The following is a 53077-nucleotide window of genomic DNA, read 5'->3' as shown; positions in this document are numbered from 1 at the left end:
GCCTGGCGTCACCGCTCACATACGGATAGCCAGCTTCCGTAAGCAGTCCGATGCGCACCACCGCCTTGTCCGCATACGTTCGTCCCGCTGCGAGCCGCCGGGCAACGGCGGCTCCCCATACGGGAGATCGGGGGTGCACTCGTGCGCATCGGACTGCTTACGGAAGCTGGCTATCCGTATGTGAGCGGTGACGCCAGGCTCTGGTGCGACCGGCTGGTGCGCGGACTCGCCCAGCACGAGTTCGACGTCTACGCGCTCAGCCGCAGCCAGCACCAGGAGGACGAGGGCTGGATCCCGCTGCCACGGAACGTCCGCAGGGTGCGCACCGCACCGCTCTGGATGGCCGAGGACGAGGAGGTGGCGCTCGGGCGCCGCGCACGCCGGCGGTTCGCCGAGTGCTTCGGGGAACTGGCCGCCGTGCTGTGCGGAGCGCCAGGGGCTTCGTCGGGAGGCGCTTCCGGCGCTGCCGGAGAGATCTTGGGAAGTGCCTCCAGTGCCTCCGGTGCCTCCGGTGCCTCCGGAGGTTCTCCGACCTCGGAGGCGGACCGTTTCGCCAACGCTCTGTACGGGCTAGCCGAACTCGCCCGCGAGGAGGGCGGACTGACGGGAACCCTCCGGTCGGAGGCTGCCGTACGCGCCGTGGAGCGCGCCTGTCGCGCGCCCGGCGCCCATCGCTCGGCGCGTGAGGCGCGCGTACCCGATCTGCTCACCGTCGCCGCACATCTGGAGCGCGCCCTGCGCCCCCTCTCCCTCGACTGGTACGAGGACGACGGGCTCGGTGCGGTCGACCTCTGCCACGCCGCGTCGGGCGGCACGGCCGCCCTGCCCGGCCTGCTGGCCCGGCACTTCACCGGCGTGCCCCTGATGGTGACCGAGTACGGCGTGCGTCTGCGCACGCATTACCTCACCGCCCCGGACGCCCCGCCCGCCGTACGGTCCCTGCTGGCGGCCTTCCAGGGCCGACTCGCGGCAGAGGCCTACAGGCAGGCCGAGGTCGTCACCGCCGGCAACGCCCACGCCCGCCGCTGGCAGGAGCGCTGCGGTGCCGATCGCGAGAAGCTCCGCACGGTCTACCCCGGCATGAACGCCCGTCCCTTCGCCGAGGTGGGTGAGTCCCCGGACTGCGCGGACCCCGACACGCTCGTCTGGGTCGGACGCGTCGAGCCCGCCAAGGATCTGGTCTCGCTGCTGCACGCCTTCGCGGAGGTCCGCAAGCAGTCGCCCGGGACGCGTCTGCGCATCGTCGGCGGACCCGCCGGCCCCGAGGGCGCGGCCTACCTGGGCCACTGCAGGACGCTGGCCGCCCAGCTCTTCCCCGACGAGGCCGAGGGCCCGCACGCCGCCGGAGACAACCCGGTGTCCTTCGAGGAGACCGGCGGCCCCGAACTCCCGGCCGCCGCCGATGCCTACGCCTCGGGCGCCGTGACCGTCCTCTCCAGTGTCGTCGAGGGTTTCCCCGTCGGCCTCGTGGAGGCCATGCTCTGCGGTCGCGCGACGGTGTCGACGGACGTCGGAGCGGTCGTGGAGGTCGTCGGAGGCACGGGCCTCGTCGTACCGCCGCGCAATCCGCGGGCGCTCGCCGAGGCGTGCGTGGCGCTGCTGCGCGACCCCGAACGGCGTGCGCGCCTGGGAGCCGCAGCTCGTGCCCGGGCCCTCGAACTGTTCACGGTCGAGCAGAACATCGAGGCGTTTCACAGCATTTACCTGGAGATCGTCTCCCGCGCGCCCGTCCGCCGGGACCTCCTCGACGGAGCGGGAGAGCCGCTGCCGTTCGCGGTGCCCGCCGAAGCCCACGTACCCGTCCGCTGGACCGCCGCATCGCCCGACCTCGCCGCCCGCAGCGGCCCCGGCTGGGTTGCGAGCAGGCCCGTGCGCGCGACTACTCCGCTCCCCGCCCCGGAGGGCGCCCGATGAGCGACTTGGGCGAACTGAACCGTCCGGGAACTCCGGCCGGCCCCGGGGCACGGGATCTCCGCCCGGAGAAGGAACCGGCCACGACGATCACGGACCCGGCCACGACGGACTCGGCCGTCACGGCCCCGACAGCCCGTGAGCCGGCCGCCGACCCCAAGGTGCCCGGAACGGGTGAGCCGGCCGCCGACCCCAAGGTGCCCGGAACGGGTGAGCCGGCCGCCGACCCCAAGGTGCCCGGAAGCCGGCAGCCGGCCGCCGATCGCACCGTGCCGGACAGCCGGAAGCCGTCCGGCCCCAACGTGCCCGGGACTGGGAAGCCGTCCGCCGGCCCCGACGTGCCCGGAACGGGTGAGCCGTCCGCCGGCCCCGACGTGCCCGGGACGGGTGAGCCGGCCGCCGACCCCAAGGTGCCCGGAAGCCGGCAGCCGGCCGCCGATCGAACGGTGCCGGACAGCTGGAAGCCGGCCGCCGGCCCCAAGGTGGCCGGAACGGGGGAGTCGGCCGCGGGCCGCAAGGCGTCCGCCCCGCGTCGGGGCGCTGCCGACCCGGTGAAGGCGCTGATGCACCGTCACCGGGAACTCTGCGAGCGCGCGGTGGACCCCCTCGAGATCGCCGCGGGACTGGAGGCGCACGGCATCACCGACCGGACCGCCGCCCGCTTCCGCCACCGGGACGTCTTCTCCCTCGCCGAGGAGATGTACGCGCGCGTCTCCCGTGACGGGGACATCCCCCTGCCCGCCCCACCCGCCACGCCCCGGGTGCGCGCCGGCTGGGCCCTTCTGACGCTGCTGCCCGGTGCGCTGTGCGCCGCCGCCGTGACCGCCGCGCATCTCACCCATGGGCGGTCGCGCCTGCTCGTCGCCGCAGCCGGCGCCCTCGCCGTGGCCCTGGCACTCCGCGCGGCCCTGCGCCGAGGCCCCCTCAGCAGGACCGATACCGACCGGCCCGGACCACGGCCCGGCGCGGCCTCCGGCAGGACCGCCCCCTGGACCGTGTGGCTCGTCGCCTACTCCCTCCTGGGTAACGGCCTGCTCGACAGCGCCCTCGCCGGAGGCCCCGACGCCCTCCCCACCGGCACGGCCGCCGGCCCCTGGCCCGTCACCGCCGCCCCGGTCCTGGCCCTCGCCCTGGCCTGCGCGCCCGCCGCCTGGACCGCGCACCTCTTCACCGTGCGTACCCGTCGCCGACTCGGGGCCAGCCGCGGCCTGGAGGACTTCGCCGCCGCCGTACGCCCCCTCCTGCTCGGCACGTTCGCCCTGTTCCTGGGCGCCCTGGCGGCCCTGCTCGCCCTCTGCGCGGCAGTCCTCGACGAGTCCGCGGCCCTCGCGCAGGCCCTGGCCCTGGGCTCCCTCCTGTTCCTGGCCCGCCTCCTCACCACGCACGGCTTCACCTACGCCCCAGCCGTCGTCCTCACCGCGGCGGCCACGGTCGAGGGGGCCGCACTCGCCACGGTCTTCGCCTCCCGCCTCCCCGGTCTCGGCTTCGTCGCCACCCCCGTCGAAACCTTCGTCACCACCTGGGGCACCGGGAGCGTCCCCGTGCTCGCCTGCGGAGCGGCGGCGCTGACCCTCTTGGTCCACGCGACCCGCAAGCTGACCCGGGCCTCGGCCCACGCACCGCCGGAGCCCGCGCCGTGACCGCCCCGGACTCCGGCTCCGCCGCCGCCGGCGGTACCCGCCCCGTCCCTTCCTTTCCGCTCCCTTCTTTTCCGCCCCGAGGAGAAACCGCATGATCACCCACCCAGGAGCCCCGGCGACATGGGGAGCCGCGCGATGAGAGTCCTGCTGATCGGAGCCAACGGCTACATCGGACGCTTCGTCGCCGACCGTCTGCTCGCCGACCCGGCCGTGCAACTCACCGCCCTCGGCCGCGGTGACGACGCCGACGTCCGCTTCGACCTCGCCTCCGGCAGTCCCGGCGCCCTCACCCGCTTCCTCGACGCGGTCCACCCCGGTGTCGTCGTCAACTGTGCCGGCGCCACCCGCGGCGGGGCCCGCGAACTCACCCGCCACAACACCGTCGCCGTGGCCACCGTCTGCGAGGCCCTGCGCCGCAGCGGCTGCGGCGCCCGACTGGTACAGATCGGTTGCAGCGCTGAGTACGGACCGAGCCAGCCCGGCTCCTCCACCGCCGAGGACGCCGTGCCCCGGCCCGGCGGTCCGTACGGGGTCAGCAAACTCGCCGCAACCGAGCTGGTCCTCGGCTCCGGTCTGGACGCCGTCGTCCTGCGTGTCTTCTCACCGGCCGGACCCGGCACCCCCGCCGGTTCCCCGCTGGGCCGTCTCGCCGAGGCCATGCGCCGCGCCATGCAGTCGGGCGACGGCGAGCTGAAACTCGGCGGCCTCGGCGCGCAGCGCGACTTCGTCGATGTCCGCGATGTGGCCCGTGCCGTCCACGCCGCCTCGCTCTCCGCCGCGCAGGGCGTCATCAACATCGGCTCCGGCCGCGCGGTGCGCCTGCGCGACGCCGCCGCGGTCCTCGCCCGGGTCGCCGGATACGGCGGCGCCCTCCACGAACTCGACGGTCCGCCGGGCGCTCTGCGTTCGGCCATCGGCCACCCCCGCCCCGACCCGGACCACGCGCCCCCGGTCACGTACCCGTACCCCGACGGCTGCGGCAGCTGGCAGCAGGCCGATGTCCGCACCGCTCGCGACCGGCTCGGATGGCGGCCCCGGATCGGCCTGGAGGAGTCCCTCGCCGACATCTGGATGGAGGCGGCATGCCGCATCTGACCAGGTCCCGGCGCCACACCTCGGGCACGGAACTCCGCCCCGGCGTCGGCGTCCCGGGGTTCGCGCACCCCCTCCTCGCCCCCACCGAGTGGGGTGAGCTGACCCGCCCCGGCACGCCGCTGCACTGGGTGGTCCTCAACGTGTCCGACGGCCCCGGTGCCCGCCCCGACCCGCACTGCCTGGAGGCGGCGGGCCGACTGCGCAACGCGGGCATCCGCGTCCTCGGCCACCTCGACACCCGGTACGGCACCCGCAACTTCGGCGAGCTGATCTCGGACGCCCACCGGTTCGTCGACTGGTACCAGGTCGACGGCTTCCTCCTGGAGCGCTGCCCGGCGGACCACGCCGGACTGCCCGAGGTCCGCCGCACCGTCGCCACGCTCCGCGTGATCCGTGACGCTGCCCACATCGTCCTCGGTCACGGCATCCACCCGCACCCCGGCTACGTCGAGCTCGCCGACCAGCTGGTCACCTTCTCCGGACCCTGGAGCGACTACCGCTGGTCGCAGGTGGCCGAGTGGACCGCCGACCATTCGCCCGAGCGCTTCTGCCACTTCGTCCACGGCGTGCCCCGCCCCCATCTGACCGAGGCGCTGTGCATCGCCCGCCGGCAGGGCGCCGCGACGGTCTGGATCACGGACCACACAGACGGCGGCGGGGATGCCGACCCCTGGGAGGCCATGCCCGGCTACTGGGACGAATTCGTCTCGCGTGTCGGAACAGGTGTCTCGGAATGAAAAAGGGCATGGCACTGTTACGGGGAGAACAACCGTAGTGATTGACCGACCAACGGAGTCCCCGTGTCGCTGCCACCCCTGGTCGAGCCGGCTTCCGAGCTCACCGTAGACGAGGTCCGCAGGTACTCCCGCCACCTGATCATCCCCGACGTCGGGATGGACGGGCAGAAGCGGCTGAAGAACGCCAAGGTGCTGTGTGTGGGCGCCGGCGGCCTGGGCTCGCCGGCGCTGATGTACCTGGCCGCCGCGGGCGTCGGCACCCTCGGCATCGTGGAGTTCGACGAGGTCGACGAGTCGAACCTGCAGCGCCAGATCATCCACAGCCAGGCCGACATCGGCCGCCCCAAGGCCGAGTCCGCGCGAGACAGCGTCAAGGGCATCAACCCGTACGTGAACGTGATCCTTCACGAGGAGCGGCTCGAGGCCGACAACGTGATGGAGATCTTCAGCCAGTACGACCTGATCGTCGACGGCACGGACAACTTCGCGACCCGCTACCTGGTCAACGACGCCTGCGTGCTGCTGAACAAGCCGTACGTCTGGGGCTCGATCTACCGCTTCGACGGGCAGGCGTCCGTCTTCTGGTCCGAGCACGGCCCCTGCTACCGCTGCCTGTACCCGGAGCCCCCGCCCCCCGGCATGGTCCCCTCCTGCGCCGAGGGCGGCGTCCTGGGCGTGCTGTGCGCGTCCATCGGCTCCATCCAGGTCAACGAGGCCATCAAGCTCCTCGCCGGCATCGGCGACCCGCTGGTCGGCCGACTGATGATCTACGACGCCCTGGAGATGCAGTACCGCCAGGTCAAGGTCCGCAAGGACCCGAACTGCGCGGTCTGCGGCGAGAACCCGACCGTCACCGAGCTCATCGACTACGAGGCCTTCTGCGGCGTCGTCTCCGAGGAGGCCCAGGCGGCGGCCGCCGACTCCACGATCACTCCCAAGCAGCTCAAGGAGTGGATCGACGACGGCGAGAGCATCGACATCATCGATGTCCGCGAGCCGAACGAGTACGAGATCGTCGCCATCCCGGGCGCCCGGCTCATCCCGAAGAACGAGTTCCTCATGGGCACCGCCCTGGAGAGCCTCCCGCAGGACAAGAAGATCGTCCTGCATTGCAAGACGGGTGTCCGCAGTGCGGAAGTCCTCGCGGTCCTCAAGTCCGCGGGCTTCTCGGACGCGGTGCACGTCGGCGGCGGCGTGATCGGCTGGGTCAACCAGATCGAGCCGTCCAAGCCGGTGTACTGAGCCGCACCGGTCCTCCCTCTCCGAGCGGCGGGGGCTCCACGCGCCACGGGTGCGTGGAGCCCCCGCCGTCGTCATGAGCAGACCTTGCCGTCCTTCGGCACCGCTCCGTCCACCAGGTACGCGTTCACCGTGGAGTCGACACAGTCGCTGCCACTGCCGTAGGCGCCATGCCCCTCGCCCCGCCAGGTGAGCATCACTCCGACGCCCTTGCCCAGTTCGTCGGCCATCCGCCGCGCGCCCTCGTACGGGGTGGCCGGGTCGCCGGTGTTGCCGACCACCAGGACCGGTGCCGCACCGGGGGCGCTCACTTCCGGGGTGTCGTGCTGCCCTGGCACCGGCCAGTCGTGGCACCAGCCGGCCGTGTCCCAGCCGAGGAACGTCCCGAAGACCGGGGAGATCTTCTCGAACCGGGGCAGCAGCCGCTTCGTCTCGGCCATCGTCGGCCGCTGCCGGTCGTCCAGGCACGATATGACCCGTTGGGCGTGGGTCGTCGTGCCGTAGCGCCCGGACGGATCACGTTCGTTGTAGCGGTCGGCGAGGGCCAGCAGCTCCGAGCCGTCGCCCCGCTCGGCCGCGTCGAGGGCGCTGGTCAGCGTCGGCCAGCTGTCCTTGCTGTACAGCGGAAGGATGATGCCCGTGACCGCGAGGGTCTGAGTCAGCTTCCGCCCGGGCGTACCCGCCGCCAGGGGCCGGGCGTCGATCCGCCGCAGGAGGTCCGCGATCTTGCGCGTGCCCTCCTCTGGGTCCTGGCCCGTGGACGTGAGGTAGCCGTTCAGTGCGCGCTGGAAGCCCCTGGCCTGGTTCTCCGCGTGGCCCACGGTGTCGGCGCCCGGGTCGACCACCGCGTCCAGCGTCATGCGGCCCACCTTCTTCGGGAAGAGATGGGCGTAGGTGCCGCCCAGTTCGGTGCCGTAGGAGATGCCGAAGTAGTTCAGCCTGGAGTCGCCGAGGACTTCCCGGATGCGGTCCATGTCGCGGGCCGAGTCGGCGGTCGAGACGTGCGCCATCAGCTTCCCGGCCTCCTTCCGGCAGCCCTGGCCGAAGTCGGCGGCGTCCTCGAAGTACGCCTTCTCCTCGGCCGGGGTGTCGGGGGAGACGTCGACCGACTCGGCCGCCTGGATCTCCTTGTCACCCCGGCACCGCACGCCCTCGCTGGCGCCCACACCACGCGGGTCCCAGCTCACCAGGTCGTAGCGCTCGCGGAGCGAGGAGACGGTCGGGGCGTACGACGGCATCATGGACACCCCCGAGGCGCCCGGGCCACCGAAGTTGAACAGCAGCGACCCGACACGGTCGCCACCGCGAGCCTTGGCGCGGATCAGCCCCAAGCCGATCGTCTCGCCGTCCGGCTCGGACCAGTCCAGCGGCACCTTCAGCGTCGCGCACTGCCAGTCGCTGCTCGGTGCGGGGCCTTCGGCGGTGGCCTTGCAACGGCCCCAGGAGAGCCCACTCCTGTCGTCGTCGGACGAACCGGCGCCGCAGCCGGCGGCCAGCAGGGCCGAGGAGGCCGCCAGTGCCGTCCATCGAACGAAGCGCGTCATTGCCCATCCCCCCTCGCAGGCCGTCCGCTCTGTGCCGCGGATGGCGGTCAGGCCATGGTAGGCAGATCCCCGCGTCGGCCGTTTCAGCCTGTGGATAACTCTCTGACCTGCGAGTATTCGGCTCGCTGGAGTGTCAGGTGCAAACGGTTCCCGCCGGTGGCACCTTCCCGTCCAGCAGATAGCCGTTCACCGCGCCCTGCACGCACTTGTTCTTGCTGTCGTACGCGCCGTGCCCCTGACCCCGGTAGGTCAGCTCCACCCCGACGCCCTTGCCCAGCGCGTTCACCATCGCCCGGGCGCCCTCGTACGGCGTCGCCGGGTCACCCGTGTTGCCGACGACCAGAATGGGCGCCGCGCCCGGAGCGCTCACGTCCGGGTGGTCGGCGGCGCCCGCCACGGCCCAGTCGGTGCAGCCGATCATGCCCCAGGCCAGGGAGTCGCCGAACAGAGGTGAGGCGGCCCGGAACTCCGGCAGCCGCCGCTCGACGTAGGCGGCGTCGTAGCGAGGTTTGGCGTCGGCGCAGCTGATGGCGGTGAAGGCGGCGGTCGAGTTGTCGTACTCGCCGTTCTCGCTGCGTCCGTTCATCGAGTCGGAGAGCAGCATCAGGGTGCTGCCGTTGCCGTCGTAGGCCTCCTCCAGGCCGTCGGTGAGGAACTCCCAGAGGTCCTTCGAGTACAGGGCCTGCAGGATGCCGCTGGTCGCAGCGGTCTGGGTCAGCTGGCGCGGGAAGATGCCCTCGATCGGCTTGCGGTCGAGGTCGTCCAGCAGTCCGGCGATGCGGTCCTTCACGTCCTGAGCGCTGTCGCCGATCGGGCACTCCTCGGTCTTCGACACGCAGTCCTCGGCGAAGTTGTCGAGTGCGAGCTGGAACCCCTTGGCCTGCCCCAGCGACCCCTGTTCCGGGTTCAGCGTGGGGTCGACGACGGCGTCGAACACGGCGCGGCCGACCCGCTGGGGGAACAGGTGGGCGTAGACGCCACCCAGTTCGGTGCCGTAGGAGATGCCGAAGTAGTGCAGCTTGTCGTCGCCCAGGACTTGTCGCATCAGATCCAGGTCGCGGGCCGCGTCGGTGGTGCGCACGTGCGGCAGGATCTTCTCCGAGTTCTCCTCACACGCGTCGTTGAACTGCGTGGTGCTCTCCAGGAGCCGGGTGCGTTCGGCGGCGTCGTCGGGGGTGCCGTCCTGCTGGAAGTACGCGTCGAGCTGCTGGTCGTTCTCGCAGATCACGGGGTCGCTGCGGCCGACCCCGCGGGGGTCGAAGCTGACCAGGTCGTAGCGGGTGCGCAAGGTTGCGTAGCCTTCCGCGAAGGCAGGCAGCGAGGTGACGCCCGAGCCGCCGGGGCCGCCGAAGTTGAAGATGAGCGAGCCGATGCGCTCGTTCGCGGCGCCGGTGGTCCTGACCCGGATCAGTTCGAGGCCGATCGTGTCGCCCTCCGGGTCGCCCCAGTCGAGCGGCGCCTTCATCGTGGCGCACTGCCACTCGCCGTCGTCCGGCAGGGGAGAGGGCGGGGCGCCTCCGCCCTGGGCCTCGTCCGGGGCCGGGCAGGCCTTCCAGGTCAGTTCCTGCCGCGCCACGTCCTCGCCCTGGGCGTCGTCGCCGCAGCCCGCCAGCACGGTGGACAGCAGCAGGGCGGAGACGGTCAGGACGGCGGCCCGCGGCCGGAGGAGGGACGGCATGGTTCCATCCTGCGGCGGTACCGGACGGGGCGCGCGGGACGCGTGCCGTACGAGGTAAGAGGGGCGAGCGGGTCCGGTGAGGCCGCAGGGCCCGCCGCAGGGGCTGACCGGTCCGCTTCGGGCCCGGTCGGGTCAGAGGGCCTGCTTGCGCGTGAGGTGGTTGAACGCCAGCCAGCCCGGCAGCACGGGCAGCCACAGCGTCAGCAGACGGAACAGCAGGACCGCCGGTGCCGCGACCTCCTTCGGGAGCCCGACGGCGATCAGACCGACCGTCAGGGTCGCCTCGACCGCGCCCACACCGCCCGGAGTCGGCGCCGCCGATCCCAGGGCGTTGCCCGCCAGGAAGACGACGGCGACGCTGGCGAGGCTGATCGACGTGGACTCGTCGCCGAACGCGCGGATCGAGGCGTCCAGGCACATCACGAAACAGGCGGTCAGCAGCAGCATGCCGCCGATGCCGGTGACCAGCTTCTGCGGCCGCTGAAGCACGTCCAGCATGCGCGGCACGACGCCTGCGAACAGGGACCGCACGCGCGTGGACACGAACTTGCGCAGGAACGGCACCGACGTCACCACGAGCACGAGCACCGCGACCGTCAGCAGACCCGCGATGACCGTGCGGGACGGCGAGAGCGACGGCGTCTTCTCGGTTCCGGTCAGATAGCCGAAGGACAGCAGCATCAGGATGTGGCAGCCGAGCCCGAACAGCTGCGACGCGCCGACACTCGCCACCGCGAGCCCCGGCCGCACGCCCGCGCGCTGGAGGAAGCGCGTGTTCAGGGCGACTCCGCCCACCGCCGCCGGGGCGACGATCTTCACGAACGATCCGGCGACCTGCGCCGCCACGGTGCGCACGAACGGCACCCTCTCGGGCACGAATCCCAGCAACGCCATCGCCGCCGCCACGTAGCTGCACATCGAGAACAGCACGGCCGCGGCGACCCAGCCCCACTCGGCGTTCGCGATGAGCGGCCCGAACTCGATGTGCGTGAGCTGCGTCAGCAGGAAGTACGCGCCGATCGCGCCGGCCATGAAACTGATCAGCGTGCGTGGCCGCACCCGCTCCAGCCGGGCCGGCTCGACGGGTGCCTGTGGCCTGATCCGCAGTACCGCGTGCCGGATCTGCGTGAGCAGATCCTCCTCGCGTGCCTCTTCCACAGCCTCGTCGATCGCCCGCTTCTCGGCCCGCTGCTCCGCCCGTACGGCCTTCTTGTCGGGCTTCTCCAGGACGGGCGCGGAGTCCGTATCCCCCTCCATACGGGCCTGCTTGGCCTGCCGGGACGCCTCCAGGACCGCGTCGCGCTCACGCTGTGCCCGCTCCCGGGCCAGTCTGCGCAGCGTCGCGCGCGTGGAGCGGCTGAGGGCGATGGGCTGGAGCATCGGCAGGCAGTCCGCCACCGCGTCCGGGCCGAGGACGCCCACCGCCGAGGCGACCGCCCGTTCGGCGCCCACCCGGAGGCCGAGCGTCACCAGCAGCTGGGAGGTGTCCATGCGCAGCAGCAGGTCACCGGCCGCGATCTCGCCGACGCGCAGGTCGGTGAGGATCACCGTGCCGGAACGATCCACCAGAATCGCGTCTCCCACCAGCCTGCGATGCGCGATGCGCCGCGACTGAAGGGCCTTCACCTGGTGCCAGGTGTCGCGCAGCAGGTCGTCGGTGATCTCCTCGTCCGACAGCGAGTCGAGGGTGCGCCCACCGCTGTGCTCGTAGACGAGCATCACCGCGTCGGGGCCGAGCTCGGAGGTGGCGATCAGCTTGGGCGCGTTGGCGCCGGCCGCGATCGCCGCGTACGCCAGCAGGGCCTCCTGCTCCAGGGCCTGCCGCAGCGACTGGAGGCTGCTGCGGGTGGCGAAACCGCGCAGGGTGAGGTTGCGCCAGGCGCGGTAGAAGAAGCCCTGTGCCTGCTGCTCCCGGTCGACCACCGTCACGTCCAGGGGCGGGCCGTCCTCCAGCGTGACGAAGTAGCGCCGGCCTCGGTCCCCGGTGTCCGGGTTGTCCGAGGTGTCCTCGCGGGAGGCGCTGACCGGGCGGAAGCCGACGGTCCGCAGGCCGGCCATCAGCGTCTGCCCGGTGGGCCGGACGTTCGGCGAGCCGACCGCGTACAGCGTGCCGTAGGCCACGGTCCAGCCGATCAGCACGGTCAGGATGATCGAGAACGGGGTCGTGTACCCGGTGACGAGCATCGAGAAGGCGTCGAGGAGCAGGACGACCCACAGCACCGCGCGCCATCGCGGTCTGCGCGACATGCCGACGGCCGTCATGTAGGCGATGACCGGGGCCAGATAGCCGTGCACGGGATCGGTCAGTGCGTGGATGTCACCGGGAGAGGGCTGGGTGAGCGCCTCCTGGATCGAGTCGGGGGCGGCCCGGGCGACCCACAGGTCCGTGGCGAGGGTCACACCATGCGCGAGGACCGCCGCGAGCACACCGTCGGCGATGCGCAGTCCGTCCCGTTTGATCAGCCGCTCGATGGCGAAGGCGACCGGCACCAGCAGGATCGCGATGCTGGAGGCCAGCCCCGCGATCTTGATGAGCAGGTCGGGCGCCTGACCGGTGCCCTTGTTGATGTCCTGTTCGAGGCCCGAGGTGGTGCCGTGCGCGAACGCGGCGATCCCGATCAGGATCGCGACGGCGAGCACGCCCACCAGCAGGCGCATCAAGTCGGAAGGGCGGTGTACGCGCGCGGGGAGCAGCGGTTCGTCGCCCTCCACCTCGTCGATGTGTGCGAAGTCGGGCTCCTCGGCGGCCGCGCGGTTCTTCTTCGTGGCCCCCTTCGGGCCGTCGTCCCGCGTGCCCGGGCGCGACGAAGCGTCAGAGGTGCCTTCCGTGTCCTCGGGGTGCGCACCCTGCTGCTTCATCGTCTCTTCTTGGTCTCGTATCACCGGTCACCGCCCGCACGATGGTGGCATGCCGCACCGGCACACGGGGCAATCAGGGTGCACATGCGGGGGCGGACAGTCTGCCCGACGCGCCCCCGCCGGGCGAGCAGAACGCTCCGGAGCACGCCCGGCCCGTTGTCGGTGGGGTGGGGCAGGATGGGGCGGATGAGTGAGCACAGCCCTGAGGGGGGCCGGTACGAGGACGAGCCCGCGCATGCGCTGCCCGAGTACGCCGAGCGGGTCCTCGACGTCGCCGAACTGATCCCGCCGGGTCGCGTCATGACCTACGGGGACGTCGCCGAATGGCTGGAGCAGGGTGGTCCGCGGCAGGTCGGCCGGGTGATGGCGCTCTACGGGGGAGCCGCCCCGTGGTGGCGGGTCGTCCGCGCGGACGGCGTCCTGCTGCCGGGGCACGAGCAACGGGCGCTCGGACACTACCGGGCGGAGGGCACGCCCTTGAAGGAGGCGAGCCGCGCCGCCGAGGGCCACCTGCCGCGCATCGACATGAGACGGGCGCGGTGGGACGGCGGTGATCGCGCGGAGGGTCACACCTGACAGCTTCCGCCATCGGACGGCCTCCTGTGTGACCCGTGATCCGTACGGGGGAATCGGGGCACACCGACGGCATGACGTACGTTCGTGAGTGGAGGGGCACGAGTGCCGTGAGTGGCCGGTGGGAAGAAGGGGAAGCCCTGCTTCCGCCTCACTCGTCGGCGTTGCGTCGGCTGCGCGTGCCCCCGTCACCCCGCGGTCACCGCCCGCCACGCGCGGTGGCCCGCCAACCAGCACTTCCACCAGAACCGGCGAACCACGTGAGCTCCTCTTCCTCCACCAGCGGCCTGTCGCACCCCCGGGTGCGCCGGGGGAACCGTGGCGCTTACCGACTGGTACGTACCCCTCCTGCCCGCATGGACCCCCCTCATCTGGACGCCTCGCAGCGCTCCGTGGTTGACCACACGGCGGGTCCGCTCCTCGTCCTCGCAGGTCCGGGCACCGGCAAGACCACCACCCTCGTCGAGTCCGTGGCCGAGAGAGTGGCCCGGGGCGGGGACCCCGAGCGCGTCCTGGTCCTCACCTTCAGCCGCCGGGCGGCGGTCGAGCTGCGCGACCGCATGGCCCGGCGGGCCGGGGCCGCCCGCGCTCCCCAGGCGACCACCTTCCACTCGTTCTGCTACGCCCTGGTCCGCGCCCACCAGGACAGCGCCCTGTTCGTGGAGCCGCTGCGGCTGCTGTCCGGCCCCGAGCAGGACGTGTCGGTGCGCGAGCTGCTCGCGGGCCAGCTGGATCTGGAACGGCTCGGACTCGCACACGTGCGCTGGCCCGACGAGCTGCGCGCCTGCCTGACCACCCGTGGTTTCGCCGACGAGGTCCGCGCGGTCCTCGCCCGCAGCCGTGAACTGGGCCTCGGCCCCGACGCCCTGGACGCCTTCGCCCGCCGCACGGGACGGCCCGACTGGCGCGCCGCGGCCGCCTTCCTCGCCGAGTACCTCGACGTGCTCGACCTCCACGGCGTGATCGACTACGCGGAACTCGTCCACCGCGCGGTCCTCCTCGCCCGCCGCCCCGAGGTCGCGGCGTGGCTCGCCGCCCGGTACGACGCCGTCTACGTCGACGAGTACCAGGACACGGATCCCGCTCAGGTACGACTGCTGGACGCCCTTGCCGGCGGTGGCCGCACGCTCGTGGCCTTCGGCGATCCCGACCAGTCGATCTATGCGTTCCGCGGCGCCGACGTGAACGGCATCCTGGACTTCCCGCACGCCTTCCCCCGCGCGGACGGCCGCCCGGCCCCCGTCACCGTGCTGCGCACGTCCCGCCGCTCCGGCGCCGGTCTGCTGGCCGCCACTCGGCTGCTCACCCAGCGCATGCCGCTGACCCGGCTGCCCGCCGAGAAGGTGCGCGCCCACCGCGAACTCGCTCCCGTACGGGACGGGGGCCGCGTCGAGGCGTACACGTACCCGACGTCCGGGACGGAGCTGGACAACATCGCCGACATCCTCCGCCGGGCCCATCTGGAGGAGGGCGTCCCGTGGCGGGACATGGCCGTCCTGGTGCGCGCCGGCTCCCGCACCATCCCCATGGTCCGCCGTGCCCTCACGGCGGCGGGAGTCCCCGTCGACGGCGACGGTGACGACGTGCCGCTGCGCCACGAGCCGGCGGTGGCGCCGCTGCTGACGGCGTTGCGGGCGGTGGCCCTGGCGGAGGCGGCCGGGACTGCCGACAGGAACACGGCGGCCGACGATGCCCCAGAGGCGGAGCCGACCGCCTCCTGGCTCGGTACCGAGACCGCCCTCACTCTCCTGACCTCACCCCTCGCGAGCATGGACGCGGCCGACCTGCGCCGCCTCGGCCGCGCCCTGCGCGACGAGGAACGGGCCGCCGGCAACCCGCTGCCGCCGCCCTCCGACGTGCTGCTCGCACAGGCACTCGCCGAGCCGGAGCGGCTGGCCGTGCACGACCCGGCGTACGCGCGCGGGGCCCAGCGTCTGGGCGCCCTGCTGCGCAGGGCCCGCGAGCGCCTGGCCGGCGGCGGCACGGCCGAGGAGGCGCTGTGGGACCTCTGGGAGGGCACCCCCTGGCCCACTCGACTGGAGCGGGCCGCCCGCCGGGGCGGCGCCGCCGGGCGCAACGCGGACCGCGATCTGGACGCCGTCTGCGCCCTGTTCGCCACCGCGGCCCGCGCCGAGGAACGCACCGGCGGCCGGGGCACCCTGAACTTCCTTGAGGAGATCGACGCCGAGGACATCGCCGCCGACACCCTCGCCCGGCGCACCGTACGCCCCGACGCCGTCCGCCTGATGACCGCGCACCGCTCCAAGGGCCTCCAGTGGCGCCTCGTGGTCGTGGCAGGGGTCCAGGAGGGCCTGTGGCCGGACCTGCGCCGGCGCGGCTCACTCCTGGAGGCCGACCGCATCGGCCGCGACGGACTCGCCGAACCCCTCACCCCAGGCGCGCTGCTCGCCGAGGAGCGCCGCCTGTTCTACGTGGCCGCCACGCGCGCGAGCGAGCGTCTCGTCGTCACCGCGGTCAAGGCCCCCGCGGACGACGGCGACCAGCCCTCCCGCTTCCTGACCGAACTGGGTGTCGAACCCAAGGACGTCACCGGACGCCCCCGCCGCCCGCTGTCCGTAGCCGCGCTCGTCGCCGAACTCCGGGCCACCACGGTCGACCCGCGCGTCTCCGACGCCCTCCGGGAGGCCGCCGCCCGTCGCCTGGCACGCCTCGCCGCCCTCGCCGACGAGGACGGCCGCCCCCTGGTGCCGTCCGCGCACCCCTACCGCTGGTGGGGCATGTTCGAGCCCACCGAGTCCAAGGTGCCGCTGCGCGACCGCGACCAGCCGGTCGTGCTCTCCGGAAGCGCCCTCGACCAGCTCGCCAACACCTGCGCCCTGCAATGGTTCCTGGGCCGCGAGGTGAAGGCCGACGCACCCGCCACGACCGCCCAGGGCTTCGGCAACGTCGTGCACGTCCTGGCCGACGAGGTCGCCTCCGGGCGCACCCCGGCCGACCTCGGGGTCCTCATGGAACGCCTCGACTCCGTGTGGAACGCGCTGGCCTTCGACGCGCCGTGGAAGTCGGCCCAGGAGAAGGACAACGCGCGCGTGGCGCTCGAACGGTTCCTTCAGTGGCACGTCATGAACCGCACCTGGCGCACCCCGGTGGCCAGCGAGCACGACTTCGACGTCACCCTCGAAGCGGGCGACTACCGGGTGCGCATCCGCGGCCAGATGGACCGGGTCGAGACCGACGGCGACGGCCGCGCCTACGTGGTCGACTTCAAGACCGGCAAGCAGGCGCCCGGTTCCAAGGAAGTGGAGCGTCACCCGCAGCTGGCCGTCTACCAGCTGGCCGTCCGCGAGGGCGCCGTCGACGAGGTCTTCGACGGCGTGCGTCCCGAGCCTGGCGGCGCCGAACTCGTCCACCTCCGGCAGGGAGCAGCCAAACGCGACGGCGGCGAGACCCTGCCCAAGGTGCAGGCCCAGGAGCCGCTGGAGGGGGAGTGGGTCGGCGATCTGCTCGCCACCGCCGCCGGCAAGGTCCTGGACGAGCGGTTCACCCCGACTGCCGGGCAGCACTGCACGCACTGCGCGTTCCGGGCCTCGTGCAGCGCCCGTCAGGAGGGGCGTCACGTCGTCGAGTGAGCTATCGCACCACCTGTGCTGACCTGCGCTTCCTCCGCCCCGGCGGCCCGTTCGGTCACCACTGTCAGTGGCCGCCGCTAGCCTTTCGATGTGCCCGCCCGAATCACCGATCCCGAACAGCTCAAGGAGCTCCTCGGCATCCCGTTCACCCCGGAGCAGACGGCCTGCATCACCGCGCCGCCCGCCCCGCAGGTGATCGTCGCCGGAGCCGGCTCGGGCAAGACGACGGTGATGGCGGCCCGCGTGGTGTGGCTGGTCGGCACCGGCCAGGTCGCACCCGAGCAGGTGCTCGGCCTCACCTTCACCAACAAGGCCGCCGCCGAACTCGCCGAGCGCGTCCGCAAGGCGCTCGTCCGGGCCGGCGTCACCGACCCGGACGCCATCGACCCGGACAACCCGCCGGGCGAGCCGGTGATCTCCACGTACCACGCCTTCGCGGGCCGCCTCCTGACCGACCACGGCCTGCGCCTCGGTCTGGAGCCAACCTCCCGACTGCTCGCCGACGCCACCCGCTTCCAGCTCGCCGCGCGCGTCCTGCGCGAGGCCCCGGGACCCTACCCGGCCCTGACCCGTTCCTTCCCGGACCTCGTCGGCGACCTCCTCGCCCTCGATGCCGAACTCGCCGAGCACCTCGTACGCCCGGAGGCACTGCGCGCGTACGACGCCGAACTGCTGCTGACCCTGCGGGGCGCCAAGCTCAGCAACGCCGACCTGCGCAAGGTTCCCGACGCGGCCGCCGCCCGACGCGAACTCGCCGAGCTGGTCACCCGCTACCGGGCCGCCAAGCGCGAGCGGGACCTGCTCGACTTCGGCGACCAGATCGCCCTGTCGGCCCGGCTCGCCGGCATCCCCGAGGTGGGCCGTGTCCTGCGCGACGAGTTCCGGGTGGTCCTGCTCGACGAGTACCAGGACACCTCGGTCGCCCAACGCGTCCTCTTGGCAGGCCTGTTCGGCGAGGGCACCGGCCATCCCGTCACCGCCGTCGGCGACCCCTGCCAGGCGATCTACGGCTGGCGCGGCGCCTCCGTCGCCAACCTCGACGACTTCCCCGAGCACTTCGCCCACGCCGACGGCCGCCCCGCGACCCGCCAGGCCCTCAGCGAGAACCGCCGCAGCGGCGGCCGCCTCCTCGACCTCGCCAACGGCCTCGCGGAGCCCCTGCGCGCCCTGCACGCGGGCGTGGAGGCACTCCGCCCGGCCCCCGGCGCCGAACGCGACGGCATGGTCCGCTGCGCCCTGCTGCGCACCCACGCCGAGGAGATCGACTGGGCCGCCGATTCCGTCGCCCACCTCGTCCGAACCGGCACGGCACCCGGAGAGATCGCCGTCCTGTGCCGCACCGCGACCGACTTCGCCGAGATCCAGGGCGCCCTGGTCGCGCGTGACGTACCCGTCGAGGTCGTCGGCCTGTCCGGGCTGCTGCACCTGCCCGAGATCGCCGACCTCGTCGCCGTCTGCGAGGTCCTCCAGGACCCGGGTGCCAACGCCTCCCTGGTACGCCTGCTCACCGGCCCCCGCTGGCGCATCGGGCCGCGCGACCTCGCCCTCCTGGGGCGGCGCGCCCGGCTTCTCGTCCGCCACGCGCGCGTGGCGGACGACGACGACCCGGACCGCCGTCTCGCCGAGGCTGTCGAGGGGGTGGATCCGTCCGAGGTGATCTCCCTCGCGGACGCCCTGGACACCTTCCTGGAGACACCGCTGGACGGCCGCGGTGACGACGACGGACTGCCGTTCTCGCCCGACGCGCGCGTGCGCTTCGCCAGGCTGGCCACCGAGCTGCGCGAGCTGCGCCGCTCCCTGGCCGACCCGCTGATGGACGTCCTGCACCGCGTCCTCGCCGTCACCGGTCTGGAGGTCGAGCTGTCGGCCTCCCCGCACGCCCTGGCCGCCCGCCGCCGCGAGACCCTGTCCAACTTCCTGGACGTCGCCGCCTCCTTCGCCGCCGGCGACAACGAGGCGACCCTGCTCGCCTTCCTCGGCTTCCTGCGCACCGCAGCCCAGTACGAGAAGGGGCTCGACAACGCCCTTCCGGGCGGCGAGAACACCGTCAAGGTGCTCACCGCCCACAAGTCCAAGGGCCTGGAGTGGGACGTCGTGGTCGTCCCCGACCTGGTCACCGGCACCTTCCCCAGCAGCCAGGGCCGCGAGAAGTGGACCTCGCAGGGCAAAGTCCTGCCGCACGGGTTGCGCGGCGACGCCGACACCCTGCCCGACGTGACGTCCTGGGACGCCAAGGGCCTGAAGGCCTTCCACGAGGCCATGAAGGACCACCAGCACACCGAGGAACTCCGCCTCGGCTACGTCACCTTCACCCGCCCCCGCTCCCTCCTCCTGGGCTCCGGCCACTGGTGGGGGCCCACCCAGAAGAAGCGCCGCGGGCCGTCCGCGTTCCTCCAGTTCCTCTACGAGCACTGCGAGGCCGGGTACGGCGAGATCGAGGCCTGGGCGGACGAACCCGACGACGACGAGGAGAACCCGGCCCTGCACCGGGCGACGGCCGACCAGGTATGGCCCCTGCCCCTGGACGTGGCAGCCCTGGCACGCCGCCGCGCGGCAGCCGAGACCGTCCTGGCCCACCTGGAGAACCTCGCGTCCCCCGAGGACGGGCACCCCGCGACCACGCACGACCCGGACACCCTCGACGACCCCGAGTGGCCCACGCCGCCCGAGGACGACGAACCCCCGTACGGCGAACCGGACCCGTACGGCGAACCGGACCCGTACGCCGAGGCTCCCTTCGGCGAGGCACCGTTCAACGACGTCCCCTTCGAGGAGGAGCCCTTCGAAAAGGTCTCCGGCGAGGACCCGGCGGACGGGGACGCGCCGCCCGTGGCCCACCCCACCGTCCCGCATCAGGCGGCCCCGCCGGAGCCCCGGGCCACGCGCCCTCGCCCCGGGCCCCCCGGGCATCCCGGCTCCCGCGGCCGGGCACATCCGCACCTCACCCCGGAGGAGGCCCGCACCGTGGCCTCCTGGGACCGCGACCTCGACGCCCTCACCGGAGAACTCCTGCGCGCCCGCGACAGCATCACCGAGGTGCCCCTGCCGGCCTCGCTCACGGCCTCCCAGCTGATGCACCTGGCAGCCGACCCGGACGGCTTCGCCCAGGAGCTGGCCCGCCCCATGCCGCGCCCACCCCAGCCCGCCGCGCGCCGCGGAACCCGCTTCCACGCCTGGGTCGAGGCCCGCTTCGAGGAGCTCACGCTGCCCATGCTGGAGCCGGAGGAACTGCCCGGCAACGACGCCGAGATCGCCGACGAGCAGGACCTGGAGGGGCTCAAGGAGGCCTTCGAGCGCACCGAGTACGCACGCCGCACGCCCCACCGGGTGGAGGCCCCCTTCCAGCTCGCGATCGGCGGCCGGATCGTCCGGGGCCGCATCGACGCCGTCTACAAGGAGGGAGACGGGGAGGACGCGACGTACGAGATCGTCGACTGGAAGACCAGCCGTTCCCGTACCGCCGACCCGCTCCAGCTCGCCGTCTATCGGCTGGCCTGGGCCGAGCAGCAGGGCGTGCCCGCGGAGTCGGTCACGGCCGCGTTCCTGTACGTGCGCAGCGGCGAGGTCGTACGTCCGCGGGACCTGCCCGGCCGGGCCGCCCTGGAGCGGCTGCTCCTGGACGAGCCGTCGGAAGGGGAGGCCGGTGAGGAACCGCACTCCGAGGACGTCCGTGCGGGCCGATAGGCTCGTGACCATGAGCCAGACCCCGGACAGCGTCGTCCGTACGTACATCCAGCGGCACCGCGCCGCCTTCCTCGACGACCTCGCCGAGTGGCTGCGCATCCCGTCGGTGTCCGCCCAGCCGGACCATGCGCCCGACGTACGACGCAGCGCCGACTGGCTCGCAGCCAAGCTCAAGGAGACCGGCTTCCCGACGGCCGAGGTCTGGCAGACCCCCGGCGCGCCCGCCGTCTTCGCCGAGTGGCCCTGTGAGGACCCGCAGGCACCCACCGTGCTGGTCTACGGCCACCATGACGTGCAGCCCGCCGCCCGGGAGGACGGCTGGGACAGCGAGCCCTTCGAGCCGGTCGTGCGCGGGAACCGGCTCTACGCGCGCGGGGCGGCCGACGACAAGGGCCAGGTGTTCTTCCACACCCTCGGCGTCCGCGCCCACCTCGCCGCCACCGGCCGCAGCACCCCGGCAGTGCACCTCAAGCTGATCGTCGAGGGCGAGGAGGAGTCCGGCTCGCCGCACTTCCGTGCCCTGGTCGAGCAGCACGCCGAGCGGCTCGCCGCCGACGCCGTGATCGTCTCCGACACCGGCATGTGGTCCGAGGACACCCCCACGGTGTGCACCGGCATGCGCGGCCTCGCCGAGTGCGAGATACGCCTGCACGGCCCCGACCAGGACATCCACTCCGGCTCCTTCGGCGGCGCCGTGCCCAACCCGGCCACGGCCGCCGCCCGCCTCGTCGCCGCCCTGCACGACGAGCACGGGCGCGTGGCGGTCCCGGGCTTCTACGACGGCGTGGTCGGACTCACCGACCGCGAGCGCGAACTCCTCGCCGAGCTGCCCTTCGACGAACAGCAGTGGCTGCGCACGGCCAAGTCCTACGCCACCGAGGGCGAGGCCGGGTACACCACCCTGGAGCGGATCTGGGCCCGCCCCACCGCGGAGGTCAACGGCATCGGCGGCGGCTACCAGGGCCCCGGCAGCAAGACGATCATCCCCTCCAACGCCCTGGTGAAGCTGTCCTTCCGTCTGGTGGCGGGCCAGGATCCCGGGCAGGTGGAGAAGGCCGTCCGCGCCTGGGCCGAGCGGCAGGTGCCGCCGGGGATCCGCTGCGACATCACGTTCAGCGGGGCCACGCGCCCGTGTCTGACGCCGCTGGACCACCCGGCCCTCCGGTCGGTCACCCGCGCCATGGGCCGGGCCTTCGACAAGCCGGTCCGCTTCACGCGCGAGGGCGGCTCCGGACCGGCGGCGGACCTCCAGGACGTCCTCGGCGCCCCGGTGCTGTTCCTGGGCATCTCCGTCCCCTCGGACGGCTGGCACGCGCCGAACGAGAAAGTCGAACTCGACCTGCTCCTCAAAGGAGTCGAGACCGCCGCGTACCTGTGGGGTGACCTCGCCGAGAACTGGCGCCATGCGCCCTGAGCGTCCCGCCCCGTCCGGACCGGGCACGCGCGCGGGGCACACTGGAAGCGCCGCCCCGCACCGCCCGAGCCCACCGGACCCGGTCGCCTCCCGCCGTACGTCCCCCTGAACCGCCCGCCGAACCCGACCGTTCCACCGGGGAGTTGGAAGCACCCGTGACCACCTGGACCGACCACAACGCCGACCGTCCCATCTCGCTCACCGCCCCGAGCGGCATCGACCGTGCCGCCCACCACCGGCTCGACGAGGCCTGGCTCGCGGCGGCGTGGAGCCACCCCACGACGCGCTGCTTCGTGGTCTCCGGCGGACAGGTCCTCATCGACGAGACGGCGGACGGGCACACCGAACTCGTCATGACCCCCTCCTTCGAGGCCCCCCTCACCGAGGCACACCGCTACTTCCTCGGCATCGACGAGGACGGCGTCAGCTACTTCGCCCTCCAGAAGGACTCCCTGCCCGGGCGCATGGACCAGTCCGCGCGCCCGGCGGGCCTGCGCGAGGCGGGCGCCCTGCTGTCGGCTCGCGACGTGGGCCTGATGGTGCACGCGGTGGGCCTGGAGAACTGGCAGCGCACCCACCGCTTCTGCTCGCGCTGCGGCGAGCGCACCGTCATCGCCGCCGCCGGACACATCCGCCGCTGCCAGGCCTGCGGCGCGGAACACTACCCGCGCACGGACCCCGCCGTGATCATGGCAGTGACCGACGAGGACGACCGCGTCCTGCTCGGCCGCCAGGTCCACTGGCCCGAGGGCCGCTTCTCGACGCTGGCCGGCTTCGTCGAGCCCGGCGAGTCGATCGAGCAGTCGGTGCGCCGGGAGGTCCACGAGGAGGTCGGCATCAGCGTCGGCCAGGTCGAGTACGTCGCCAGCCAGCCCTGGCCCTTCCCGTCCAGCCTCATGCTGGGCTTCATGGCCCGCGCCACCTCCACCGAGATCGAGGTCGACGGCGACGAGATCCACGAGGCCCGCTGGTTCTCCCGTGACGAGCTGCGCGCCGCCTTCGAGTCCGGCGAGGTGCTCCCGCCCTACGGCATCTCGATCGCGGCCCGCCTGATCGAGCTCTGGTACGGCAAGCCGCTCCCCACGCGAAGCGTCGTCTGACCTTCTCGGCGCGGCTGTCGCCGGCATGAGAGAAGGCGGCCCCTGAGTTTCCTCAGGAGCCGCCTTCCTCGCACCAGCGCACGGCGACTAGGCGCCGATCTTCTGCTTCACCTGCGCCAGCGACGGGTTCGTGAGCGTCGAGCCGTCCGGGAAGAGGACGGTGGGCACCGTCTGGTTTCCGCCATTCGCCTTCTCCACGAACGCGGCGGACTCCGGGTCCTGCTCGATGTTGATCTCGGTGTACGCGATGCCCTCGCGGTCCATCTGGCTCTTCAGCCGGCGGCAGTAGCCGCACCACGTGGTGCTGTACATCGTCACAGTGCCCAGCATGTCTCTCGTGCTCCTTCGGTGGCTCGGGGCGGGTGGTCGCAGTGGGGGAACGTATGTGAAACGTCCACCATTCCCGGTCCCCGGGTGAGGCCCGGCGTGACGCCTGCCGCATCAGTACGACTATCAGTGCGTGCCTGTGGACAACCGGCGCAGCCGTCTCGCGCGACCTGGCAGCATGGCTGTGTGACAGCAGCAACGCACTCCACCCTGTTCCCGCAGGTACCGGACTCCGCCGACGCGGTGCTCGAAGGGCTCGACCCCGAGCAGCGCGAAGTGGCCACGGCCCTGCACGGTCCGGTGTGCGTCCTGGCGGGCGCGGGCACGGGCAAGACCCGGGCGATCACCCACCGCATCGCCTACGGAGTGCGCGCCGGCATCCTGCACCCCTCCAGCGTCCTCGCCGTCACCTTCACCAACCGCGCCGCCGGCGAGATGCGCGGCCGGCTGCGCCAGCTCGGCGCAGCGGGCGTCCAGGCGCGTACGTTCCACTCGGCCGCCCTGCGCCAGCTTCAGTACTTCTGGCCGAAAGCGATCGGCGGCGCCATGCCCCGGCTCGTCGACCGCAAGATCCAGCTCGTCGCCGACGCGGCGGCCGCCTGCCGCATCCGGCTCGACCGGGGCGAGCTGCGGGACGTCACCGCCGAGATCGAATGGTCCAAGGTCACCCAGACCGTCCCCGCCGACTACGCGCCCGCCGCCGCCAAGGCCGGCCGTGAGTCCCCCCGCGACCCCGCCGAGATCGCCCAGCTCTACGCCGCCTACGAGGACGTCAAGCGCGAGCGGTCCGTCATCGACTTCGAGGACGTGCTGCTGCTGACCGTGGCCGTCCTGCAGGACCGCCACGACATCGCCGAACAGATCCGCGCCCAGTACCAGCACTTCGTGGTCGACGAGTACCAGGACGTCAGCCCCCTCCAGCAGCGCCTGCTCGAACTGTGGCTGGGCGAGCGGGACAGCCTGTGCGTGGTCGGGGACGCCAGCCAGACGATCTACTCGTTCACGGGGGCCACCCCGGACCACCTGCTCGACTTCCGCACCCGCCACCCCGGTGCGACCGTCGTCAAACTGGTCCGTGACTACCGTTCCACGCCCCAGGTCGTCCATCTCGCCAACGGTCTGCTCGCCCAGGCCCGGGGCCGCGCCGCCGACCACCGCCTGGAGCTCGTCTCCCAGCGCACCGCCGGGCCCGAGCCGGTCTACGCCGAATACACCGATGAACCCGCCGAGGCGGAAGGCGCGGCCCGCCGGATCCGCGAACTCGTCGACTCGGGAGTCCCGGCCTCCGAGATCGCCGTCCTCTTCCGCACGAACGCGCAGTCCGAGACCTACGAGCAGGCCCTCGCCGACGCCGCGGTGCCCTACCAGTTGCGCGGCGCCGAGCGGTTCTTCGACCGCCCGGAGGTGCGCAAGGCGGGCATCGCCCTGCGCGGCGCGGCCCGCTTCGGCGGCAACGACTCCCTCCTGGACGATGTCGTCGACCTTCCCTCCCAGGTGCGCGCCGTGCTGTCCGGGGAGGGCTGGACGACGCAGCCACCGGCCGGCTCCGGCGCGGTGAGAGAGCGCTGGGAGTCCCTGGCCGCCCTGGTGAACCTCGCCCAGGACTTCGCCGCCGCCAGACCCGCCGCCACCCTGGCGGACCTCGTCGCCGAACTGGACGAACGGGCGAACGCCCAGCACGCCCCCACCGTCCAAGGCGTCACCCTCGCCTCGCTGCACTCGGCCAAGGGCCTGGAGTGGGATGTCGTCTTCCTGGTGGGCGTAGCCGAGGGCATGATGCCGATCACCTACGCCAAGACCGACGAACAGATCGAGGAGGAGCGCCGCCTCCTCTATGTCGGTGTCACGCGGGCGCGAGAACATCTCCATGTCTCCTGGGCGCTCTCCCGCTCGCCCGGAGGACGCCCCAGCCGCCGCCCCAGCCGCTTCCTCGACGGGCTGCGCCCCGGCTCGACGGCCACCGCGGGCCGTACCGCCGCCGGAGGACCGGGCGGAATCGAGCGTGGAATCCCTGGAACCAGGGGGTCCGCCCCGAAACGGGCGCAGCGAGTCCCCGCCCGCTGCCGGGTCTGCGGCCGCACGCTCACCGACCCGGGCGAAATGAAGCTGATGCGCTGCGACGACTGCCCGTCCGACATGAACGAGGGCCTGTACGAGCGGCTGCGTGAGTGGCGCGCCGACCAGGCACGCAGCAGTGGCCAGCCCGCCTTCTGCGTGTTCACGGACAGGACGCTGATGGCGATCGCCGAGTCCGCCCCCGACGACGAACGCGAGCTCGCCCGCATCCCGGGCGTCGGGATGCGCAAGCTCACCCGCTACGGCGCCGACGTACTGGCCATCTGCGCAGGCCAGTCGCCGGCGGAGAGCAGAGATCAGGACTGACACGAACTCGTCGAAAAAATAGTTTGCGCATGCCCCAGCAATCCCCATAGGTTCTTAGGCACGAGAGCAGCGGCCTTCTCGAAGGCCCTGATCCCGTGTTGTACTTGCATATCCGTCGGACTGGTTCACCCGGTCCCCCGATACGCCGAGAGGAGGCGAGTCCAGTGATCAGCATCTACACCAGCTCCTTCAGCACCGTGAAAATGACCGATCGCTCGGCCGTCTCCGCGTGCATGCTCGGCGTTTCGAACCTGGGCACCGGTCTGTCCGGCATTCGTGCCGTCCGTCCGGCGTCCTCCTCCGTTGCTCCCGCGGGTCTTCCCGTCCGAGAGCGCAATGAGCGACCGACCAAGGCACTGGAAGCAGCAGTAGCGGCACAGGCGCAGGCTTATGCCTTTACGGCGACCGGTGCCGGATTCCGGAAGCAGACGACGCAGCACCACCAGATGTGGGCCTTCCGTGGGCCAGAACCCTGGAGTGATCCAGCCTGATCGCCGATCAGGCCGGCGCCTTCAGGGCCGCGGAACCCCATCCGGGATCCGCGGCCCTTCTGTTTGTCCCTGACCAGGGATGACAGACCGAAGGAGCCTCGGGACAAGAAAAGAACCCGGTACCACCACCCCCCGGCCAACAGGCCGGAACGACCAGACGAGGAAGACGAACCGTGCAACTCGAAGCGCACGCCCCGTCCGTACCGCCTTCCGACACGATCCCCAAGCCCGGCTCCACGGAGGACCCCGCCTTGACCCCGCTCACCGCGCTCACCGCGCTCGACGACGCCATCGAGAACCTCGGCGTACCCGTCCCGTGCCGCTCCTACGACCCGGAGGTCTTCTTCGCCGAGTCGCCTGCGGACGTCGAGTACGCCAAGTCCCTCTGCCGCACCTGCCCGCTGGTCGAGGCCTGCCTCGCAGGGGCCAAGGAGCGGCGTGAGCCCTGGGGCGTCTGGGGTGGCGAGCTGTTCGTCCAGGGTGTCGTCGTTGCCCGGAAGCGGCCGCGTGGTCGCCCGCGCAAGAACCCGGTCACAGCATGAACATCGCAGGAACGATCGACCGCCCCCTCACGCACGACCCCCAGAAGCAGGCCCCGATGAAGCCGTCCACTTACGAGCCCGCAGGCTCCGCGACCCAAGACTTCACCATCAGCGGCGCGAAGGACTCGCGTCAGAATAGGACCCGAGAGATGCAACTCATTCCAGAAGCCATGGCTCGTGCGCATATGCGCGAGCGACTGCAGGAGGCGGAGAGGGACCGCCAGGCCGCGCGCCTGGTGACCGCCCGCCGGATGCAGCGCAAGGCGGAGCGCGCGTCGATGCGTGCCCGTCGGGCGCTCGCCATGGCGGTCATGCAGTAACCCACCGCACCTGGCGGGTGCCTCCCGAGCAGGGAGGCCGTGCTGCTGCCGCAGAGCTCTCACCGCGGGGGCCGGTCCGTACCGACGGGCCGGCCCCCGCCGTGCGTTGGGCCGACCAGGCAAGCACGGGACGCTCACCGGTGCCGGGTGCTCGGTGCCGCCCGGGCTGGTGCGTGGTGCTCCGCCGTCGGGGGGTCGCCCGGGTTGGTGCGCTGTACTCCTCCGGGCCGGCGTGTGCCGTTCCCAGGGCGTGTTCTCCCGGGCCGGCGTCTGGTGCCCCCGCTGTCGCGGGGTGACGTGATCATCCAGCTCGATGCGAGGGACTACCGGACCATACGGCGGGGCCACCAGGCCGGCGGGCTACTGGCCTCCGGGGCGTTGTGCCCGGCGAAGCTCCGGGCGCGGAGATATCGTCGCCGGGTGACGAGTCCTCCTGGAGGCGGCGACGACGGCTCCGCCACCGAGCCGCTGCGTTTCGTCTGCGCCCGCTGCGGTGCATCGGCCGACATCCAGACCGAAGGCATACCCCTCACCTGGACATACTCCGTGGAGAGCGGCATCCGCCAGTACTACTGCGAGACCTGCTCCCGAGAGAACCTGAGGTCCATCGAGGGGCGCTTGGACTCGGACTGGTGGTGAACCCCGCGGCCGGGACTCACGCCTGTGCCACCGCCTCTTCGCCGTCCACCGGGTCCTCGGGGACGAACCCCGGCAGCCACTCCTCCAACTCCTCGCGCAGCCGCACCGTCGCCCCCAGCTGACACAGCACGCCGATCGTGCTCAGCGTCACCCGGTGGATGAGCAGATAGGACGGAGGCAGGTTGAGCTGCTTGCCGAGCTGGTAGGCGGGGGAGCGGGGGTCGGCGACCCGAGCCGCCTGGCTGCGCATCCAGCCCCGCGTGAAGGTGAACTCCTCGACCTGGGCCGGCTCGATGATCGGCAGCAGGTAGTCCATGACGGCGTCCGGGTCCAGCTCTATGGTCTCCTTGACGAACCCCTCCGCGCACAGCAGCTCGTAGACCGCCTCGGCCTCCCCGTCGAGGGTCATCCGCAGGGACTCGCCGATCGTGGCCGGCAGTCCCCCCGGGAGACGGTCGACCGTGCCGAAGTCCAGGACGCCCAGGCGCCAGTCGTCCTCACCCTCGGGGCCGCCGGGCAGCAGCCGGAAGTTGCCCGGGTGGGGATCGGCGTGCAGCAGGCCCGTGCGGGCGGGGCCGGAGAACAGGAAGCGGGCCAGGAGCTGACCGGCACGGTTGCGTTGCTCCGGAGTACCGTCCGAGATGATCTCCGACAGCGGGACCCCGTCCATCCACTCGGTGACCAGGACCTGATCGGACTGGTGCACCACCTGCGGCACGACCACGTCCGGGTCGTCCGTGAACTCCTCCGCGTGGGCCTGCTGGGCCTGGGCCTCCAGGTCGTAGTCCAGCTCCTCCGAGACGCGGTCCTTCAGCTCCGCGATCAGCGGCTTGATGTCCATACCGGGGATCAGCGGACCGAGCAGACGCGAGAAGCGGCTCAGCTGGTTCAGGTCCGACAGCAGGGCCTCACCGGCACCCGGGTACTGCACCTTGACCGCCACTTCGCGGCCGTCGTGCCACACCCCTCGGTGGACCTGGCCGATCGAGGCCGCCGCGGCGGGCTTGTCCTCGAACTCCAGGAACAGCTCGTGCCAGCCTTCGCCGAGCCGCTCCTCCAGCACCGCGTGCACGGTGCGGGTCGGCATGGGTGGCGCCGCCTCCTGGAGCTTGGTCAGCGCGGCCCGGTAGGGGCCGGCCACTTCCTCGGGCAGGGCGGACTCGAAGACCGACAGGGCCTGGCCGAACTTCATCGCCCCGCCCTTGAGCTCGCCGAGCACTTTGAACAGCTGCTCCGCCGTGCGCTGTTGGAGTTCCCGGCCGACGAGCTCGGCGGACTCGCCGACGATTCGCTTGCCGAATCCCCAGGTGGCCCGCCCGGCGATGCCGAGCGGGAGCGCGGCGAGCTTGGCGGTCCGGGTAACCGCCTTCCGGGGAAGATCAGACATGCGCCCTCCAAGTCCCAGCCGGCCGCTCCGCCTCTGCCTCGCGGCACTGCTCCGACGGCCGTTGCACCGCCATTGTCTCGTGCGACTCCCCGTCCTCCGAGAGGTGCTCCCCTTTTCCTCTCTCCGCCGCGGCACACGAGCATGCCGGATGTGCCCGGACCGGCCTCGCCTGCCAGTGGAGAGCCGGGACGGAGACCTCCCAGCGGGCGTCGGCGCTGGACGGAACCCGGCCGTCCAGGAAAGCGAGCGCATGGGCGGCGGCCAGTCCGGCCACGGTCGTGGCCAGCGTCAGGTCGCAGGGACGCACCTGCCGCTGTCTGCCGGACCGCCACTGGGCGATCAGGCGCGGCCACGCCCGGTCCCGGTCGGCGCGGTCCTCGTGCAGACAGCCGGCGCAGCCCGTCTCCCCGGGCAGGACGAAGGGACCGACCACACCGGTGCCCTCCACGACACCGGCGTACAGGTGCGGGGTCCCGGAGGCCATCAGCGGCTCGGCGGCGGCCGGGTCGGGTGCGTGCACGGCCACGTCGTCGCGTGGGGCGAGGATCACCAGTGAGAACCCAGGGTCGCCGTCCTCCGGGGATGCCCCGGCCGGTGTACGGCGGGGCGGCCGGTCCGGGGCCGCCCGGCGTACGGCACGCCGGGCCGACTCGTCCCTGCGGTCGCCGACGGATCCCGGGGGGAGCCCGCCCGGTGCGACGTCCCACGGCTCCACACGGCCACCATCGAGCACATCCACCTCGCCCACGCCGGCCCCCGCCAGGAGTGAGGCCAGCAGGGCGCCCACGCGGCCGGCACCGCGCACCTGCACGCGCTGCGAGCGCCGGGCGGCCAGCCGCCCGATCGCGTCGCCGGGTGCGGAGGCCGTCAAGGACAGGGAGGCAAGGTCGGGGCGCAACCGGTCCAGCACCTCCTTCTTCTTCCGCAGGTCGTCGGCGGCCGGTCCGCCGCCCCGGGAGTCGTCCAGCAGCCCGGCTCGCGCGAGCCCTCGCACCAGCCTGTCGACATGCCCGTCGGGCAGATCCATGCGGCGTCCCTCCTCGCGCAAGAGCTCCAGCCCCCGTGTGCCGTTCAGCAGGTCGAGGAAGCTGCCCGTCGCCTGGTCCATCGGACCGAGCGTCATCGCGTGCGCCGGTGTCATGCCGAACTGCACGGTTTTGAGGTCGCGCCAGCCGCGCCTGAGCGCGGGTTTCACCATCGGATGCATGTCTGGCCCCCGTTATGTTGTAGATCGTCCCCGTATGCCGACGGAGTGAGGACGCGGACCCCGGCCGGTGCCGCCGAGGCGGGTCGCCTGCCCCGAGCGCAGCCGCGGCTCGGCCCGCACCAGCTTGAACCGGGTAAAGGCCTGCCCCGAGTGCAGCCGCGGCCCGTGCGTGGCCCGAGTCCGAGTGCGGGAACGGCCCCTGGTCCCGGACCGACCCGTCATCGCTTCGCCGACGAGATCCAGCATGCCCAAACCCGCCGACGGCTGCCGAAAGTTGTCCACAGGCGCGAGCATTCGTCGTACAAATCCGGCGGCCGGTGGGAGCGGCGGCACCGAACCGTCCCGGAGTCGGGACTTCCCCGAGTGCAGCGGGTAACGTCGGGGCGTGCCCGCCGACCCACTGCACCGCGCCGGAACCGCACAGCGCAGCACGACGAGCCAGCCGCCGAGCGGCTCGGGGGCGAGCGCGATCGAGGTCCGCAGGAGCGCCCGCCGACGCAGAACGGTCTCCGCGTACCGCGAGGGCGATCGCACCGTGGTGCTCATCCCCGCCCGGATGTCCGAGGCGGAGGAGCAGCGCTGGGTGAACGTCATGCTCGACAAGCTCGCCGCCCAGGAGAGCAAGCGGGCCCTCGGCGACGCCGAGCTCGCCGAGCGCGCCCGGCGTCTTTCGGACCAGTACTTCGAGGGGCGGGCCCGGCCCGCGTCGGTGCGCTGGGTGACCAACCAGAACACGCGCTGGGGGTCCTGCACCCCCTCCGAGGGCAGCATCCGTCTGTCCCATCGCCTCCAGGGCATGCCCGAGTACGTCGTCGACTACGTCCTCCTCCACGAACTCGCCCATCTGCTCGTTCCCGGACACGGGCCTCGCTTCTGGGAACTCCTGGATGCCTATCCGCGCACGGAGCGGGCCCGGGGATACCTCGAAGGCGTGGTAGCCGCCGAGCGGTTGCCCCATGTGCCCGGTGCCCGGGGCGAGAGCCCCGTGGGGTGACCGACCGCTTTCCGCGAGCGAACAGCCGATACGGCTGTGCGGGCGTTGTGTACCGGCTCTGTACCGACCTCGTCCGGTGTCCGAGTTTGCCGTTAGCCTGGCGCGACGCACTCACGCTCTGGATGGGGGACGGTCGTTACGCATGGCCAGGGAATTCCAACGCGGCCACAAGGCCAGGATCAGTGACCTCACCGCGGGCACGGATCTGTACGTAGGCGTACAGATCGCCGGCCCCGGGCTGAGCTTCGACATCAGCTGCTTCGGCCTCGACGCCGACGAACGGCTTTCGGACGACCGGTACTTCGTCTTCTTCAACCAGCCGAAGTCCCCCGAGGAGTCCATTCAGCTCCTGGGCGCCCAGGCGGGCGACACGGAGTCGTTCCGGGTGACGCTCGACCGGATCCCGTCGCAGATCCAGAAGCTGTCCTTCACGGCGACCATCGACGGCGCCGGGCAGATGTCGCAGATCGCCTCCGGCTACATCCGGATCGTCGCGGGCGGCGAGGAGGTGGCGCGCTACTCCTTCAACGGCTCGGAGTTCTCCACCGAACGGGCCGTGATGCTGGGCGATTTCTACCTCAAGGACGTCTGGCGGTTCGCCGCAGTCGGACAGGGCTTCGACGGCGGCCTGGACGCGCTGCTGAAGAACTTCGGCGGCGAGGTGGCCGAGGAGGAGGCGCCCGCGCCCGCCCCGCAGCAGCCGCAGGCCGGCGCGGCCCCGGGCTTCGCGCCGCCCGCGTTCGGTGTCCCCGGAACCACGGAACCCGCCCCGGCGGCCCCTCCGGCTCCCGCGCCCCAGCCCGCCGCGCAGGGTTTCGCGCCCCCGCCCGGCCCCACCCCGCCTCCGGCTCCGGCCCCGGCGCCCGCGCCGCAGGTGCACGCCGCCCCGACCATCGTCGCGCCCCTGAACACCCCGCCCGGCGGCTCCCCGGTGCCGCCCCCGGCACCCGCGCCGTACGGCCAGCCGGGCCAGCAGCCACCGCCGTACGGCCAAGTCCCCGGCCAGACGGCCCCGCCGCCTCCCGGTTACGGCCAGCCCCAGGCGCCCCATGCCCCGGCCCCGCCGCCCGGTTACGGCCAGCCGACGCCGCCCCCGGGTTACGGCCAGCAGGCGCCGCCGTTCGGACAGGCTCCCTACGGAGCCCCGCAGGGTGTACCTCACGGAGCCCCGCAGGGCGCCCCCCAGGGTCCCGGTGTGTCCGCAGCGCTCCAGCAGTTCAAGGAGACCCCGACCGGGCAGCGCTGGACGCAGCAGAACAAGAAGCTCGTCCGCGTCGACCTCGGCATCGGCGGACAGCCTGTGCTGGCCCGGCAGGGCAGCATGGTGCTGTACCAGGGCAAGGTCGACTTCAGCTACAAGGGCGCCGGCTTCTCCGGCCGCATCGTGGGCAACGCGACCGGCCAGGAGATGCAGCTGATGCGCTGCACGGGCCAGGGCCAGGTGTTCCTCGCCGAGAACTCGACCATGCTGCACCCCCTCGAACTTCAGGGCGACGCGGTCTGCGTCTCCGCCGAGAACGTCCTCGCGTTCGACGAGAGCCTCCAGTACGAGGTCCGCCGCATCGAGGGCCACGGCATCCCCGGCGGCGCGCTGTTCACCATGCAGTTCCAGGGCACCGGCACGATCGTCGTGAAAACGCACGGCACGCCCGTGGTGCTGCCCGTCACGCCCACCACGTTCGCCGACTGCAACGCCGTGGTCGCCTGGTCGGCCGCCGCCCAGGTCGTCGTCTCCAGCCAGGTGCGGATGCGCCGCAACGCCTACCCGGGCGACACCGGCGAGAGCGTCAACCTCCAGTTCCGGGGAGCGCCCGGCAACTTCATCGTCGTCCAGCCGTACGAGGTCTGAGGGAGCCCGTCATGACACAGCAGCTCGCGGGCCATGCCCCCGCACCCGTCACCGCCCGCATGGAGAACCACGGCAACCACATGCTGAAGGTCGCCATGCAGACCGGGAACGACCTCCTCGCGCGCGTGGGGTCGATGGTCGCCTACGAAGGGTTCGTGCAGTACGAGCCCAACCCGCCGGCCGTGCGCCAGATCGCCAAGGACTGGCTCACCGGCGAGGGCGCGCCCCTGATGAAGTGCTCCGGCGACGGCCTGCTCTACCTCGCCGACTACGGGGCGAACGTCGTCGTCATCAACCTCAACGGCGACGGCATCTCCGTCAACGCCACCAACCTGCTCGCCTTCGACGCCCACCTGACGTGGGGCGTGGAGCGGGTCAAGGGCCTGGCGAAGTTCGCCGGGCAGGGCCTGTGGAACACCAAGATCTCCGGGCAGGGCTGGGTCGCTCTGACCTCCCGGGGCAAGCCCATCGTCGTCGACTGCGGAGGCGGCGAGGACGAGACGTACGTCGACCCCGACGCGCTCGTCGCCTGGTCCCCGAACCTCAAGGTGAAGGGCAAGCGCAGCTTCCGGGCCCAGTCGCTGATCGGCCGCGGCAGCGGCGAGGCCTACCAGATGGCCTTCTCCGGTCAGGGCATCGTCGTCGTCCAGCCCAGCGAGGACAGCACCGACCGTCTCCGGGTCCGGGGCTGAGGGGGAGCCACACGTCATGCAGAGCCCGATTTTCGCCTACAACGAGCAGCAGACCCAGGAGCGCTGGAGTCTGCAGAACAAGCAGATGCTGCGCGTCGCCCTGGAGGGCCACGACGACATCCTGGCCCGCAAGGGCACCATGGTCGCCTACCAGGGCCTCGTCGAGTTCGACGCCGAGTACCAGAGCAACGACCAGTCACGCGCGCGTGCGCACACCGGTGAGGGGCTCGACCTGATGCGCTGCCACGGGCAGGGCACGGTCTACCTCGCCAACCTCAAGCAGCACGTGCACGTGATGGAGGTGGACCAGGACGGCCTCACCGTCGACAGCAGCTATGTGCTGGCGATGGACTCCTCCCTGCACCACGAGGTCATCGCCGTGGACAGCCTGTACGGCATCTCCGGCTCCGGGAAGTACCAGCTCAACATCTCGGGCCGGGGCAAGGTCGCCCTGATGACCTCCGGGATGCCGCTGCTGCTCCAGGTGACGCCCGACAAGTACGTCAACTGTGACGCCGACGCGATCGTCGCCTGGTCGACCGGCCTGCGCGTGCAGATGCAGGCCCAGACGCATTCCTCCGGGGTGTGGCGGCGCCGCGGCAGTACCGGCGAGGGCTGGGAACTCAGCTTCATGGGCACCGGCTTCGCGCTCGTCCAGCCGAGCGAGTTGCTGCCGCCGCAGGGCGCGCAGATCGGCTCGGGCCTGGCCGCGCAGTACGGCATGGGCCAGCAGGGGGCGCGCGGGCAGAACCAGGGCAACGTCTGGAGCTGAGCGCTCCGCGGGTTCGGCCGGCGGGCTCATGGGGGTGGGGCCGGTTCTCGCCTGCGGGCCGTGGGGGGCTGGTCGCGCAGTTCCCCGCGCCCCTGACGGGCGCAGCCTGCCGTCGGGACTCGAAGTAAGGGGCGGCCGCCACAGCGGTCGCCCCTTACACGTTCTCAGGCCGCGAGCCTCGCCCGCGTGGACTCCAGCAGCCGTATCACCGACGCGTCGGCCACGTCCGCCACCTCGTCGTACCCGAACCAGCGCACGTCCAGGGACTCGTCGCTGATCGTGTGCGCGGCGTCCGGCGGTGCCAGGGCCGCGTACTGGACGTCGAAGTGGCAGTGGCACGGCGGCGGGATGGGATGCCGGTCCAAGCGCACCGGGCCACCGGGCAACAAGGAGAGCCCCGGCACGCCGGACTCCTCCGTGGCCTCACGCAGGGCCGCGTCCGCGAGGGAGGCGTCACCAGGCTCGCAGTGGCCGCCCATCTGCAACCACATCTGAAGCTTCTTGTGGAGAGTCAGCAGTACCCGGCCGCCCTCGGGGTCGATCACCAGCGCGCTCGCCGTGATGTGCCCCGCGTGGCAGGCCTTCCACAAACCGTCCGGGTGCTCCGCCAGATGGTCGAGATACGCCTGGCGGAGATCCGGCTGGTCCTCGTACCCCTTGAGCACGAGGACCGCATCGTCGTACAGGCTCACCCGGCGTCGTCGCCCTTGTTCTCGTCCTTGCCCTCGTCCTTCTTCTTGAGGTCGGGCTTGTCCGCCGCTTCGCCGAGCATCTTGTCCAGCTCGGAGAAATCGATCTGCTCGCGGTGCACGAAACCGTCCGGGTCGTCCAGGTCGGACGCCGTCGGCAGCATGTCCGGGTGGTGCCACAGGTCGTCCCGGCCGTCGACACCGCGGGCGTCCGTGAGGGAGGCCCACAGACGGGAGGCGTCCCGCAGGCGGCGCGGGCGCAGCTCCAGGCCGATCAGCGTGGCGAACGTCTGCTCGGCCGGCCCGCCCGAGGCGCGACGACGGCGCAGTGTCTCGCGCAGGGCGTCGGCGGACGCCAGGCGGGGTTTCGCGGCGGCGTGGACCACCGCGTCCACCCAGCCCTCCACGAGCGCCAGAGCCGTCTCCAGACGGGCCAGGGCGGCCTTCTGCTCGGGCGTGTCCTCCGGCTGGAACATGCCCTGCTGGAGGGCTTCCTGCAATTGCTCCGGGTTCTGCGGGTCGAACTGGCCGACCACGTCCTCCAGCTTGGCGGTGTCGACCTTGATCCCGCGCGCGTAGCCGTCGACCGCGCCGTACAGATGCGAGCGCAGCCACGGCACGTGCGCGAAGAGGCGCTGGTGGGCGGCCTCGCGCAGGGCGAGGTACAGCCGCACCTCCTCCTGGGGGACGCTCAGGTCCTTCCCGAACGTCTCGATGTTCACCGGCAGCAGGGCGGCCTTGCCGGCCGGGCCGAGCGGCAGGCCGATGTCGGACGAGCCGACGACCTCGCCGGCGAGCACGCCGACGGCCTGGCCGATCTGCGTGCCGAACATGGCGCCGCCCATCGAGCGCATCATGCCGATCAGCGGGCCGGCCATGGCCTGCATCTCCTCTGGCAGGACGTCGCCCATGGCGTTGCCGACGCGCTCGGCGACCGGGTCGACGAGCTCCTTCCAGGCGGGCAGGGTGGCCTCGACCCACTCCGCGCGGCTCCAGGCCACCGCGGAGGCGGCGCCGGAGGGCAGGGAGGTGGCATCGTCGAGCCACAGGTCGGCCAGGCGGACGGCTTCCTCGACGCCCTTGCGGTCGGCGGGGCCGACGCTGGCGTCCTTGGTGCCGTCAGGACTGCCCTGGGAGACCGTCTGGCGGGCGATCTGCTTGGCCATGTCCCAGTTCACCGGGCCGCCCTCGTAGGAGAGCATCTGGCCCAGCTGCTGGAACGCGGCGCCCAGGTCGGTGGGGTTCAGCGACCCGAACATGGCTGCGAACGGATTGTCCGCACCGGGGCCCCCGGGGCCGCCAGGGCCTCCGCCGAAGCCACCGGCTCCGGGCAGGCCGCCGAAACCGAACGGGTTGGCCGGTCCCTGACCACCACCGCTCTGCTGGTCCTTCTTCTTGCCCTCGTCGCCGTCGTCCGGCTCCTCCGGCGGAAGGCCGAATCCGAATGGGGTGTCACTCACGGGATTCCTCGGCTGGTAGGGCCGCCGGTTCTTTCCGGCGGCACGGCTGCCCGACAACACCACCCAGCGTAGACACCTGGGGCGGATCGGGCCTCGGTGCTTCGCCGACTGACGGCCTGCGGCAGGATGGATGCCACCTGGTACGCACGCGTCGGACGCGCTCGTACTGAAGACAACCGCTGGAGACGCCCGGTGAGTTCCCCAGATCCGCAGGTTCGCGCAGCGCGAAACCAGTCAACCAGTTCCGCGAGTCCCGCGGCACGTGGACCCGTCGTCGCGGTCACCGGCGCCGCGTACGGCGTAGGAGCCCTGCTCACCGAGCAGCTCGCCGCGTCCGACGAGGTCAAGCAGGTCGTGGCCATCGACGAACGGCGCGGCGAGTGCGCCGCGGCACAGTGGCACATCCTGGACGTACGGGACCCTGCCATCGCGGACAAACTGCGCGGCGCCGACGTGGTGGTGCACCTCGCACTGGATCTCGATCTGGAAACCGACGCGGCTGCCCGAACGGCCTACAACGTACGGGGGACGCAGACCGTCCTGACGGCCGCCGCGGCGGCCGGAGTGCACCGGGTCGTGCTCTGCACCTCGGCGATGGTCTACGGGGCGCTGCCCGACAACGAGCTTCCGCTGTCCGAGGACGCCGAGCTGCGCGCCACGGCCGAGGCGACCGGCGTCGGCGACCTGCTGGAGATCGAACGGCTGGCGAGGCGCGCGCCCCGGGCGCACCCGGGGCTCAACGTCACCGTGGTACGGCCCGCCGTGCTGGTGGGCGGAGGCACGGACACCGCGCTGACCAGGTACTTCGAGTCTCCCCGGCTCCTCGTCGTCGCCGGGTCGCGGCCCGCGTGGCAGTTCTGTCACGCCGAGGACCTGTGCAGCGCGCTGGAGTACGCCGTCCTGGAGAAGGTCGACGGCGAGCTGACCGTCGGGTGCGACGGCTGGCTGGAGCAGGAGGAGGTCGAGGAGCTCAGCGGGATCAGACGGATGGAGCTGCCGTCGGCGGTCGCGCTGGGCGCGGCGGCGCGGCTGCACCGGATCGGGCTGACGCCGTCCCCGGCCGGGGACCTGGCGTACACGATGTACCCCTGGGTGGTGAGCGGCAGCCGGCTGCACGACGCCGGGTGGCGGCCGCGGTACACCAACGAGGAGGTGCTGGCGGAACTCCTGGAGGAGGTCGCCGGCCGGCACACGGTCGCCGGGCGGCGGCTGGGCCGCAAGGACGCGACGGCCGCGGGTGCCGCGGGCGCGACCGTGGCGCTGCTGGGTGCGGCCGCGGTGGTACGGCGGGCACGGAAGGCCCGGCGGCGGATCTGAGGAGCCCGCTGCCGGAAACGCCGAAGAGGACTCCCCCTGTAGGAGACTCCAAACGCGTACGCGCGCGTGCCGGTCGATGGTTCTATTCCGCGCCATCGGTCGCGTGCGGCACGATGGGGGCATGGCAACCACGAACGATCACCCCGGTGAGCAGGCAGCGCAGGATCCGGTCAAGCTGATCGGGATCCGGGACTCGGCCCTCTCCCTGGACGAGGTGTTCCGGGCCGTCGGGGACGACGCGGCCGGGGGCACGGCGCTCTTCGTGGGAACCGTGCGGAACCACGACGGGGGTGCCGACGTCGAGGAGCTGGGGTATTCGTGCCATCCCAGCGCCGAGGCGGAGATGCGGCGGATCGCCGAGAAGGTCGCCGCCGAGTTCCCGGTGCGGGCGCTGGCGGCCGTGCACCGCGTGGGGGACCTCAGGGTCGGGGACCTGGCCGTGGTCGTCGCGGTCTCCTGCCCGCACCGTGGGGAGGCCTTCGAGGCCTGCCGCAAGCTGATCGACGACCTCAAGCACGAAGTGCCCATCTGGAAGCACCAGAAGTTCTCGGACGGTACGGAGGAGTGGGTCGGCGCCTGCTGATCCGGCGAGCCGCCTTCCGGTTGCGTAACCGCACCCCTGGCATGAGCGTTGTCACTGCGGATCGTTAATCTGCTGATCAGTCAGTTGCGGACGTTCAAAGGGGTTGGAGGTCGGCATGGCGGCGCTCGCCTGGTTGCTGATTCCGCTTGTGGCTGCCATCGGCGCGGGGCTTTGGGGCAGTTGGGCCAACCGGACCCGCAGGGTCCGTAACGACGGCCCGGAGCTCACCGGCTACGCCCGCTTCCGCGAGGCCATGGAGAAGCCCCGGCCGGGTGCCTGACGGTCGGGAAACAGCAGGTCACAGGCGTCTGTGAGCCCAGGGCCGCCCCGGACGGGCGGCCCTGACGGTGCGCTGACAGGACCGTCCCGTACTGTCGAGTCATGCCACGCCGCACCGCGACGATGCTCGCCTCCACCCTGATGCTGATCGCGCTCCTGTGCGCGGGAGTGTTCATCCCCGTGCCCTACGCGGAGATGTCCCCGGGGCCGACGGTGAACACGCTGGGGGATCACGACGGTGAGCCGGTGCTCCAGATCGCGGGGAAGAAGACCTACGCGACCAGTGGCCACCTGAACATGACCACGGTCCGGGTCACGAGTGCCGACTACCGGATGAACCTGGTCGAAGCCGTCTACGGCTGGCTCGCACACGACAACAAGGTCGTGCCGCACGAGACGCTCTATCCGGACGGCAAGACCGAGGAGCAGTCCACCCAGGAGAACGCCGAGGAGTTCAGCCAGTCCCAGGAGAGCGCCAAGGTCGCCGCCCTGAAGCAGCTGGACGTTCCGGTGAAGTCCTGGGTGATCGTCTCGACCGTCGTCAAGGGCTCCCCGGCCCAGGGCAAGCTGCACGCGGGGGACGTGATCAAGGCCGTCGACGGTACGGCGGTGAAGGAGCCGAACGACGTCGCGAAGCTCGTCACCAAGCACAAGCCGGGACAGGACGTCCGCTTCACGATCGTGCCGGCCAAGGAGCAGGCCGCAGCCGAGAAGGAGAAGCGGACGCCGACCAGGACGCAGGACATCAGCATGACCACCACGACGTCCGACGACACCGGTGAGAAGCGCGCCATCGTCGGGATCTCCGCGGGCACCGACCACACGTTCCCGTTCACCATCGACATCAAGCTCGCCGACGTCGGCGGGCCGAGCGCCGGGCTGATGTTCGCTCTCGGCATCTACGACAAGCTCACCCCGGGGAGCCTGACCGGCGGCAGGTTCGTGGCGGGCACCGGCACGATCGACGACGCCGGCAAGGTCGGGCCGATCGGCGGCATCGAGATGAAGACCGTCGGCGCGCGGGCCAAGGGCGCTCAGTACTTCCTGACGCCCGCCGACAACTGCGCGGCCGCCGCCAAGGACACCCCCGAGGGCCTCACTCTCATCAAGGTGGGCACCATCAAGGACGCCCTCGGCGCCCTCAAGGACATCCGCAGCGGCGACACCGCGGATCTGCCGGAGTGCGGTAAGTAGAGCGGGAACCAGGGCCCGGCGCGCCGGGCCCCACGTCCTCGGGGCTACTCCTCGAACGTCGCCGCCAGCGCCTCCGCCAGCCCCGGGACCAGGTCGGAGCCGGTCAGGACCTCGGTGGGGGAGTCCTTCTCGCGCAGCCGCAGGGCCGACTCACGCGTGCCGTCGCGCAGGACCGCGACCGTCATGCGGACCTCCTGGCGGTCCGGGTGGTCCGCCACCCACTTCGTGAGCGCGGCCTCGCTCAGACCCTTCGGCACCTGGGCCTCCGCGGACGGCGGCAGCATCAGGCGCTCCACCGCGAGGGCGCAGCCGGCCACCGCGTCGGGCCAGGCGATGGTGGCGAGGAACTCGTCGAGCGGCTTGCCCGTTGGAACTTCGTCCTGCTCGATCGGGGTGAGGCCGGAGTTCTCCGACTCCTCGCCCAGACCGAGCCGGTCCGCGAGTGAGGGTTGTTCGGCCCGCAGTCGTGCGGTGTCGACGAGGGCGAAGAGGCGGGCCGGCTGGTCCCAGCCGAGGCCGGAGACGTACTCGTCGATCTCGAGTACGGCCCGGGTGAGCGGGTTCGCAGCCATGGGAGTGTTGGACATGGTCACAATCCTGCCTCGTTCCCGGCCGGAATCGGGAACCGAGTAAACGGTGAGTAAGTTGCATAGGTGGGGGCCCACGATCACGGGGGCCACGCACGGTCCGTGAAGACGCGGGCCTGACGAATCAACAGCGAACTTCGAGGTGCGCACCTTGGCTTTCCAGATGCCGGACCGCGGCGGAGGCCCTTCGGGGCCGCGGATCAGAGTGGGCCGCCCGTCCCGGCGTGTCCGGACCCTGCTCATGACGCTGGGCGTCCTGGCCGTCCTCGGCATGGCGTTCACCATGTTCGCGGGCTTTTGGACGGACTGGCTCTGGTACCGCTCGGTGGACTACTCCTCGGTCTTCACCACCACGCTGTGGACCAAGATCGGGCTCTTCTTCGTCTTCGGCCTGCTCATGGCCCTCGCCGTCGGGTTCAACATCTGGCTGGCGCACCGGCTGCGGCCGCCGCTGAGCGCCATGTCGATGGAGCAGCAGAACCTCGACCGCTACCGGATGGGCATCGCGCCCTACAAGAAGTGGCTGCTGTTCGGGATCACCGCCCTGGTGGGCCTGATCGCCGGTGCCTCCGCCTCCGGCCAGTGGCGGACGTGGCTGATGTGGGTCAACGGCGTGCCCTTCGGTGAGAAGGACCCCCAGTTCAAGCTGGACGTCGCCTTCTACGCCTTCGACCTGCCCTGGTACCGGTTCCTGCTCGGCTTCGGCTTCGCCGCGGCGATCCTGTCCGTGATCGCCGCCGCGCTCACCCACTATCTCTACGGCGGGCTGCGCGTCACGAGCCCGGGCGCCCGCGCCACGGCGGCGGCCACCGGGCACCTGTCGGTGCTCATCGGCATCTTCGTGGCCCTCAAGGCGGTCGCGTACTGGCTCGACCGGTACGGACTCGCGGTGAAGTCCAGCGACTTCCGGGCGACCGACAACTGGACGGGCCTGCGGTACGTCGACGCCAACGCCTACCTGCCGGCCAAGACGATCCTGTTCTGCATCGCCGTCATCTGCGCGCTGCTGTTCTTCGCCACCATCTGGCGGCGGACCTGGCAGCTGCCCGTGATCGGCTTCGGCCTGATGGTGCTCTCCGCGATCCTCATCGGCGGCCTGTACCCGGCGATCGTGCAGAAGTTCCAGGTCCAGCCGAACGAGCAGGCCAAGGAAGCGCCGTACGTCGAGAAGAACCTCGAAGCGACGCGCAAGGCCTACGGCATCGACGGCACCAAGGTCACCGACTACTCGGGCACCAGCAAGACCGAGGACAAGACCACGCTGCGCGACGACGTTCCCTCCACGGCCAGCATCCGGATCATGGACCCGAACATCGTCTCGCCGACGTTCCAGCAGCTCCAGCAGATCAGGAATTACTACGCGTTCCCGAACAACCTGGACGTCGACCGCTACGCCAAGGACGGCAAGGACCAGGACACCGTCATCGGTCTGCGCGAGATCAACCTCGCGGGCATCCCGAAGAAGAACTGGATCAACAACCACTTCCGTTACACCCACGGATACGGAGTGGTCGCCGCCGAGGGCACCAGCGCCGACGCCCAGGGCCGTCCGAACTTCACGGAGTCCGACCTGCCCTCCGAGGGCGACCTCGGCACGTACGAGCAGCGGATCTACTACGGGGAGAAGACCGACACGTACTCGATCGTCGGCGGTCCCCAGAAGGAGATCGACTACTCCGACGACAACGGCGAGAAGACCACCAGCTACAAGGGCGACAGCGGGGTCAACCTCTCCAACCCGGTCAACCGGGCCGCCTACGCGGTGGCGTTCGGAGAGCCGCAGATCCTGTACTCCGGTGCCATCGGCGACGGTTCGAGGATCCTGTACAACCGCACGCCCAAGGAGCGCGTCGAGGCGGTCGCCCCCTGGCTGACCATCGACGGCGACGCCTACCCGGCGGTCGTGGACGGCCGGATCCAGTGGATCGTCGACGCGTACACGACGACGAACGGCTACCCGTACTCCTCGCGCACGACGCTCGGTGACACCACGGCCGACTCGCTGACCGCCACCAACGACAACCGCGCGGTGGTGGCCCAGCAGAACCAGGTCAACTACATCCGCAACTCGGTGAAGGCGACCGTCGACGCCTACACGGGCAAGGTCAAGCTCTTCCAGTGGGACACCAAGGACCCCGTCCTGAAGACCTGGATGAAGGCCTTCCCGAACACGGTGGAGCCCAAGAGCGACATCTCCAAGTCGCTGATGGACCACCTGCGCTACCCCCAGGACCTGTTCAAGGTCCAGCGGGAGCTGCTCACCCGCTACCACGTGAAGGACGCCACGACGTTCCTCAGCGGCAGCGAGGTGTGGCAGGTGCCCGACGACCCGACGAACCGGTCGGGCAGCGCGGTGCCGCCGTACTACCTGAGCATGAAGATGCCCGACCAGAAGGCGCAGGCGTTCTCGCTGACGACGACCTTCACGCCCAACGGCCGGGACAACCTCAGCGCGTTCATGGCGGTCGACGCCGAGGCGGGCACCGGTGACTACGGCAAGATCAGAATCCTGAAGCTGCCGACGAACACCACGGTCAACGGACCCAAGCAGGTCCAGAGCCAGTTCAACTCCCAAGAGGACATCGCCGAGTCCATCAGGCTCCTGAGAGGCGGCGACTCCGAGGTCGAGTACGGCAACCTGCTGACGGTGCCGCTCGACGGGGGACTGCTCTACGTGGAGCCGGTCTACGTCCGCGGCGGCGGTCTGAAGTACCCGCTGCTGCGCAAGGTGCTGGTCACCTACGGAGGCCAGACCGCCTTCGAGAACACCCTTGACGAGGCCCTCAACAAGGTCTTCGGAGCGGACGGCCCGGCCACCGAGCCACCGGACGAGGGTGACACGACGACACCGCCGCCGACGTCCGACAACCCGACGGTCCAACAGGCCCTCCAGGACGCCCAGAAGGCGTTCGACGCCGGCCAGGAGGCCCTGAAGAAGAACGACTGGGAGGCGTACGGCAAGGCGCAGAAGGACCTCGAGGACGCCCTGCGGCGGGCCGAGGACGCGCAGGCCGAGGCGAGCCGGGCGGGCGGTTCCGGGGGCGGCGAGAGCAAGCCCGGCGGGAAGCCGAGCGGCAGCCCGAGTCCGAAGCCGAGCAGTTAGGGCCCTGGCCTGGTCAAATGCCCATCCCGCGCCGTGATACGGTTGTGAACACAACGGCGCGGGGTGGAGCAGCTCGGTAGCTCGCTGGGCTCATAACCCAGAGGTCGCAGGTTCAAATCCTGTCCCCGCTACTGAAGTCGCGATGTCCGAGTGACGGAGCGGCCACGAAGGCCCGGATTCCACAAAGGAATCCGGGCCTTCGTGATGTGTGAACGCATGTGCTGGCGCAGGGCGTGGCCGCGCCGCCGGGGGGAGTTGGGCAATCTGTGTTTGACTTGTCTCTCTGTGGGCATGTCGACAAAACGCTGAAGTGACCTCACTGGCTGCGGTATACCAGGTGTACCCAGGTTGCAGGTGGTGCGACGATGGACGTTATGGGGGACAAGGCAACTCTGTTCGAGACAGGGCGTTTTGTGCAGCCTTCCAGCCGGGAGGACACCGAGACCCCGGACGAGACCGGGGAGATCGCCGACGAGGCGGCCGAGGAGCTGCGCCAGCGGCTCGCCGCCGAGGCCGGCGACGTCGAGGCGATGAGTGTCCTCGGGGCCATGCTGCTGCGCCGTGGTGACCTCGACGGTGCCGAGCCTCATCTGCGTGCCGCCACCGCCGCGGGCGACCGGGCGGCCGCCAACAACCTGGGAGTTCTCCTCCATCAGCGGGGGTACGCCGACGAGGCCGCCGGATGGTGGCGGATCGCCGCCGTCGCCGGATCCACGGCGGCCGCGCACGCCCTGGGCCGGCACCACCGTGAGCGCGGCGACGAACCCGCCGCCGAGTACTGGCTGCGCCAGTCCGCCGAACAGGGGCACACGCTGGGCGCGTACGCGCTGGCCGATCTGCTGGAGCACCGCGGCGACGCCGGGGCCGAGCGGTGGATGCGGGTCGCGGCCGAGCGCGGCCACCGGGAGGCGGCGTACCGGCTGGCGCGGGCGCTGGACCGGAACACGGCGCGGGAAGCCGACGGCGACAACGGTGTCCAGGTGCCGGAGGAGGCCGAGCAGTGGTACCGGCAGGCCGCCGCGCGCGGCCACCGGCGGGCCGCCCTGCACCTCGGGACGATCCTGGAGCGGCGCGGCGAGCTCAAGGAAGCCGGACGCTGGTATCTGACGTCCGCCAAGGACGGCGAAGCGCGTGCCGCCTGTGCGCTCGGCTTCCTGCTGCGCGACGCGGGCGACACCGAGAACGCCGCCGTGTGGTGGCTGCGGGCCGCGCAGGACGGCGACGGCAACGCGGCGAACGCGCTGGGCGCGCTGCACGCCGAGCGGGGCGAGACCCAGACCGCCGAGCGGTGGTACCGGGCCGCGATGGACGCGGGCGACGTGAACGGCGCCTACAACCTCGGCCTGCTCTGCGCCGAGCAGGGGCGCACGCCGCAGGCCGAGCAGTGGTACCGCCGGGCTGCCTACGCCGGGCACCGGGAGGCCGCGAACGCGCTGGCGATCCTGCTGCTGCGGGGCGGCGACGAGACGGGCGCGGAGCCGTGGTTCTCCAAGGCCGCGGAGGCCGGGAGCGTCGACGCCGCCTTCAACCTCGGCATCCTGCATGCCGGGCGGGGTGAGGAGCAGGCGGCGCTGGGCTGGTACGAGCGGGCTGCCGCCGCCGGGCACACCGAGGCGGCGCTCCAGGTCGGTATGGCGCGGCTGCGGGGCGGCGACGAGCAGGAGGCCGAGCAGCATCTGCGGTGTGCGGCCGGGGGCGGGAGCGCCGAGGCCGCGTACCGGCTGGCGACGGTGCTCGACGCCCGGCGCCCGCCGGAGCCCGCGCACGAGCTCGGGGAGCCCGTGCACCGGCGGAGCGAGTGCGAGGAGTGGTACGAGCGAGCGGCGCACCAGGGGCACCGGCGCGCGCAGGTGCGGGTCGGCATGCTGGCGGCCGCCCGGGGCGATGTCGCCGAGGCGGCCCGGTGGTACCGGGAAGCGGCCGAGGCCGGGTCCCGCAACGGCGCGTTCAATCTCGGGCTGCTGCTGGCCCGGGAGGGGAGCGAGCCCGAGGCTGCCGTGTGGTGGAAGCGGGCCGCCGACGCCGGTCACGGGCGGGCGGCGTTGCGGCTGGCCCTGGTCTACGCGCGTCGGGGTGAGCTGACGGAAGGGCAGCGCTGGGCCGACCGGGCCGTGTCACTGGGACCGGCGTCCGTCGCCGAGCGGGCGGAGCGGCTGAGGGACGCGTTGCGGCAGGAGCTCTCCGCGTGAGGTTGTGCGGGTGCCGGGGTGCGGCCGGGCAATGGATTTGCATCCGCCCTCCGCGGTGACGTAACGTTGCATTCACCGACGCGGGGTGGAGCAGCTCGGTAGCTCGCTGGGCTCATAACCCAGAGGTCGCAGGTTCAAATCCTGTCCCCGCTACTGAAGGCCGAGGGCCGGAATCCGAAAGGGTTCCGGCCCTCGGTGTATCCAGCGGCGTTATGCGGCATGGCAGCAGAGAGCCCCGGCACCCATCGGTGCCGGGGCTCTCGCGCGTTCGTGCGGGCTAGGCGGCGGCCGCGCAGTTCGGGCAGACGCCGCGGTAGGTCACCTCGACGTCCGAGACCGTGAAGCCGAAGCGCTCGGTGTCGGGGAGGTCCGCCAGCGGGTTGCCGACCGGGTGGACGTCCCGGATCGCGCCGCACTGGGCGCAGACCAGGTGGTGGTGCGGCTGGTGGGCGTTCGGGTCGTACCGCTTGGCGCGCTGGTCGGTGGAAACCTCCAGCACCTCGCCCAGGGTCACGAGCTCGCCCAGCGTGTTGTAAACGGTCGCTCGGGAGATCTCGGGCAGCTTGGCGACGGCCCGGGCATGGACCTCGTCGGCCGTCAGATGGACGTGCTCGCCGTCGAGGACCTCGGCCACGACGCGCCGCTGCGCGGTCATCCGCCATCCGCGTCCGCGCAGGCGTTCCAGAAGGTCACTCATGGCCACCAGCCTAACAGCTAAGTGGACCAGGTCCCGAACTTGTGTGAGATTAGAGCCTCGCTTGCTTTAGACAACGTCTATTGTAGGATCGCGAACGGCTTTGGCCAGGGGACAGGACTGGTCGGGAATGGTGCAGGAGGCGCACGTGACGCAGGGACCGCTTACGACGGAGGCCGGGGCTCCGGTCGCCGACAACCAGAACAGCGAGACCGCGGGCGTCGGTGGCCCGGTGCTCGTCCAGGACCAGCTCCTGTTGGAGAAGCTGGCCCACTTCAACCGTGAGCGCATCCCGGAGCGCGTGGTGCACGCCCGCGGCGCCGGGGCGTACGGCACCTTCACGGTGACCGCCGATGTCACCCCGTACACGCGGGCCGCCTTCCTCTCCGGGATCGGCAAGCAGACCGAGGTGTTCCTGCGCTTCTCGACGGTGGCCGGCAACCTGGGCGCGGCGGACGCGGTGCGCGATCCGCGTGGCTTCGCGCTGAAGTTCTACACCGAGGAGGGCAACTACGACCTCGTCGGCAACAACACCCCGGTGTTCTTCATCAAGGACGCCATCAAGTTCCCGGACTTCATCCACACCCAGAAGCGCGATCCGTACACCGGCTCGACCGAGGCGGACAACGTCTGGGACTTCTGGAGCCTGTCGCCCGAGTCCACGCACCAGGTGACGTGGCTGTTCGGCGACCGGGGCATCCCCGCGTCGTACCGCCACATGGACGGCTTCGGCTCGCACACCTTCCAGTGGAGCAACGCGGCCGGCGAGGCCTTCTGGGTGAAGTACCACTTCAAGACCGACCAGGGCATCGAGAACCTGACGGCCGAGGCGGCGGCCCGGCTCGCGGGTGAGGACCCCGACTCCCACCAGCGCGACCTGCGCGAGGCCATCGAGCGCGGCGAGTACCCGACCTGGACGGTCGGGGTGCAGATCATGCCGGTGGCCGAGGCGGCGACCTACCGCTTCAACCCGTTCGACCTGACCAAGGTCTGGCCGCACGCGGACTACCCGGTCGTCGAGATCGGCAAGCTGGAGCTCAACCGCAACCCGGAGAACGTCTTCGCCGAGGTCGAGCAGTCGATCTTCAGCCCCGCCCACTTCGTGCCGGGCATCGGACCCTCCCCGGACAAGATGCTCCAGGGCCGCCTCTTCGCCTACGGCGACGCCCACCGCTACCGCGTCGGCATCAACGCCGACCACCTGCCGGTGAACCGCCCGCACGCCACCGTGGCGCGCACCAACTCCCGTGACGGGTACCTCTACGACGGCCGTCACGCCGGTGCGAAGAACTACGAGCCGAACAGCTTCGGCGGCCCGTTCCAGACGGACCGTCCGCTGTGGTCCGCCACGGCCGTGAGCGGCGCGACGGGTGCCCACCCGGCCCCGGTCCACGCGGAGGACGACGACTTCGTCCAGGCGGGCAACCTCTACCGGCTCATGTCGGAGGACGAGAAGGAGCGCCTGGTCGCCAACCTGGCGGGCTTCATCGCCAAGGTCTCGCGCGACGACATCGCCGAGCGCGCGATCGACAACTTCCGTCGGGCCGACGGAGACTACGGCAAGCGGCTGGAGGCCGCGGTCCAGGCCCTGCGCGGCTGAACTCCAGCACTGGACCGCTTGCGGTAGTGGACGGGCCGGGTCCCCTCGCGGGGGCCCGGCCCGTTCGTGCTGCTACGCGGGGACCTGCTGCCGTGCCGGTGCCCAGCAGCGGATGATGTCGCGGACCGAGACGATGCCGGCGGGTTCGCCGCCGTCCAGCACGATGAGGTGCCGGAAACCGCCGTGTGCCATGGCTCCCGCCGCCTCCTCCAGCGTCCAGGACGGAGCGGCGAACACGACGTTGTTGGTGGTGTGGGCGTGGGCGCGTTCCGTGTCCGGGTCCTGGCCCAGGCCCACGGAGTTGAGGATGTCGCGTTCGGTGAGGATGCCGATGCCGCCTGCGTCGGGGTCGTGGACCACCGCCGCTCCCACCCTGCGCGCGGACATCAACGCTGCGGCCTGGCGCAGGGTGTGGGTCGGTCCGATGGTGAGGACGACAGTGCTCATGGCGTCACGGACGAGCATGGATGGAACCACCTCCCGGGAGTGCCCCCGCCGTTTGTTCAGCGTTTCACAAGTTCACAAGTGGGGGGACTCTCATAGTGGCAGGCAAAGGGAGGGTCAACAAGAGGGCGCTCGGTAACAACGAGGGGAGCTCAGTAGCGCTGGTTGAGATCGGCCTGCCCGGCGGCGGCGTGTATCAGCGCCCCGGCCGCGCCATGACCTGCGTGGCTGTAGTTAATCGTCGGTCGTTGCTGGGCGGTGGAGGCCCCCCTAAACGGACCACAGGCGGCGTCGAAGGAGTCGTTCTGTACTGCTGGACGCCGGCGAGAGCGTCAAGGCACTTACGCGGCGTTGAGCCTTAAAGCTGTCACCAAGGCTGTTGGAGAGCGCTGCGCCAATGGCAGGGGTGTGTGGCTGGCGTAGGAGAGGTGAGGGAGACGGGTCGACCACTCTCTCCCCTCGTCGCCGGTCGGTGCCAGCGGTCGTAATCGCGCAATGTGGCTGTCTGGTCAGTACAGTTGGCCATCAATGGTGGTTCTGAAGCGGCGCTTCTGAGGAAAGCGTTCTTGCTCCGGGTCAAGGAAGTCAATCAAGTCCATCAAGGCCACTTGCAGGTCTACCAGGCGCGGGTGTCGTCCTGGAATCACGGCAAGTTCGGCGATGCTGTCGGACAGGCGCGCGAACCAGGCGGAGAACTCTGGGTCCGATTTCATCCTTGCGGAGAACTCTGCGTACCCCATGCAGCTTTCTTCGCCATCTCTCATGACAAGCTCTCCGATGGCTCTCTGGTTGCTGCGAAGCAAATGGAAGTGCCGATCTGGGTAGCTGTCGCTGTTCAGAACCGTGCCAATGTGGGTAAGCAGTGCTACAACCTGGCGATTTGCCTGTTGGTTGCCGAGATCAAGAAAATAGATGCGGCGCCTGAGGATCTCGACCCATCCGAGGTACTCGGCCAGCACATGCAGAGTGCTGCGGATTGCGTACTGGCGGTCATGCGGGTCGGTGAAGTAGATTCGAAGAAATCCTCCATGGGCAATATTGAAGAGGCGAGACTGGAAATCGAAGGCAGCCCAGAGCAGCGGGTCGCGAAAGCGACTCATGGCGTCCTGTCGCTCCAATGCGCGATGATACTCAGCCTCTTGTCTTTCCAGGTCGCTTGCGAGAAGTGAATTCCTTCTATTCGCCTGAGAGCTGTAGGCCGCGCTCACCAGGGCGACAGCCCCGGAAACGGTCGCCACGATCAGCTCCGTGTTCATGTAATTACACCGTGCTGAGCCGATAGAAAGTGGGAGATTCCGTTCATCAAGACCCGTGAATACCCCAGGTGGTCATGAGTGTAAACAGGCTCTACGCCGAACGTAGTACTCCGGCCTCCGGCTGCCATTCACGCGCCGCTAGCGCTGTGACCGTCGGTCGACGGTCACCCTGTCATTCCGTGCCGACGCTGACGACGGCCCCATGACGGCCCAGCGGGCAGGCGCGCAGGCCAAGCCGTAAGCGCCCTCAGTAGCGCTGGTTCAAGTACCCCAGCAGCTCGTCGTGGAGCAGTCCGTTCGACGCTGCCGCGTTGCCGCTGTGGGGGCCCGGGCGGGCGTCGAGGCCGGTGAAGGTGCCGCCGGCCTCCGTGACGACGATGGCGGTGGCGGCCATGTCCCACAGGGACAGCTCCGGCTCGGCGCACATGTCGACGGAACCCTCCGCGACCATCATGTACGGCCAGAAGTCGCCGTACGCGCGCGTGCGCCACACCTCGCGGGTCAGGTCCAGGAAGCCGTCCAGGCGGCCCTGCTCCTCCCAGCCGCTCAGCGAGGAGTAGGCGAAGGAGGCGTCGGAGAGCTGGGAGACCTGGGAGACCTGTAGCCGGGAGGCCTTGGTGAGGCTGCGGCCGGAGAACGCGCCGTGGCCCTTCGCGGCCCACCAGCGGCGGCCGAGGGCGGGGGCGGAGACGACGCCGACCACGGGCTGGAAGCCGCCCTCACCGGCCTCCATCAGGGAGATGAGCGTGGCCCACACGGGCACGCCGCGTACGTAGTTCTTGGTGCCGTCGATCGGGTCGATCACCCAGCGGCGGGGGCCGGTGCCCTCGACGCCGTACTCCTCGCCGAGGATCGCGTCCCGGGGGCGGGCGCGCCCGAGGTGGCCGCGGATGAGTTCCTCCGCGGCCTTGTCCGCCTCGCTCACCGGGGTCATGTCCGGTTTGGTCTCGACCTTGAGGTCGAGGGCCTTGAACCGGTCCGTCGTCGCGGCGTCGGCGGCGTCGGCGAGGACGTGGGCGAGACGCAGGTCGTCGAGGTAGTCGGGCATGCAACGAACCTATCTGCCGAGGTGGGGCTGGGGCTACAGGGGGTTGGCGGGGCCGGGGGCGCCGGAGGCCCTACAGGGGGTTGGCGGGGCCGGGGGCGCCGGAGGCCGTACCGGGCTTGCTGTGCAGGATGTCGCGCGCCTGCTCCGCGGCACGGGCGGTGCTCTCGGAGACGAAGTCGAGAAAACGGGCGATGTTCTCCAGGCGGGCGGCGGCCGGGGAGCCCGGGCCGAGGACGCCCACGCCCTGCCGTGCAATCCCCACGACCTGGGCGATGGACCGGGCGCTGGCCATCATCGACTGGTACCAGACGTCGTCGTCGACGACGTAGCGCTCCCGGCGTCCTTCGTCCGCTTCCCGGCGGACCAGCCCCTGGCTGTCGAGGAACGCCACCGCCTTGGACACGGACGCCGGGCTGACCTGGAGCCGTTGGGCGAGTTCGGCAGCGGTGAGGCTGCCCGAGTCGGTCAGGCAGAGGCAGGCCATCACCCGGGACATCATCTTGGGCATGCCCGACCCCATCAGGACGGTGGTGAACGTCTCCTCGTACTCGCGTACGGCCTCGGCGTCCCGCCCGTCGGCCTGCGGGGGCGTCTTCGGATCCCGGGGTGCGGTCTGCCTGCGGCGCTGGGTGCGGTGTTCCGTGGCGCGATGGGCCAGGTCGGCGCGGTAGGCCGTGGGGCCGCCGTTGCGCATGACCTCGCGCGTGACCGTCGAGGTCGGGCGGTCGAGACGCCGGGCGATCTCCGCGTAGGCGAGGCCGTCGGCCAGTCCCAGTGCGATCTGCTGGCGTTCCTGCTGAGTGAGCCTGCCTCCCGGCATCGCGGCCTCCTTAGTGGTGCGTGATGTCCGCAGCCTAGCGTTCATCTTCATGTCATTGCAACGACAGTGAGGGGCGTTGTTGCGTTAGGCGGCATGGTCATTGCAATGATTCTGCCGCCTTGAGCTGCGTATTTGTCCGTCGAGTGCAACAAGCTTGTTGCCGGATCTGTGAATGCAACGTAGCTTTTCCATCGTTGGAAACAGCGGATCGAAGGAGAGCACGATGCAGAAGTTCGACAGCCCCGCCCCCGTCTCGGCCGTCCTCGACATCCCCGCCGGGCGCATCCGGTTCATCGCGGCCGACCGGGTCGACACCACGGTCGAGGTCCTGCCCGCGGACGCCGCCAAGAGCCGCGACGTGCAGGCCGCGGAGCAGGTCGAGGTGGCTTATGGCGACGGCGTCCTGCGGATCGAGGCCCGGGCGGCGAAGAACCGGATCCTCGGCCACTCCGGCTCCGTCGAGGTGACGGTGCAGCTGCCCGCCGGCTCCAGTGTGGAGGCGAAGGCGGCCGCCGCCGAACTCCGGGGCGTCGGACGGCTCGGCGACGTCGCCTTCGAGGCGGCGCAGGGCTCGGTCAAGCTCGACGAGACCGGCGGCGCCCGCCTCACCCTGCTCGCCGGCGACATCTCGGTCGGCCGCCTGGGCGGCCCCGCGCAGATCAGCACCCAGAAGGGGGACCTCGGCGTCGCCGAGGCCGTGGGCGGCGTGGTCGCGCTGCGCACCGAGCAGGGCGACATCTCGGTCGGTGCGGCCCGCGGCATCTCCGCCTCCCTGGACGCCGGCACCGGCTACGGCCGGATCCACAACAGCCTCATGAACGCCGACGGCGCCGCCGCCGGACTGACCATCCACGCGACCACCGCCTACGGCGACATCACCGCCCGCAGCGTGTAGAGATCCCGAGCCTCTCCGAAGGAGCACCCCTCATGACCGATCTGGCCATCGCGGCACACGGGCTGCGGAAGAGCTATGGCGACAAGACCGTCCTCGACGGCGTCGACCTGGCCGTTCCGGAGGGAAGGATCTTCTCCCTGCTCGGCCCGAACGGCGCGGGCAAGACCACCGCCGTCAAGATCCTCTCCACTCTGATCACCGCCGACGCCGGCGTGCTGCGGGTCGGCGGACACGACCTCACCACCGACCCGCA

Annotated in this window: 42 protein-coding genes and 2 tRNA genes; 30 read left to right on the top strand and 14 right to left on the bottom strand. The window is 71.3% G+C overall.

Translation table 11 applies throughout. The features are described 5' to 3' along the window. The first annotated feature begins 141 nt into the window (after positions 1–141). The 5 genes from AB0E85_RS31440 to moeZ all read left to right on the top strand — a co-directional run bounded on the left by AB0E85_RS31440 (position 142) and on the right by moeZ (position 6625). Positions 142–1914 (top strand): DUF3492 domain-containing protein, encoded by a 1773-nt coding sequence (locus AB0E85_RS31440; protein WP_361934295.1) that lies wholly within the window; start codon positions 142–144, stop codon positions 1912–1914. A gap of 479 nt (positions 1915–2393) precedes the next feature. Then, entirely contained in the window at positions 2394–3551 is a 1158-nt protein-coding gene (locus tag AB0E85_RS31435) for a hypothetical protein (RefSeq protein WP_361934301.1), read from the top strand. 135 nt (positions 3552–3686) lie between these two features. Beyond that, on the top strand, positions 3687–4646 hold the full coding sequence (locus AB0E85_RS31430) for an NAD-dependent epimerase/dehydratase family protein (RefSeq protein WP_361934292.1): 960 nt from the start codon (positions 3687–3689) through the stop codon (positions 4644–4646). Further along, the gene (locus AB0E85_RS31425; protein ID WP_361934289.1) at positions 4634–5383 is read left to right on the top strand and encodes a spherulation-specific family 4 protein; all 750 of its coding nucleotides are present in this window, start codon (positions 4634–4636) and stop codon (positions 5381–5383) included. Before AB0E85_RS31430 ends, AB0E85_RS31425 begins: the two co-directional genes overlap by 13 nt. Positions 5384–5446: 63 nt before the next feature. Next, complete coding sequence (gene moeZ / locus AB0E85_RS31420; RefSeq protein WP_161363870.1) at positions 5447–6625, top strand: adenylyltransferase/sulfurtransferase MoeZ; 1179 nt, start codon at positions 5447–5449, stop codon at positions 6623–6625. Between the two features lie 71 nt (positions 6626–6696). Here moeZ and AB0E85_RS31415 read toward each other — a convergent pair whose 3' ends face one another. The 3 genes from AB0E85_RS31415 to AB0E85_RS31405 form a co-directional block, all read right to left on the bottom strand. Then, positions 6697–8166 carry an alpha/beta hydrolase gene (locus AB0E85_RS31415; protein WP_361934285.1) on the bottom strand — a complete coding sequence of 490 codons (1470 nt, stop codon included), beginning with the start codon at positions 8164–8166 and terminating at the stop codon, positions 6697–6699. A 133-nt stretch (positions 8167–8299) separates the two neighbouring features. After that, complete coding sequence (locus tag AB0E85_RS31410) at positions 8300–9844, bottom strand: alpha/beta hydrolase (RefSeq protein WP_361934282.1); 1545 nt, start codon at positions 9842–9844, stop codon at positions 8300–8302. 132 nt (positions 9845–9976) lie between these two features. After that, positions 9977–12703, bottom strand: a complete 2727-nt coding sequence (locus AB0E85_RS31405; protein ID WP_361934279.1) for a lysylphosphatidylglycerol synthase transmembrane domain-containing protein — start codon at positions 12701–12703, stop codon at positions 9977–9979. A gap of 186 nt (positions 12704–12889) precedes the next feature. Between AB0E85_RS31405 and AB0E85_RS31400 the strand changes: the two genes are divergently transcribed. The 5 genes from AB0E85_RS31400 to nudC all read left to right on the top strand — a co-directional run bounded on the left by AB0E85_RS31400 (position 12890) and on the right by nudC (position 23064). Beyond that, a complete protein-coding gene (locus AB0E85_RS31400) occupies positions 12890–13279 on the top strand; it encodes an MGMT family protein (protein WP_361934276.1) in 390 nt (129 codons plus the stop codon). A 257-nt stretch (positions 13280–13536) separates the two neighbouring features. Further along, positions 13537–16866, top strand: a complete 3330-nt coding sequence (locus AB0E85_RS31395; RefSeq protein ID WP_361934273.1) for an ATP-dependent DNA helicase — start codon at positions 13537–13539, stop codon at positions 16864–16866. A gap of 90 nt (positions 16867–16956) precedes the next feature. Further along, on the top strand, positions 16957–20550 hold the full coding sequence (locus AB0E85_RS31390; protein WP_361934270.1) for a UvrD-helicase domain-containing protein: 3594 nt from the start codon (positions 16957–16959) through the stop codon (positions 20548–20550). A gap of 10 nt (positions 20551–20560) precedes the next feature. Then, the gene (locus AB0E85_RS31385; RefSeq protein WP_361934267.1) at positions 20561–21964 is read left to right on the top strand and encodes a dipeptidase; all 1404 of its coding nucleotides are present in this window, start codon (positions 20561–20563) and stop codon (positions 21962–21964) included. A 155-nt stretch (positions 21965–22119) separates the two neighbouring features. Continuing rightward, positions 22120–23064, top strand: coding sequence for an NAD(+) diphosphatase (nudC, locus tag AB0E85_RS31380; protein ID WP_361934264.1), 945 nt, complete (start codon positions 22120–22122; stop codon positions 23062–23064). Between the two features lie 87 nt (positions 23065–23151). Here nudC and AB0E85_RS31375 read toward each other — a convergent pair whose 3' ends face one another. Then, positions 23152–23394 (bottom strand): mycoredoxin, encoded by a 243-nt coding sequence (locus AB0E85_RS31375; protein ID WP_003992805.1) that lies wholly within the window; start codon positions 23392–23394, stop codon positions 23152–23154. A 126-nt stretch (positions 23395–23520) separates the two neighbouring features. Between AB0E85_RS31375 and AB0E85_RS31370 the strand changes: the two genes are divergently transcribed. From AB0E85_RS31370 to AB0E85_RS31350, 5 genes are all read left to right on the top strand, one after another. Continuing rightward, complete coding sequence (locus tag AB0E85_RS31370) at positions 23521–25773, top strand: ATP-dependent DNA helicase UvrD2 (protein ID WP_361934260.1); 2253 nt, start codon at positions 23521–23523, stop codon at positions 25771–25773. Positions 25774–25937: 164 nt separating this feature from the next. After that, positions 25938–26264 (top strand): hypothetical protein, encoded by a 327-nt coding sequence (locus tag AB0E85_RS31365; protein ID WP_184559996.1) that lies wholly within the window; start codon positions 25938–25940, stop codon positions 26262–26264. A 173-nt stretch (positions 26265–26437) separates the two neighbouring features. Continuing rightward, a complete protein-coding gene (locus tag AB0E85_RS31360; RefSeq protein WP_033313877.1) occupies positions 26438–26806 on the top strand; it encodes a WhiB family transcriptional regulator in 369 nt (122 codons plus the stop codon). Beyond that, a complete protein-coding gene (locus AB0E85_RS31355; protein ID WP_361934256.1) occupies positions 26803–27126 on the top strand; it encodes a hypothetical protein in 324 nt (107 codons plus the stop codon). The genes AB0E85_RS31360 and AB0E85_RS31355 overlap by 4 nt, the downstream gene beginning before the upstream one ends. 420 nt (positions 27127–27546) lie before the next feature. Continuing rightward, entirely contained in the window at positions 27547–27765 is a 219-nt protein-coding gene (locus tag AB0E85_RS31350) for a hypothetical protein (RefSeq protein WP_361934253.1), read from the top strand. Between the two features lie 16 nt (positions 27766–27781). Here AB0E85_RS31350 and AB0E85_RS31345 read toward each other — a convergent pair whose 3' ends face one another. Further along, complete coding sequence (locus AB0E85_RS31345) at positions 27782–29152, bottom strand: AarF/ABC1/UbiB kinase family protein (protein WP_361934250.1); 1371 nt, start codon at positions 29150–29152, stop codon at positions 27782–27784. Then, a complete protein-coding gene (locus AB0E85_RS31340; RefSeq protein ID WP_361934247.1) occupies positions 29145–30359 on the bottom strand; it encodes a ThiF family adenylyltransferase in 1215 nt (404 codons plus the stop codon). The genes AB0E85_RS31345 and AB0E85_RS31340 overlap by 8 nt, the downstream gene beginning before the upstream one ends. A 385-nt stretch (positions 30360–30744) precedes the next feature. Between AB0E85_RS31340 and AB0E85_RS31335 the strand changes: the two genes are divergently transcribed. The 4 genes from AB0E85_RS31335 (at position 30745) to AB0E85_RS31320 (ending at position 34666) form a co-directional block, all read left to right on the top strand. After that, positions 30745–31353, top strand: coding sequence for a M48 family metallopeptidase (locus AB0E85_RS31335; RefSeq protein WP_361934244.1), 609 nt, complete (start codon positions 30745–30747; stop codon positions 31351–31353). 142 nt (positions 31354–31495) lie between these two features. Beyond that, on the top strand, positions 31496–33202 hold the full coding sequence (locus tag AB0E85_RS31330) for a TerD family protein (protein ID WP_361934241.1): 1707 nt from the start codon (positions 31496–31498) through the stop codon (positions 33200–33202). A gap of 11 nt (positions 33203–33213) precedes the next feature. Continuing rightward, positions 33214–33894: an AIM24 family protein gene (locus AB0E85_RS31325; protein WP_030854889.1), complete on the top strand. Its 681-nt coding sequence runs from the start codon at positions 33214–33216 to the stop codon at positions 33892–33894. Positions 33895–33910: 16 nt separating this feature from the next. Continuing rightward, positions 33911–34666: an AIM24 family protein gene (locus AB0E85_RS31320; protein WP_361934238.1), complete on the top strand. Its 756-nt coding sequence runs from the start codon at positions 33911–33913 to the stop codon at positions 34664–34666. A 164-nt stretch (positions 34667–34830) separates the two neighbouring features. Here the strand turns inward: AB0E85_RS31320 and AB0E85_RS31315 are convergent, their stop codons facing one another. Both AB0E85_RS31315 and AB0E85_RS31310 read right to left on the bottom strand, forming a co-directional pair. After that, positions 34831–35358 (bottom strand): NUDIX hydrolase, encoded by a 528-nt coding sequence (locus AB0E85_RS31315; RefSeq protein ID WP_361934235.1) that lies wholly within the window; start codon positions 35356–35358, stop codon positions 34831–34833. Continuing rightward, positions 35355–36815 (bottom strand): zinc-dependent metalloprotease, encoded by a 1461-nt coding sequence (locus tag AB0E85_RS31310; RefSeq protein ID WP_361934232.1) that lies wholly within the window; start codon positions 36813–36815, stop codon positions 35355–35357. Before AB0E85_RS31310 ends, AB0E85_RS31315 begins: the two co-directional genes overlap by 4 nt. Positions 36816–37007: 192 nt before the next feature. Here AB0E85_RS31310 and AB0E85_RS31305 point away from each other — a divergent pair, with 192 nt between their 5' ends. The 4 genes from AB0E85_RS31305 to AB0E85_RS31290 all read left to right on the top strand — a co-directional run bounded on the left by AB0E85_RS31305 (position 37008) and on the right by AB0E85_RS31290 (position 40188). Continuing rightward, on the top strand, positions 37008–38132 hold the full coding sequence (locus AB0E85_RS31305) for an SDR family oxidoreductase (protein WP_361934229.1): 1125 nt from the start codon (positions 37008–37010) through the stop codon (positions 38130–38132). 121 nt (positions 38133–38253) lie between these two features. Then, positions 38254–38715 carry a molybdenum cofactor biosynthesis protein MoaE gene (locus AB0E85_RS31300; protein ID WP_033313890.1) on the top strand — a complete coding sequence of 154 codons (462 nt, stop codon included), beginning with the start codon at positions 38254–38256 and terminating at the stop codon, positions 38713–38715. 115 nt (positions 38716–38830) lie between these two features. Next, positions 38831–38995 (top strand): hypothetical protein, encoded by a 165-nt coding sequence (locus AB0E85_RS31295; protein ID WP_329326833.1) that lies wholly within the window; start codon positions 38831–38833, stop codon positions 38993–38995. 101 nt (positions 38996–39096) lie between these two features. Beyond that, entirely contained in the window at positions 39097–40188 is a 1092-nt protein-coding gene (locus AB0E85_RS31290; protein WP_361934224.1) for a PDZ domain-containing protein, read from the top strand. Positions 40189–40232: 44 nt separating this feature from the next. Here the strand turns inward: AB0E85_RS31290 and AB0E85_RS31285 are convergent, their stop codons facing one another. Further along, entirely contained in the window at positions 40233–40775 is a 543-nt protein-coding gene (locus AB0E85_RS31285) for a PPA1309 family protein (RefSeq protein WP_361934220.1), read from the bottom strand. A 163-nt stretch (positions 40776–40938) separates the two neighbouring features. Between AB0E85_RS31285 and AB0E85_RS31280 the strand changes: the two genes are divergently transcribed. From AB0E85_RS31280 to AB0E85_RS31265, 4 genes are all read left to right on the top strand, one after another. Then, positions 40939–43878: a UPF0182 family protein gene (locus AB0E85_RS31280; RefSeq protein ID WP_361934298.1), complete on the top strand. Its 2940-nt coding sequence runs from the start codon at positions 40939–40941 to the stop codon at positions 43876–43878. A gap of 57 nt (positions 43879–43935) precedes the next feature. Further along, positions 43936–44009, top strand: a tRNA-Met gene (locus AB0E85_RS31275). Between the two features lie 234 nt (positions 44010–44243). Beyond that, on the top strand, positions 44244–46067 hold the full coding sequence (locus AB0E85_RS31270) for a tetratricopeptide repeat protein (RefSeq protein WP_361934217.1): 1824 nt from the start codon (positions 44244–44246) through the stop codon (positions 46065–46067). Between the two features lie 79 nt (positions 46068–46146). Continuing rightward, a tRNA-Met gene (locus tag AB0E85_RS31265) sits at positions 46147–46220 on the top strand. Between the two features lie 124 nt (positions 46221–46344). On the opposite strand, the gene AB0E85_RS31260 is transcribed toward AB0E85_RS31265, so the two are convergent. After that, a complete protein-coding gene (locus tag AB0E85_RS31260; RefSeq protein ID WP_361934214.1) occupies positions 46345–46764 on the bottom strand; it encodes a Fur family transcriptional regulator in 420 nt (139 codons plus the stop codon). Positions 46765–46909: 145 nt separating this feature from the next. Here AB0E85_RS31260 and AB0E85_RS31255 point away from each other — a divergent pair, with 145 nt between their 5' ends. Beyond that, positions 46910–48361 carry a catalase gene (locus tag AB0E85_RS31255; protein ID WP_361934211.1) on the top strand — a complete coding sequence of 484 codons (1452 nt, stop codon included), beginning with the start codon at positions 46910–46912 and terminating at the stop codon, positions 48359–48361. A 72-nt stretch (positions 48362–48433) separates the two neighbouring features. Here AB0E85_RS31255 and AB0E85_RS31250 read toward each other — a convergent pair whose 3' ends face one another. The 4 genes from AB0E85_RS31250 to AB0E85_RS31235 form a co-directional block, all read right to left on the bottom strand. After that, positions 48434–48826 carry a CBS domain-containing protein gene (locus AB0E85_RS31250; RefSeq protein ID WP_361934208.1) on the bottom strand — a complete coding sequence of 131 codons (393 nt, stop codon included), beginning with the start codon at positions 48824–48826 and terminating at the stop codon, positions 48434–48436. A 488-nt stretch (positions 48827–49314) separates the two neighbouring features. Then, the gene (locus AB0E85_RS31245; protein ID WP_361934205.1) at positions 49315–50061 is read right to left on the bottom strand and encodes a hypothetical protein; all 747 of its coding nucleotides are present in this window, start codon (positions 50059–50061) and stop codon (positions 49315–49317) included. Between the two features lie 247 nt (positions 50062–50308). After that, positions 50309–51109, bottom strand: a complete 801-nt coding sequence (hisN, locus tag AB0E85_RS31240) for a histidinol-phosphatase (protein WP_361934202.1) — start codon at positions 51107–51109, stop codon at positions 50309–50311. A 70-nt stretch (positions 51110–51179) separates the two neighbouring features. After that, complete coding sequence (locus AB0E85_RS31235; protein ID WP_361934199.1) at positions 51180–51929, bottom strand: helix-turn-helix domain-containing protein; 750 nt, start codon at positions 51927–51929, stop codon at positions 51180–51182. Between the two features lie 223 nt (positions 51930–52152). Here AB0E85_RS31235 and AB0E85_RS31230 point away from each other — a divergent pair, with 223 nt between their 5' ends. Beyond that, on the top strand, positions 52153–52824 hold the full coding sequence (locus AB0E85_RS31230) for a DUF4097 family beta strand repeat-containing protein (RefSeq protein ID WP_361934196.1): 672 nt from the start codon (positions 52153–52155) through the stop codon (positions 52822–52824). Positions 52825–52856: 32 nt separating this feature from the next. Then, the coding region (locus AB0E85_RS31225) for an ATP-binding cassette domain-containing protein (protein WP_361934192.1) at positions 52857–53077 on the top strand (221 nt) is incomplete at its 3' end.

The sequence above is a fragment of the Streptomyces sp. NPDC029044 genome, from assembly GCF_040637495.1.
Taxonomy (GTDB): Bacteria; Actinomycetota; Actinomycetes; order Streptomycetales; family Streptomycetaceae; genus Streptomyces.
Note: the sequence above shows the minus strand (reverse complement) of the source record. Positions and strands in the feature narration are given on the sequence as shown.

Bases quoted from the DNA above. Each gene is read 5' to 3' on its own strand.
- AB0E85_RS31290 (WP_361934224.1), top strand. From the start codon at position 39,097: ATGCCACGCCGCACCGCGACGATGCTCGCCTCCACCCTGATGCTGATC.
- AB0E85_RS31230 (WP_361934196.1), top strand. From the start codon at position 52,153: ATGCAGAAGTTCGACAGCCCCGCCCCCGTCTCGGCCGTCCTCGACATC.
- AB0E85_RS31300 (WP_033313890.1), top strand. From the start codon at position 38,254: ATGGCAACCACGAACGATCACCCCGGTGAGCAGGCAGCGCAGGATCCG.
- AB0E85_RS31430 (WP_361934292.1), top strand. From the start codon at position 3,687: ATGAGAGTCCTGCTGATCGGAGCCAACGGCTACATCGGACGCTTCGTC.
- AB0E85_RS31270 (WP_361934217.1), top strand. From the start codon at position 44,244: ATGGACGTTATGGGGGACAAGGCAACTCTGTTCGAGACAGGGCGTTTT.
- AB0E85_RS31345 (WP_361934250.1), bottom strand. From the start codon at position 29,152: ATGTCTGATCTTCCCCGGAAGGCGGTTACCCGGACCGCCAAGCTCGCC.
- AB0E85_RS31415 (WP_361934285.1), bottom strand. From the start codon at position 8,166: ATGACGCGCTTCGTTCGATGGACGGCACTGGCGGCCTCCTCGGCCCTG.
- AB0E85_RS31400 (WP_361934276.1), top strand. From the start codon at position 12,890: ATGAGTGAGCACAGCCCTGAGGGGGGCCGGTACGAGGACGAGCCCGCG.
- AB0E85_RS31295 (WP_329326833.1), top strand. From the start codon at position 38,831: ATGGCGGCGCTCGCCTGGTTGCTGATTCCGCTTGTGGCTGCCATCGGC.
- AB0E85_RS31340 (WP_361934247.1), bottom strand. From the start codon at position 30,359: ATGCATCCGATGGTGAAACCCGCGCTCAGGCGCGGCTGGCGCGACCTC.
- AB0E85_RS31330 (WP_361934241.1), top strand. From the start codon at position 31,496: ATGGCCAGGGAATTCCAACGCGGCCACAAGGCCAGGATCAGTGACCTC.
- AB0E85_RS31410 (WP_361934282.1), bottom strand. From the start codon at position 9,844: ATGCCGTCCCTCCTCCGGCCGCGGGCCGCCGTCCTGACCGTCTCCGCC.
- AB0E85_RS31325 (WP_030854889.1), top strand. From the start codon at position 33,214: ATGACACAGCAGCTCGCGGGCCATGCCCCCGCACCCGTCACCGCCCGC.
- AB0E85_RS31235 (WP_361934199.1), bottom strand. From the start codon at position 51,929: ATGCCGGGAGGCAGGCTCACTCAGCAGGAACGCCAGCAGATCGCACTG.
- hisN (WP_361934202.1), bottom strand. From the start codon at position 51,109: ATGCCCGACTACCTCGACGACCTGCGTCTCGCCCACGTCCTCGCCGAC.
- AB0E85_RS31355 (WP_361934256.1), top strand. From the start codon at position 26,803: ATGAACATCGCAGGAACGATCGACCGCCCCCTCACGCACGACCCCCAG.
- AB0E85_RS31405 (WP_361934279.1), bottom strand. From the start codon at position 12,703: ATGAAGCAGCAGGGTGCGCACCCCGAGGACACGGAAGGCACCTCTGAC.
- AB0E85_RS31385 (WP_361934267.1), top strand. From the start codon at position 20,561: ATGAGCCAGACCCCGGACAGCGTCGTCCGTACGTACATCCAGCGGCAC.
- AB0E85_RS31245 (WP_361934205.1), bottom strand. From the start codon at position 50,061: ATGAACACGGAGCTGATCGTGGCGACCGTTTCCGGGGCTGTCGCCCTG.
- AB0E85_RS31425 (WP_361934289.1), top strand. From the start codon at position 4,634: ATGCCGCATCTGACCAGGTCCCGGCGCCACACCTCGGGCACGGAACTC.
- AB0E85_RS31375 (WP_003992805.1), bottom strand. From the start codon at position 23,394: ATGCTGGGCACTGTGACGATGTACAGCACCACGTGGTGCGGCTACTGC.
- AB0E85_RS31320 (WP_361934238.1), top strand. From the start codon at position 33,911: ATGCAGAGCCCGATTTTCGCCTACAACGAGCAGCAGACCCAGGAGCGC.
- AB0E85_RS31280 (WP_361934298.1), top strand. From the start codon at position 40,939: ATGCCGGACCGCGGCGGAGGCCCTTCGGGGCCGCGGATCAGAGTGGGC.
- AB0E85_RS31285 (WP_361934220.1), bottom strand. From the start codon at position 40,775: ATGTCCAACACTCCCATGGCTGCGAACCCGCTCACCCGGGCCGTACTC.
- AB0E85_RS31260 (WP_361934214.1), bottom strand. From the start codon at position 46,764: ATGAGTGACCTTCTGGAACGCCTGCGCGGACGCGGATGGCGGATGACC.
- AB0E85_RS31250 (WP_361934208.1), bottom strand. From the start codon at position 48,826: ATGCTCGTCCGTGACGCCATGAGCACTGTCGTCCTCACCATCGGACCG.